Origin of the sequence: Xanthomonas translucens pv. cerealis, from assembly GCF_006838285.1 — a bacterium.
In the GTDB taxonomy this organism is placed as follows: Bacteria; Pseudomonadota; Gammaproteobacteria; order Xanthomonadales; family Xanthomonadaceae; genus Xanthomonas_A; species Xanthomonas_A cerealis.
Genome location: NZ_CP038228.1, coordinates 4,572,166 through 4,622,198, shown reverse-complemented (window position 1 = coordinate 4,622,198; position 50,033 = coordinate 4,572,166). Strand labels below are relative to the sequence as shown.

The following is a 50,033-nucleotide window of genomic DNA, read 5'->3' as shown; positions in this document are numbered from 1 at the left end:
GCTGGCGCGCACCGAGCGCAAGTCCGGGCGCGGCTACCACGGCTTTGTGGTCGATGCCGACCCGTCGGTGACGCTGGAAGAAGATCTGCAGCGGCGCGACTTCACCATCAACGCGATCGCCCGCGACGAGGACAGCGGCGCGCTCGTCGATCCGTACGGCGGCGTGCGCGACATCGAACGGCGCGTACTGCGCCACATCGGCCCGGCCTTCGGCGAAGACCCGCTGCGCGTGCTGCGCGCAGCGCGCTTCATGGCGCGGCTGGCGCCGCTGGGTTTCAGCGTGGCGCCGGAAACCCTGGCGCTGATGCGCGCGATGGCGGCCAGCGGCGAACTGGACACGCTGGTGCCCGAGCGCGTGTGGCAGGAGCTGCGGCGCAGCCTCGCATCGGCACAGCCCTCGGCGTTCCTGCGCACCCTGCACGACGCCGACGCGCTGCGCAGCGTGCTGCCGGAACTGGAGGCGCTGTACGGCGTGCCGCAGCGCGCCGACTACCATCCCGAGATCGATACCGGCCTCCACCAGGAACTGGTCAGCGACATGGCCGCGCGGCTGGCGCCGGGCGACGCGCTGATCGGCTTCGCCGCGCTGACCCACGACCTGGGCAAGGCACTGACCCCGCAAGCGGAATGGCCGCGACACGTGATGCACGAACAACGCGGCGTGGCCCCGCTGCGCGCGCTGTGCGAACGCCTGAAACTGCCGCAGGAGCACCGCCAGCTGGCCGAGATCGCCTGCCGCGAGCACTTGAACGTGCATCGCCTGGCCGAACTACGCGACCGCACTGTGCACGAACTACTGCAGCGCTGCGACGGCTTCCGCAAGCCCGAACGCATCGCGCAGCTGGCGCTGGTGTGCGAAGCCGACAAGCGCGGCCGCCTCGGCAGCGAAGACGCCGACTACCCGCAAGGCCGCGCACTGCAGCGCCTGCACGCCGCGGCGCTGACGGTCAACGCCCGCGATCTGGCCGCGCAGGGCCTGAGCGGCCCGCAGATCGGCGAGGCGCTGGCGAAGGCGCGGATCGCCGCGATCGCTGTAGCGCGCAGCAAGACAGCAAACTGAAGTAATTGCGAAGAAAAGCGAATAAAGGCGTTTTTTCAACGATAAAGCCCAAGCGGCGCATTGACCATGATAATTCCATCACAATACGCTAGACGGCATTAAAAGGAGTCGTTGAAATCCGAGCGATAGCCAGCGTTTGAATTTCACTTCTTATTCCACTCCGAAGGGCTGAAATGAAAAAATACTTAACTCCCGTCGCAGTGGGAATTTCTATTCTTTTTGCTGCAATCTATTTTTCCGCATTTCACCTAAAAAAAATAAACAATGAAACCCATCCAGACAAAAAGAGCGCTGACCTAGAGATTTCACCCGACATCCAAAATACAGAAAAAAATAAATTTGATTCAGGCAATGCCAACCAAATCAAAGCATCGCGCTCCACAGAATATTACCTGAAATTCGAAAGCATAAAACACAAAGCAACCGAAGGGGATCCCAAAGCGCAGTTCGAGTTATCTAAAATTTATGGCCGATGCTTTCCGGTAAGTGTTTCATCAACGAAATTCTTATCCGGCATAAAAGCCATGGCTGCCCAGGCCGGCAATGCTGCAAGCGCCATGAACGCAACGGCAAAACGCATTGCAGATGACTGTGCATTAATCGAAGGGGGATCAATAATTCCACTCGAAGCACAGATAGAATGGCTGAAAGCAGCTGCCGCATCAGGAGATATTTCCGCAAAAATAAAATTGCGCAATATATACCCTGCCGAATCGAAAGAAAATATATCCGAACTGATAAATGAATCCATAAAAAGCAAGGATCCCGAAGCAATATTCGAACTCAGAGAGTTACTCTCACAACCACAGGAATCGGACCTTGGAGAATTTGAACCGGTTTCCGGCGATGCCATATCAGCATATGCCTGGGGCATCGTTGCATGCCAAATGGGTGCGGAATGCGGAGCTGAATCTGCGATCGTTGGTGGGTATTGCTTAAACGGTGCTTGCGGCTCCAATTATGAGCAATTGGTTCGCAATTATTTACTACCGAACGACGCAACAAATAAACTAAACAAAAAGATAGATTACATTAACCGCATAATTAGATAAAATGGGGATTTTGATATGCACACTGCAAAGCGCACTTGACTTTCCATCTTTCTGTTGACCGCAAGCCTTACAGCAATAGCAGCAATCGTTAGCATAGACTCAAGAAAGGCACCATATAATCAAGTAGCTCCGGCGCAAGGGGTCGGCGCATCTGATATTCCCGAAGTACGTCAAGCTGGCATGTTGGGCTTGCTAGGAATGTATCGAATTCCCAAAGGCATTACTTTATTGCAGAATAGATCTATTGCGAAAGTAATCTGGAATGATGATTCCACTGAAAAAACAACCATCGTTTGCCAATCGTGCACACCATGTGTACACCCCATTCCTGGCTCTTTGACGCGTGGCGGTTACGGTGGTGGTGGTGGTGATCTATCGCCAGGCTGCATCGGCAACTGCGGTGTTGTGACTGTCGGTCAGCCGTGACCAACGCATAGTCAACTATAAAATCAATCCGCCTGCATATCTAGCGGCTTACACAGGAACCACGCCCACTTAATCCGCGCATGCGCGGATTAGTTTTTGCCTGCACTCAAGATATATGCTTGGTGCATCCAGGCTACTCCACCGCCCCCGCGATCCAGGTCTGCCGCACTTGCAGCGCGTCGTCGAGCAGCACCAGGTCGGCCTGGTAGCCGGGTGCGATGCGGCCGTAGCGATCGTCCAGACCCAGGCATTGCGCCGGATACAGCGAGGCCATGCGCGCGGCTTCGTCCAGGCTCACGCCCAGCCACTGCACGCTGTTGCGGACCGCGCTGGCCATGTCCAGCGCCGAACCGGCCAGCGCGCCGGCGGCATTGCGCACCACGCCGTCCACCGCGGTGATGGTTTCGCCGTACAGGTCGAAGCTGGGGCTGTCGGCGCCGACCATCGGCATCGCGTCGGTGACCAGGAACAGCGTGCCGCGCGGTTTGGCCGCCAGCGCCACGCGCAGGCTGGCCGGGTGCACGTGCACGCCGTCAACGATGATGCCGCACCAGGCAGCGCGGTCTTCCAGCGCCGCGCCGACCACGCCGGGATCGCGTCCCTGCAGCGGCGACATCGCGTTGTACAGATGGGTGAAGCCGCACACGCCCGCATCCAGGCCGGCGCGGATCTCGTCGTAGCTGCCGGCGGTGTGGCCGGCGAACACGCGCGCGCCGGCGCCCGCCAGGGTGCGGATACTCGCGGCCGGCAACCGTTCCGGCGCCAGCGTGATCAGGGTGACGCCGTTGTCCAGCGAGGTGGCCAGCGCCAGTTCGGCGGCATCGGGCACGCGGAACTTGTCCACGTTGTGGGTGCCCTTGCGCGCCGGCGCCAGGTACGGCCCTTCCAGGTGGATGCCGAGCACGCCCGGCACGCCTGCGGCGATGGCCTGGCGGGTCGCGGCGATCGCCGCGCGCATCACCTCCAGGTCGTCGCTGATCAGCGTCGGCAGGTAGCCGGTGGTGCCGTAGCGGCGATGCGCCTGGCCGATGCGGCGCAGCGCGGCGACGTCGGTGCTGTTGTTGAACAGTACGCCGCCGCCGCCGTTGACCTGCAGGTCGATGAAACCCGGCAGCAGCGTGCCGCCGCCCAGGTCCAGTTGCGTCGTTGCCGCAGCCGCGCGCGCGTCGCCGTCGTCGAGCACGGCGGCGATGCACCTACCGTCCAGCAGCACGCTCACGCCATCGAGGAAGCCGTCCTCGCCGAGCACCCGCGCATTGCGCAGCGCCGTCGTCGTCATTACACCGTCTCCGTCACTTTGTTCAGATGCGGCGGCAGGTCCGGGTTGTAGCCGCGGCGCAGCGCCAGCGCGTTGATCGCGCGGTAGAAGCTCTGGATGGTCAGCAGCGGCGCGCACACCGGGTGCGGCGCGGCGACCAGCGGCAGATCGCCGTCGGCACTGGCCAGCCATACCTGCGCGCCGCGGCCGCGGAATTCCTCGGCCAGGCTGCGGGTGCCGGCGCCGGTGTCGTCCGGCTGGGCGAAGGCCAGCACCGGGAAGCCGGGGCCGACCAGCGCCATCGGCCCGTGCCTCACTTCCGCCGAGCTGTAGGCCTCGGCATGCAGGCCGCAGGTTTCCTTGAACTTGAGCGCCGCCTCCTGCGCCGCGGCCAGGCCAAGGCCGCGGCCGAGCACGAACAGGTTGTGCGCATCGACCAGGCCGTCGGTGAGCGGGCGCCAATCGGCCTGCCACGCGGCACGCAGCGCCTGCGGCAGCGCGTCGAGCGCGGCGAGCAGCGCCGCATCGTTCTTCCAGTGCGCGCCGAGCTGCAGGATCGCCGCCAGCGACGCCAGGTAGCTCTTGGTCGCAGCCACGCTCTTCTCCGGGCCGGCGCCGAGCGCGATCACCGTGTCGGCCAGCTGCGCCAGCGGCGAATCCTCGACGTTGACCAGCGCCACCACGCGCGCGCCGGCGGCCTTGGCGGCCTCGGCGTTGCGCAGCAGGTCCGGGCTCTTGCCGGACTGCGAGATCACCACGTACAGCGCGCCGCGCAACTGCAGCGGCGAGGCGTACACCGAGCCCACCGACGGCGAGGCCGAGGCAGTGACCACGCCGAGCTGGGTCTCGAACAGGTACTTGGCGTAGGTCGCGGCATGGTCGGAACTGCCGCGCGCGCAGGTAACCACGAACGGCGGCGGATCGGCGCGCAGCGAAGCGGCCAGCGCGCTCACCACGTCATGGTTGCGGGCGAACTGCGCGGCGACGACGTCAGCCGTTTCCGCGGCTTCGCGGAACATCAGGGTTTCGGTTTCGGTGGGCAATGCCATGGGCAGGGTCATGTCGGATCGGGGGAAGGAGGGCGGCGGGAATGCGGCTGCATCGGCGCGGTGGAGCCGCGCACCACCAGCTGCGGCACGAAGCCCTGGTTGTGCATCGGCGCCGGATGCTCTTCGTAGGCGTCGCTGCGCAGCTGGCTGATCAGCAGCCGTGCGGCGTGGCGCGCGATGTCTTCGGTGGCCTGCTTGGCGGTGGTCAGCGCCGGCCACGACTGGCGCGAGAACGGGCTGTCCTCGAAGCCGGCGATGGACAGGTCGTAGGGCACGTTCATGCCCGCCGACTTGGCCGCGGCCAGCACGCCGGCGGCGATCTCGTCGTTGGAGCCGAAGATCGCGGTCGGCGGCTCGCGCAGCGCCAGCAGCCGCCGCGCGCCGCGGAAGCCGTCGTCGAAGGTGTAGTCGCCGGGCACCACCAGGTGCTTGTCCAGGGTGATGCCGTAGTCCTTCAGCGCGGCCTCGTAGCCGGCGTAGCGCTCGCCGCTGGAACGGTGCGAAGTGCCGCCCCACAGGAAGCCGATGCGCTGGTGGCCGAGCTGGATCAGGTGCTCGGTAACCTCGTAGGCGGCGTCGCGGTCGTCGACGTAGACGCACGGGCCGTCCTTCGGATCCTCGGTGGCGGCGATGATGCGCACGGTCTTGATCCCGCGCGCGGTCAGCGCCGCGACCAGTTCGGCGCGCTCGGACATCGGCGCGGTCAACACCAGCCCGGCCAGGCGCGAACGCTGGGTCCACTCGGCCAGTTCCTCGGCCAGCATCGGCGAGGTCGAATCGCAGGGATGGATCTGCAGGCCGAAGCCGGTCTCGCGACACGCCGCCAGCACGCCGTTCTGCACGCCGATGATGTGGTACGGATTTGGGTTGTCGTACACCAGCCCGATCACGAACGGGGTGCCGCTGCGCAGGTTGCGCGCCGACGGATCCGGTTCGTAGTCCAGCTCGGCGATAGCGTGCAGCACACGCGCGCGCGTGGCCTGCATCACCGACGGTTCGTTGTTGATGACCCGCGACACGGTCTTCAGCGACACCCGCGCCCGTTCGGCGACGTCTTTGATGGTGGGTCTACGCATGCTGCGGTCCTGCACGTCGGGAAGTACGCCCATGATGCGCGATCACGCGCGGGCGGAGGCATGACCGGCACGGTGGCCGACCAGGGAATAAAACAGGATGTACAGGTAGCACGGCACCATCAGCAACAGGAATACCAATTGGAAATCGAAGTGCTGCTTCAGCACCGCGAACAGCTGCGGGATGATCGCGCCGCCGGCGATGCCCATCACCAGCAAGGCCGAGCCGATCTCGGTGTGTCGGCCCAGGCCCTTGATTGCCAGCGGGAAGATCGCCGGCCACATCATCGCGTTGGCGAAGCCGAGCGCGGCGACGAAACCCACCGACACATAACCGTGGGTGACGTAGGCGCCGGCCGAGAACAGCACGCCGAGCAGCGCCGAGATGCTGAGATAGCGCGCCTGCGAGATCAGCGTGGGAATCAGCAGCAGACCGGCCACGTAGCCGGCCAGCATCGCCGCCAGGGTGTAGGAGGTGAACAGCTTGGTGTGGTCCAGCGGCAGGTGGAAGCCGTTGCCGTAGGTGCCGATCGCATCGCCGGCCATCACTTCCACGCCCACGTACACGAACAGGCACAGCACGCCCAGCCACAGGTGCGGGAACTGCAAGATGCTGGTCTTCTGCGCAGGGCTGCCGGCACCGACCGGCGCGGCGTTGACTTCCGACGCCTTCAATTCCGGCAGCGGCGAGAACAGCACGCCGATCGCCACCACCACCAGCACGCCGGCCATCACCAGGTACGGCAGGTGGATCTTGGCGGCGAACGCGGTCAGCAGCGCTTCCTTGGCCACCGGCTCGGCGGCCTGCACCTGCGTGGCCAGATCGCCGACGCCGTGCAGCACCAGCGTGCCGATCAGGAACGGCGCCAGGATGCCGGCGATCTTGTTGCAGATGCCCATCACCGCGATGCGCCGCGCCGCGCTCTCGATCGGGCCGAGGATGCTGATGTACGGGTTGATCGCGGTCTGCAGCAGCGCCAGGCCGCTGCCGATCACGAACAGACCGGCCAGCGCGCCGGGATAGAAGCGCTGCGTGGCGAACTGGCCGAACGCCGCCGCGCCCGCCGCCATCACCACCAGGCTAAGCGCCAGGCCCTTCTTCATGCCGGTGCGCTTGAGGATCCACGACGACGGCAGCGCCAGGAAGAAATACGACAGGTAGAACACCATCAGCACCAGGAACGCATTGACCTCGTTGAGGTCGAACGCCAGCCGCACGAAGGTGATCAGCGGGCCGTTGATCCAGGTGAAGAATCCGATGATGAAGAACAGCAAGCCGACGATGGCGATCGAGGCGTAGGGACTGGCAGGCCGTGCGGTGGTCATGGGCGGGCGGGCTCCGGAAAGGCGCGTGGGTCGGTCGATCAGCGTCGCAGTTCGGCGACGAAGTCGTAGTAGTCGTTGTGGCAATAGGTGTCGGTCAGCTCGATCGCGCTGCCGTCGCGGGTATAGCCGACCCGCACCACGTGCAGGATCGCCTCGCCTTCCTTCATGCCCAGGTGCCCGGCCAGCCGCGCCGGCAGGTTGATCGCGCGAAAGTACTGCAGCGCGCGCACCACCGGGGTGCCCTGTGCATCCAGGTAGGCGTACAGCGAATCGCCGATCGCCAGCGGATCGGGCACGGTGCGCTGCGGCAGCACCGCCTTCTCATAGGCCATGACCCGGCCGTCGGCGCTGCGCAGGCGGGTCAGCGCCGCCACCACGGTGTCCGGCGACAGCCCCAAGCGCAGGATTTCCTCGCCGTGGGCGGGGCGCACGCGCCGTTCCAGCCAGCGCGTGCCCGGCTCCAGGCCCTTCATGCGCAGGGTCTCGCTGAAGCTGGCCAGACCACTGAGCTGATGCTGGATATGCGAGGTGATGAAGGTGCCGGCGCCCTGCCGGCGCGACACCAGGCCCTGTTCGACCAGCGCATCCACCGCCTGGCGCAACGTCACCCGCGACACCTGCAGTTGTTCGCACAACTGGCGTTCGGCCGGCAACGCCTCGCCCGGCCTCCACTGGCCGCCCTTGATCGCCTCGACCAGCTTGCTGGCCAGTTGCAGGTACAGCGGGGTCGGCGCACTCGGGTCCACGGCCAAGCCCGCCAGCCTGGGGTCGACCTCGGGCTTGAGCTTGGTCATCGTGCTGGCTCCGGACCGCATGGATTCATCATGTCCAATATAGTACCAATTTGCGACATGTGCACGCCGGGTCAGAGCCGCAGGTACAGCCGCCGCCGGTCCATCCACCAGCCCACCGCCCAGCACACCAACGTGTAGGCCAGCGCACAGGCCAGGCTGCCCCAGGGACCGGGCAGCAGCCGCTGGAACACCGCGATGCCCAGCCATTGGTACAGGTCCATTCCACTGGCGCCGGCCGGGACCAGCCGCAGGCTGATCACGAACAGTTCGGAGAACAGGTAGATTGCCAGCGGATTGCGCCCGAGCACGGTGAAGAAGCCGCTGCCCGCCTGCCACCGGCGCACCTCGATCGCCCACAGCAGCGCGCCCAGCAGCAGCAGATCCAGGCCCACCGTCAGCAGCACGAACGAACCGGTCCACAGTTTCTTGGCCAGCGGAAACCACGGCTGCCAGGCCAGGGCCAGCAGGGTCAGCGCGATGCCGGCCAGCAGCAGCCAGCGCACCGTGCGCGCCTGCTTGCCGACGCGGCGCACGTACAGGCCGGTCAGGTAGCCGGCGATGACATTGACCGTGGCCGGCAGCGTGCCGAGCAGGCCTTCCGGATCGAAGCCGCCGTCCTTGCGGTACAGCTGCGCCGGATCCAGCAGCCACAGGTCCAGGCGCGTGGCGGCGTTGCCGAGCTTGCTCAGTTCCGCACCCGGCTGGCCCCACAGGTACAGCGCCGCCCAGTGGCCGAGCAGCAGCGCCACGCAGGCGCCGAGCAGCCCGCGCGGCGGCAGCCAGCGGCACAACAGCGCGGCGAGCGCGTAGCACAGCGCGATGCGCTGCAGCACGCCCGGCACCCGGGTCTGGTCGATGGCGATGAAGCTCCAGCTGCCGTCGGCGCCCTGGTGCACGAACGGAAACCAGTACATCAAAAAGCCGAGCAGGAAGATCAGCGCGCTGCGCTTGCCGACCCGGCACAGGAACGCGCCGAGCGGCTGGCTGCGATCCAGCGCGAAGCTCATCGCGTTGCCGACCACGAACAGGAACGACGGGAACCCCACGTCGGCGGCGGTGAAGCCGAGCCACGGTGCGTGCCGCAGCTGCACGAACGCGTCGGCGCCGGCGCCCGGCGTGTTGCCCAGGATCATCAGGAAGATCATCAGGCCGCGGAACACGTCCAGCGACACGAAGCGTTCGCGCGATGGCGCGGCGGCGGGGATGCTCATGGAAGCGGCGCTCATCGGGCATCCACCTGTTGCAGCAGGGTGCGTACCGCGGCGACCGGATCGGCCGGGGCTTGCCGCGTGTAAGCTGTCTCGCACTTCACCCAGTCCAGCTCCCAGGCGCGCAGCCGCTGCTGCAACGCCGCCTCGTCCACGCTGCCGCCGCCGACCGCCGCCGCCCGCAGCGCCTGCATCGCCAGCGCCCAGCGCGGCAGGTAGTAGTCGGCGTACATGCCCTGCCAGGCCTTGGACGCATAGTCGCCGAGATTGCCCTCGCCGCCCCACACGCTGACCTGCGCCTTGGCGTCGCGCCGGTAGTAGGCCGCGTCCTGCGGCGTCTTCGCATAGCTTTCGGCATCGCCGAGCCAGCTCGACAGGGTTTCCTGCTGGCCGCCGACCAGGCCGTCGAGCTGCCGCACCGCCGCCTGCACGCGGGCGAACGCGGCATCGCCGGCGGCGACGTCGCCGCGCTTGTAGGCGGCCACCGCCTGCTGCAATTGCGCATCCACGCGACCGGTCGCGTAGTGGCGGGCGAAGTCCACCAGGTCGTAGCGGTACAGCGGCGCGTCGGCGTACTCCGGCGCCAGCGCCAGCAATTGATCCAGCGCACGGCGCAAGCGCGGCGGGTCGCCGGGCGCACCTTCGAATTCACCGATGTCCAGCGTCGGCCGCTTGAACAGCAGGTAAGCGCCGGCACGGCTGCGCCACCAGCGCGGCGTCCAGTAGCGGGTGGACAGCACTGCGGCCTGCAGGTCGTCCCAGGCCGCACGCAATGCCGGCGAAGTATGTCCGTAGCGGGCGCGGGTGTAGTCGCCGAGCCAGTCCTGCAGCGAACGCTGCTGCTCGCCCCAGGCCAGCGCGTACATGTATTCGTAGACCACCGAGTTGGTGTGCAGGCCTTCCGGGAACGCGCCGAAGCCGACCAGTTGCTGCTTGTCCTTGTCCGCGAGCAGCGCACGCAGGTCGTCGCGGTAGAACGCCAGGTCGCCGTACACCGGATTGCTGCCGCCGTAGTTGTGCACGTAGCCGTAGATCCACTGCTTGCCGTCGAACGCGTCGGACAGCTTCCAGGTGCCTGGGTAGCGATCGTTGCCGATGTCCAGCACCAGCAGCTTGTCGTTGGGCACCTCGCGCAGGAACGCGGCGATCGCCTGCGGCGTCCAGAAGTGGCGGTCGGCGCCGAACAGCCAGCCCTGCATCACCCATACCGCGTCGGGATTGGCGCGATGGATCGATTCATACAATGCGCGGCCGTACTCGGCCAGGCGCTTGTCGCGCTGCGCCGGCGACACCTCGGGCGGCGTGGTCTTGGCGGTATTGGCGGTGCTGTCGCCGTAGCTGGCCAGGCGCGCGTCGCTGCCGTCGGCGGCGATCGGCGGCAGCATTTCGTTGAACGCATCGGCCAGGTAATAGGTGCCCTTGCCGTACGTGCGGTCGTAGAGCTGGATGAAACGCTGCGCGATCTTGGCGAACAGCGGATCGGCCGGATCCAGCCAATAGGTCTCGTGGAAGCCTTCCCAGGCGCGCATGCGGTAGATGCGCGCCTGCGGATGCGCCTGCGCGAACGCCTTCGGCACATAGCCGGCGAAGGCCGGCAGCACCGGCTTCATGCCCAGCGCGCGCATGCGCTGCAGGATGCGCTGCTGCAACGCGTGCTTGTCCTCGATCCACTGCTGCGGCAACGGCGCATCGTAACCTTCGATGTTGCCCATGCGCTGCCACGGCGCAAACGCCGGGCCAGAGAAATACTGCGCCAGGTCCGCGTCGCTCACCCCGAACTCGCGCCACAGCGCCTGCCACACGTAATCCTGGCCTTCCATCGCCAGCGGCATGTCGATGCCGTGCAGCGCCATCCAGTCGATCTCGCGTTCCCAGCGCGCCCAGTCCCACCACGGCGTGGTGTAGCCGTAGGTGCATACGTTGAGATAGGCGCGGTAAGCGAACGGGGTGACAACGCGCTGCCCGTTGAAATCGGCATAGGCCGCAGGCAGCGCGACCCGGCTGCCCTCCCAGCTCACCGAGGCGGCGCCGATGGATTGCAGATAGCTGTACGCGCCATGCGCCAGCGCCACTTCCGAGGAAGCGGACACGCGCAGCGTGCCGGCGGCGGCGGCGACCTGGTACCAGTCGTTGCCGTTGCCGCGCGGCTGCCGTTGCAGCGCCAGCGCGGCGGCGCGCGGGCCGAGCGTGCGCAGCAGCACGCCGCGCGCGGCGGCGCCCTGCGCGTCGGGCGCCGCTGCGGCGAACGCGGCCGGCGCCAGCAGCGCGCCGGCCAGCAGCAGTGCGGCATGGCCGCGCAACGGCAACCCGCACAGCGAGCGCAGCCAGGCACGGCCGCATGAAAGGGCATGGCGGAAGGTTCGCTTCATTCGGTCAATACTCCACTATCGCGACATCATCGAAGCCGAAAGGCATTCCGGCCGTCACCTGCATCACCACCGCCAGCACCCGTTCGCCGGCCGCAGGCGGCAAGCGCAGTTGCGCCGGCTGTCCCGCGGCCACACGGGCAACCAGTTTCCGGTCCAGATACACCTGCGCCGCACCGGTGGCACGGCCCAGCCGCAGCACGCCGCCGCGCTGCTGGATCCCGGCCCACGGCGTAAACGCGGTGCGGTACAGCACATAGCCATCGCGCTCGGCGCGCGTTTCCAGGTTGCCCGGCTGGCAGAAGCTCCAGCTGTTGTTGTCGTTGGGCGCGCGTGGCAGCGCCGGATCCGGCGGCGCGGCGAACGGCAGCGTGCGCCGCCAGCCGGGCACCACCATCGCCGCGGCGGCCGGCGGCAGCGACAGCGGCGCGGCTGCCGCATCCAGTTCGATCGTCGCCTGCGCGGCACGCAGGCCCGGCGCGCGCGCTTCGATGCGCAACCGGCGCTGGCCGGTGCCGGCCTCGACGATGGCCTGCGCCAGGCCGTTGAACAGCTGCACCTGCGGCACGTTATCGGCCGCGTGCCGATTCGGGTCGCCGTTGCCGACGCCGAGCAGGCGCCCGCCGTCGACCTGCAGCGCGATCTGCGCAGCGGCAAACGGCACATGGCGGCCCTGCGCATCCACCGCTTCCAGAGTGATCGGCTGCGCGTCGCGGCCATCGCCGCGCATCCGCCCGCGGTCCGCGGTCAGCCGCAGCGCGGCCGGCGCGCCGACCGTCTGCACCCGCTGCCGCGCCACTTCGCGACCATCGCGATAGGCCACCGCCTCCAACACACCCGGCACGTACGTCACCTGCCAGGCATTCATTGCGATCCGGTCCACCGCCTGTCGCCCCTGCGACTGCCCGTTGAGCCACAGCTCCACCTGCTGCGCATTGCAGAACGCCATCACCTTGATCGGCGTGCCTTCGCGGCCCGGCCAGTTCCAGTGCGGCAGCAGCTGCAGCACCGGCGCAGCGTCGATCCACTGCGCCTGGCGCAACCAATACGCGCCCTTCGGAAAACCGCACAGATCCATGATGCCGAAGAACGAGGACACCGACGGCCATTCGAACGGGGTCGGCTCGCCGCGGTAGTCGAAACCGGTCCAGACGAAACTGCCGGCCAGATAGGGGCGCTCGTCGATCAACTGCCAGGACCTGCGATGGGTGTTGCCCCACGGCGCGGCGACCGAGTCGTCCTCGGCGATGACGTGCGCGTCCATGTCGGTGAACCAGGCGCCGCGGGTCTGGAACGCGCTGGTGTCCTCGCTGGACAGCAAGGGCTTGTCCGGCATCGCCGCGCGCACCCGGTCGTAGTTGAACTGGCGGTAGTTGAAGCCGACCACGTCCACCGCATCGGCGGCGTTGCGCTGGGTCAACATGCCGTCGTTCATCGCCGCGGTCACCGGCCGGCTGTCGTCCAGCGCGCGCACCAGCGCCACCGCGCGGCGCACCATTTCGTAGCCGGCGACGGTGCCCTGCATCGGCTCTTCGTTGAACACCGACCACAGGAACACGCAGGCATGGTTGCGATCGCGGCGCACCAGCCAGCGCAGTTGCGCGGCGTAGTCGGGCGCGGGATTGAACACGCGGTTCTCGGCCATCACCAGCATGCCCAGGCGATCGCAGACATCGAGCAGTTCGCTGGCCACCGCGTGGTGCAGGCGGATCGCATTGCAGCCCAGCGCCTTGAGCCGGCGGATGCGGAACTCGAGCAGGCTGTCGGGTACCGCCACGCCGACCCCGGCATGGTCCTGGTGCAGGCAGGCGCCCTTGATCTTGAGCGGCCGCTCGTTGAGGAAGAAGCCGTGCTGCGCATCGAAGCGCAGCGTGCGAAAGCCGATCGCGCACTCGCGGCGGTCGCGCTCGCGGCCAGCGCTGCGCAGCACCGTCACCACCCGGTACAGATGCGGCGCGGCCACGTCCCAGCGCTGCGGCTGCCGCACCTGCAGTTCGACCTGCGCCAGCGCCTGTGCCAGCGCGCCGACCTGCACCGCAGTGCTGCCCTGCGCCACCAACGTGCCGTGCGCGTCGTACAGCGCCACCTCCAGCGCCGCGGCGTCAACCTGCTCGCCGGTATTGGCGAGCGTGACCGCGACCGGTAGCGTCCACTGTGCGTCGCTGCCGATCCGCGGCACCGCATGCACGCCGTCGCCGACGATATGCAGCGCATCGCGCACCGCCAGCCAGGTGTGCCGATAGATCCCGGCGCCCTCGTACCACCAGCCGTCCATCGCCTCGGCATCCACGCGCACCGCGATGCTGTTGAGGTCCTGGCCGTAGCGCGCGATCGCGCTCAGGTCGATGGCGAACCCGTCGTAGCCGCTCCAGCTGCGCGCCATCAGCAAGCCGTTGACCCACACCGTGGCACGGCTGGAGATGCCGTCGAAGCGCAGTTCCAGCGCCTTGCCGCGCTGCGCCTCGTCCAGCCGCAGGCTGCGCCGGTACCAGGCGATGCCGCGACGGCGATAGCCCTGCGCCACATTGGCGCTGGCCTCGATCGGCTGCTCGATGGCGAAATCGTGCGGCAACCGCAGTTGCCGCCATTGGCTATCGTCGAAATCGCCGGCGGCCGCGCCCCAGGCCTTGCCGGCCTTGGCATTGTCGTAGCTGGCGTCCTGGCCGCTGATCGGCGGCAACGGGATGTCGCCTTCGTGGAACCGCCAGCCCTCGTCCAGGCACAACAGGCCGGGATCCACTGCCAGCGTCAACGTCGGCACTGCCGCGGCGGCGGTGCCGGTCGCGCCAGCGGCCATGCCGGCCTGCGCCGCGCTGCCAGCCCAGCTCAACCGCGGCGCCGCCAGCAGCAGGCCGGCACCGGCGCCGCCTGCCAGGAATTCTCGTCGTTGCATGCGCTTGCCCTGAAACCTGTGAATGCGATAGGGATGGGCCACCTCGCCCTGCCCGGCACCACCGTGGCGCCGGGCAGGCGGCGGTCTATCCTGCAAGCGACCGCAGCGGCGTCACAGGATGTCCCACTGCATCGACACGTAGAAGCTGCGGCCGGTGACGCCGGTCATCTGCCAGCGGCTGCTGAAGTCCTTGTACGCCTCTTCCTTCTTGTCGGTCAGGTTGAGCCCGCCGAGCTGGAAGCTGAGCGTGTCGGTGGCCTGGTAGCCGAGCACCGCGTCGAGCTGGGTGCGCGCCTTCATGGTGTGGCCTTCGCGAGCGAAGAAGCTGTCGCTGCTGTCCTGCTGGTACTCGCTGCGGTGATTCAGCGACAGGCGTGCGGAGAACATCGCATTCTCCAAGTAGCCGGTGGCGTTCCAGGTCTTCTCCGACAGGTTGCGGATCTGGAAGTCGGTGTCGCGCTGCGGGAGCACCCGGGTGAAGTTGGCGGTCAGGCCGAAGCCCTGGATCGGCAGCCACGCATCGAACGATTGGGTCCAGCCCAGCTCGTAGCCCTTGATCTTGACCTTGCTCGGATCGTTCTGGGTGGCGGTGATCTCGTAGATGTTGCCGTTGCCGTCCACGCAGTCGCCGGAGCTGTTGCCCGACAGCGCCGCACCGTTGAACGTGGTCGGGCAGACGATGCTGTTGAAGGTGCCGTTCTTGACCTGTTTCCAGAAGCCGGCCAGGGTCAGGCCGCCGCCTTGGCCGTAGTACCACTCAAGGCCGAGGTCGGCCTGGTTGGCGGTCAGCGCCTTCAGGTCGGTCTGGCCCAGCGACACGTCGTAAGTGGTGGTGCCGCCGGTGTTGGTGCCCGAGGAGATGGTGCTGGCGATGGCGGTGTTGCTGTCCAGGATCGGCCGCACCAGCACCTTGCCCGCGGCGAAGCGCAGCAGCAGGTCTTCGCGCATGTCCAGCACCAGGTTCAGGCTCGGCAACCAGTTGTGGTACTCGTACGGCGCGCGCGCGGTGCCGACCACGTCGTTGGCGTCCTCGCTGTATTGCGAGGCGGTGGTCAGGTAGGTGTCGGTGGTGCGCTTGGTGTTCTCGTAGCGCACCCCGACATTGCCGCGCAGGCGCATGCTGCCCAGTTCGGTGTCGATCTTGGCCAGCGCATAGCTGGAGAAGATGTCGTTGCGGATGTGGTAGCTGGCCTGCGGCGCGAACAGCACCGGCACGGTGATGCCGGAGGCGGCCAGCGCGTCGGCGTAGGCGTACACGTCCGGCGCCACCCAGTCACTCTGCGAGGCCAGGTTGCCGTCGAGGAAGTTGCTGACGCCGGAGCTGGCCGCCGACAGTTCCGGGAACATCGCATAGCCGGACACCGCGCCGGAGTTGATCAGGTACAGGAAGTCGCGGCGCCAGACGTTGCGGTCGAAGGTCTCGCGGCGGAACTTGGTGCCGAACTTCACCGAGTCCAGGAAGCCGGCGCCGACATAGCGCTCGGCATCGAACTGCAGCGACCATTCCTTGTTGCTGAGCTTGGTGATCGCACCGTTGGGATATTCGTCGCGCACCAGATTGGCCTGGTTCCAGGCGCTGGCGTCGTCGGCGTCGGCATCGGTGGTCAGCGAGATCGCGCCGGGATTGGACATGTCGAACAGCGTCGCGGTCGGCTTGCGGCCGAGGATCACCGCGCGCTCGTCTTCGTCGGTCTTGCCTTCGGTGTAGTTGGCCACGCCGCTGAAGGTCCACGCATCGCCCTTCCACTTCGCGTCCCAGGTCAGCAGCTGCGAGGTGAGATCGTGGCGTTCGATCTGGCGGTTGTTCTCCAGCCAGTAGTTGGACGCCGACACCTTGGTCGCGTTCAGGCCGTCGGTTTCCAGCACGTTCAGTGCGTTGCGCTCGAAGGAATAGACCAACTGGTTCATGTCGTTGTCGGTCTTGTCCTGCGAGTACAGCGCCGTCAGGTTCATCTCCAGCCGGTCGTTGGGCTTCCACTGCAGGCCGGCGGTGAGCATCTTGCGGTCGGTTTCGCGCTCGATCGAGCGGTAGCGCGGGCGGCGCGGGATGTACGCGGTGCCGTCGTCGGTGTCCTGGGTGAACCAGCGGTCGATCCACAGGTAGTCAGCGCGGTCCTTGAGCTTCTGGTAGCCGGCGTTGACGAACACGCCCAGTTCGCCGCCGTCGTCGAGCTGGAACTGGTCGATGTAAGTGACCACCGCCTTGGGCGTCGGCGCGCCGCCGGCGAATTCGGAGTACTGCTCCTTGGCCGACAGGATCAACTTGCGTTCCTTGTAGTCCAGCGGCTTGGTGGTCTTGATGTTGACCGTGCCCGACAGCCCGCCGGCGTCCATGTCCGCCGACGGCGACTTGATCACCTCGATCGCCGCGGCCACTTCCGGCTGGATGATGTCGTAGCGGAAACCGTCGGTGAAATCGGCGCTCTTGACGGTCTGGCCGTTGATCGTGGTGGCCGAATACTGCGGGCCAAGGCCGCGGATGCTGATGGTCGAACCGCGGCCGTTGATGGTGGAAATCTGCACGCCGGGAATGCGCTGGATCGCCTCGGCGATATTCTCGGCCGGGAACTTGCCGATGTCCTCGGAAGAGATGCCGTCGGTCATGCGCGCGTCTTCGCGCTTGTTGTCCAGCGCGGTGATCAGGCTCTTCTGGTAGGAGCTGGTGACGGTCACGGTATCGAGCTGGGAGATCCCGTCGGATGCCGGCGCTTGCTGCGCCTGCGCGCCGGCACTGAGCAGACCGAGCGCGATGGCGGTGGCGAGGACGGACAGGGAACAGCACTGCGGACGGGAGCGGGCGGCATGTGGCATTGGGCTATCCTGGTTGATGGCTGATCGGCACGACGACGTCTGACACCCAGCGGCAGCGATCGGCAGGCCGCACCCTCCATGGCGCCCGACGCGACGCGCAGGGCGATGCCGTCCGTGCGGGCACGGAGTCGATGGAACGTGCTGTCTGTTGCGGCGCCTCGTGTTGCGGAAGGCGCGTCCCCGTCCCTACCCCGGAGCGGGCGATTGCATGCGGCTGCTGGACTGATCGACCCGAATTGGCAAAGACCAATTCCAGGCGCCTCGATTTTTATGGTCTTAGAAAGATTGTGTCAACGCTGTCATGTCCACAATCGCCAAATGGCGCCTGGACTCGCCCCGAGATCCTAAGAATCTTCTTTTAAATCAGAATATTGAAGGCGTGAAATTTTTTCTGAGCGGACTTCTTCACGCATCGTTGTCACGCTACCTATAGGGCACCAATTCTACGAATGAGACCAATTTTGCGTGCCTCGACATGACTGCGCCGCGTTCTCATTTGCAGCGCTTCGCACGCGCCGCGGCGATCCTCATAACCCTTTGATATATAAAAATCCCTTGAGGCTGTGCGACGCACTCCCGGCACCGACATGCGGTTCCCATGGCTGGACCAGCACCAGACGAATTTTCCGGCAAAGACCTGACATCGTTGTCATAGCCTGGTAAGAATCGCTGCGCGCCGGGGGGAGCCGCGCATGCGCGGCGCAGACCCGGGACATGGGAGGAATGCGTGGGAGGCATGTGATCGCAATGCTCCGTCCGCGCCAGTCGCGTGCCGCACTCGGCGCCCCGTCGCAACAGCCGACACGTTCCGCGGCCTGCGCGTTGCCCCCGGCATCTACCGCAGCGGGCGGCCCGGCCAAACACAAGTCACTGTGGGAGCGACTTCAGTCGCGACGAACGACGCCGCAAGCTTCGGCGGCTACGCAACCGGCCGGGGCTGATGGCCATACCTTTCAACGTCTTTGGACGCACCCAATAAAATCAATTGTTACAGCTACGACTCTCATACTGAATTCGCTACCCTCTGTCGCATTCTCCTACACCATCAGCAGGAAAGCAGCGGGTTACAGGATCGGCGCATCAAACACGTTGAAAGGCATGGGGATGATGGCCCGGCGCCAGCAAAAGCCCCTGTGAAAGCACACCCGGCAAACCTTGCAGGCCGCCCAATTCCCACAGTGCGCTTGAACCGCCTCAGCCGCGCTCGCGCCGCCCCGCACCAGTCTCCAACCGCCACAGCAGATCGCGCAGCGGGGTGAGCGCTGTGGCCATGCCTGCCGCCACGCCCAGCGCATCGGCCAGCGCGTCGAACGGATCGGCCGACCGCGTGGTGGTCCACGCGCCCTGCGCGAACTCGATGCCGATGCCCAGCAGCAGCAGGCCCAGCGCCGCCCGACGCCAGGCGCGTGGCCCGGCGTAGATCTGCACCGCGCCGGCCGCCAGCAGCAGGTAGGCGGTGACATGCTCGACCTTGTCGGTGTCCGGCAGGTCGGACAGCTGCGGCGGGTGCGGCATCATGCACACGTAGATCAGCACCAGCACACCCAGCCACCACAGCCCCAACCACAGCCAGGGCCGGCGGAATGCGCGCACCGCCGCCATCACAGCCGCCAGGTCAGGTCGCCGGCCAGGAACGCCGGCGCCAGCGACACGTCGCGTTCGAAGCCCATCACCTGGAAGCGCTCGCCCATCTCGCTGGGCAGGGTCAAGCGCTTCACCTGCTCGCGCAGGCGCAGGCGGCCGCGTTCGTCGCTGCGCGCCTCGGCCTCGGCCAGCAGCGCAGCCAGGCCGTTGCCGAGCAGGAAGCTGGCCTGGGTGCAGTAGCCGCCCAGTTCGAAACCGGCGCCGGTGCCGGCCTCGGCCAGCGCGGTGAAGTCCACCGATGCGGTCAGGTCCTGCAGGCCTGGCCACAGATAGGGGTCGGCATGCGTGCGATGCCGGTAGAACGCGCGCAGGGTGCCGTCGTCACGCTGCGGCAGGTAGAACTCGCCGCGCGGATAGCCGTAGTCGACGAACAGCATCGCACCACTGCGCAGGCCGCCGGCCACCGCCTGGATCCAGTACGGCAGCTGCGGCAGCAGTTCGGAGCGATAGCCATCGGCGAACGGCGTTTCCAGATCGCGTTCGACATGCCGCACCGCCGCCATCAGCAGCGGATCGGCCGGCTGCTCGCCGCGGCGGAAGCGGCCTTCGCCATCCAGGGTCACGGTTTCCTCGAACACCTCGCCGTCGCGCAGGGTGAAGCGCGGCGTCGGCAGCGCATCGATCACCTCGTTGGCGAACAGTACCCCGTTCCAGTCGTCCTCGAACGGCCGATCCAGCCATTCCACCAGGTCGAACACTGGCGGGATCAGCGCGCGTTGCAGGCGTTCGCGTTGGCGCGCGCGCAGGTCGGCGCTGGGTTCGAGGATGGCGTAGCGCTCGGGCAGCGCGTCCAGCGCCAGCAGGCGCTTGAGCATCACCTCAGCGAACGCACCGCTGCCACCGCCCACCTCCAGCATCCGCGCCTGCGGCCCGAGCTGCTGCAACACCGGCGCCAGCGCGTTGGAGACGGTGGCGGCGAACAGCGGGCCCAGCTCCGGCGCAGTGACGAAGTCGCCGTCCGCACCGAACTTGCTGCTGCCGGCGCTGTAGTAGCCCAGGCCCGGCGCGTACAGCGCCAACTCCATGAAGCGCGAGAACGGAATCGCGCCGCCGCTGGCGGCAATCTCGGCGCGCAGATGCGCGGCCAGTCGATCGCTATGGGCGAGCGCGTCGGCGTCGGGGGCTGGGAAATCGATAGGCATGCGGCGCTGGATTGGGTGGACAATGCACAGCATAGCCGAGCGTGGAATGCACACATGACCGAGACCAAAGTCGTCCTGATCACCGGCAGCGCGCGCCGCATCGGCGCCGGCATCGCGCGGCGCCTGCATGCCGCCGGCTATCGCGTGGCGCTGCACGCGCACACCTCGCAGGCCGAGCTGCAGACGCTGGCCCAGGAACTGGAGGCCGCGCGCGCCGGCAGCACCCTGACCCTGCACGCCGACCTGCGCGACGCCGCGCAGCTGCCGGCGCTGGTGACGCAGTGCGTGCAACATTTCGGCCGACTCGATGCGCTGGTCAACAACGCCTCCACCTTCTATCCCACGCCGCTGGCCGAGGCCACGCCGGCGCAATGGGACGACCTGTTCGCGGTCAACGCGCGCGCGCCGCTGTTCCTGGCCCAGGCCGCGGCCGCGCAACTGCGCGAGCACCGCGGCGCGATCGTCAACATCACCGACCTGCACGCCGAACAGCCGCTGCGCGCGCACCCGCTGTACAGCGCGGCGAAGGCCGCGCTGGCGATGCTGACCCGCTCGCTGGCGCTGGAACTGGCACCACAGGTGCGGGTCAACGCCATCGCCCCCGGCGCGATCCTGTGGCCGGAAGCCGGCAAGGACGGCGCCGCACAGCAGGCCTTGCTGGCGCGCACGCCGCTGGCGCGGATCGGCCAGGTGGAGGAGATCGCCGAGGCGGTGCGCTGGCTGCTCGACGAGGCCGGCTTCGTCACCGGGCAGACGCTGCGGGTGGATGGGGGGCGGGGATTGAGTTGAGGCCTATCGGGACCAGGGACCGGGGACCCGGAGGTCAGAACACGGCGAGGAACAGAACGTGGCACGCGCCGCAAGCGGAGCGACACACGGCAGGCCTTGTGCTTTTTGTGAATCTCCGATGGGGCGTTAGCAGGTCCCCGGCGACAATGCCCCCGGTCCCCGGTCCCCGGTCCCTGGTCCCGGCTCTCCAAGCGCCACCACCTCGAACGTCTCCCCGAACTGCGCATGCGCCTGCCACAGCGCGCCCAGGCTGCGACCGCTGACCGGGTCGACGAAGTCGGCGGCGATGTCGGCCAGCGGCTTGAGCACGAAGGCGTGGCGCAGTTCCAGGCGCGGGATGCGCAGGTGGCCGGGACCTTCGACGATGCGGTCGCCGTAGAACACCACGTCGATATCCAGGGTGCGGTCGCTGCAAAGCGGGCCGCTGCGGTCGCGCCCATGTGCATCTTCCAGCGCATGCAGCCATGCATGCAGCGCTTCCAGCCCCCACTCGGTCTGCAACGACACGGCATTGTTCAGGAACGGCGGGCCGTCGAATCCGACCGCCGCGGTGCGGTAGGTCGGGGACAGCGCGATCGGGCCGAAACGCTGCCGCAGCGCACCTATCGCGGCAGGCAGATGCTGTTGCGGGCGCAGATTGCTGCCCAGGCTGAGGAGCACGGTGGTCATGGGATATTCGGGCATGCCGCGGCCGCGGCCGTCAACGGGTAGCCAAGCCCGCCCCCCCCCGCATAGAATCGAAGCGCACTGAACTTCGGCAGCGACATGACTTATTGCGTAGGCATCGAAGTGGACGAAGGCCTGGTCTTCGCCGCAGACACACGTACCAACGCCTCGCTGGACGACGTCCGCGTGCATCGCAAGCTGCATGTGTTCGAGTATCCGGGACAGGCGGTGTTCGCGCTGATGTCGGCCGGCAACCTGGCCACCACCCAGCTGGCGATCTCCAAGCTGCAACGCGATGCGGACGATCCGGACGCGCCACGCAACCTGCGCTCGTTCAAGCACCTGTTCGAGGTCGCCGAGTACGTCGGCGAGGTCCTGGTTTCCAGCCAGGTCAAGCTGTCCGAACAGTCCCAGCACAGCGGGGTCAGCGTGCAGTCCACGCTGATCCTTGGCGGGCAGATCGCCGGCGAGCGGCCCGGACTGTACATGATCTATCCGCTGGGCAACGCCATCGCCACCTCGCCGGAGACGCCGTACCTGCAGATCGGCGAGTCCAAATACGGCAAGCCGATCCTGGACCGCATCATCCGCCCGGAGATGCAGCTGGAGGACGCCGCGCGCACCGCGTTGGTGTCGCTGGACTCCACCATCCGCTCCAACCTGTCGGTCGGCATGCCGATCGACGTGGCCCTGATCCGCCGCAACGACCTGCGCGTGACCGAACGCCTGCGCCTGGAAGCGGACACCCCGCTGTACTCGGAAATCCACGACACCTGGTCGCGCAAGCTGGAGCACGCGGTGCGCACGCTGCCGCGCTTCCCCTGGGAGGCGGCCATGACCAGCGAGAGCGAAACCGACAACCGCGGCAACCTGCCGCCGCTGCCGCCGCGCCGGGTGCCGGCCCGGCGCGACCCGGAAGACCAGTCGTCGCAGCAGTGACGCAGGGACCGGGGACCCGGAAAAGCGAGATAGAGAAGGCTGACGGCACGCGTGAACTGAGACAACACCGCTGTCGCGGTGGCTATTGCTGCTGCCGTTCCGGATCCCCGGTCCCGGCTCTTCAGCCACTCTCCAACGCATGCGCCACCGCGCGGAACACGCGCTGCATTTCCAGCGGCTTGCGTAGCACGTGCACGGCGATGTCGCGCGGGAAGTGGTCGCGCTGCATCGCCGTGCCGGCATCCTCGAGCACGATCGCCGGGCCGCGATAGTCCAGGTCCTGCAAGGCCAGCAGCAGGCTCACCGCCGATAGCAGGATGATGTCGCTGTCCACGATCAGCAGATCCGGCATGCCGTGTTCGCGCACGTCGCGCAGCGCGGCGGCGCCGTCGGAGGCCAGCTGCGGCTGATAGCCCTGGCTGGACAAGGCATTGCCGAGCAGCGACAGGCGCGTGGCCTCGCCGTCGACCAGCAACACGCGCTGGCCCTTGCCCATCGGGATCGCCGGCTCCGGCTCGGCCGAGGGCACGTGGCCGCGCAGCGGAATCAGCAGTTCGAAACAGGTGCCAACGCCCGGCGTGCTGTCCACGCCGATGCTGCCACCGTAACTCTCGACGATGCGCTTGCACGAGATCAGGCCCAGGCCGGTGCCATCGGGCTTGGTGGTGAAGAACGGGCTGAACAGTTGCGCCTGCGTGGCCGCGTCCATGCCCACGCCGGTGTCGCGGACCAGGATCCGCACCTGCCCGTTGCCGTCGGCGCCGAGCGCCGGCGCCGCCGAAATGCTCAGCGCACCGCCGGCGGGCATTGCCTGGATCGCGTTCAGGCCGAGGTTGAGCAGGCACTGTTGCAACTCGGTGTAGTTGGCCTCGAGCGACAGCTCGGCGTCGGCCACCTCCACCTGCAGGCTGACCCGCTCCGGCAGGCTGCTCTTGAGCAGCATCTGCACCGCCTGGAACAGGCCAGCGATGGACACCCGCTCGCTGGGCGTGCGCGAACCGCGCACGAACGACAGCATCGACTCGGCCATCTCGTGGCCGCGCCGGCCGCACTCGGCGATGACCTCGGCCAGGTGCCGCAGCTGCGGGTCGTCGCTGCGTCCGATCATCAGCTCCGGCACGATCAGCAGCGGCTGCAGGATGTTGCGCAGGTCGTGGCTGAGACCGGCGGCGAGCAACGCCAGGCTCTCCAGCCGCTGCGCGCGCATCAGCTCGACCTCGACCCGCTGCCGCTCGCGCTCGGTGCGCGCCTCGCGGATCGCGCGCGCCACCGCCGACGGCAGACGGGTCGGGTTGTGCTTGATGATGTAGTCGTTGGCGCCGTCGCGCAGCGCCTGCACCGCGGTCTCCTCGCCGATCGTGCCGGAGACGAAGATGAAGGGCACCGAGCTGCTGTGCTCGCGCAGCACGCGCAGCGCCTGGTGGCCGGAGAACTCCGGCATGCTCAGGTCCGACAACACGATGTCCGGGGCGAACTCGCGCAGCGCCGCGCGCAGCGCGGACTCGCCTTCCACGCGGCGAAAGGTCGCCTCCAATCCGGCATCCAGCAGCTGATCGGACAGCAGCTCGGCATCCTCCGGCGAATCCTCGACCATGAGGATCCGCAGCGGCCCTAGATTGGTGCCGGTGGTGGGCATGCGCGCTTACTCTTTGTCCGGCGCCTGGTTGATCAACGCCCAGAACGTGCCCAGCGTCTTCACCGCAGTGAAGAACTGGTCCACGTCCACCGGCTTGACCACGTAGGCGTTGACGCCCAGGTCCCAGCTGCGAGCCAGGTCGCTTTCCTCGCGCGAGGACGACAGGATCACCACCGGCAAGCGCTTGAGCGATTCGTCGGTGCGCACCAGCTTCAGCACTTCCAGCCCGTCCATGCGCGGCATCTTGATATCCAGCAGCAGCACCGCCGGCAGGCCGTCCTCGCGATCGGCGTAGGCGCCGCGGCGCAGCAGGTAGTCCATCGCCTCCACGCCGTCTTCGACGTGCACGATGGGATTGGCAAGGCGCGCGTCGCGCAGCGCATCGACCGCCATTTCGGCATCGGCAGGGCTGTCTTCGGCAAGCAGGATGGTGCGGATGGCGGTCATGCGGTCAACTCGTTGGGGGGCGCTTCGGGCGCGGGGGGTAACACGAAATGGAAGGTCGCACCCTGATCCGGCGCCGCATCGGCCCAGATATGGCCGCCGTGGCGGGTCAGCACGCGGCGTACGCTGGCCAGGCCGATGCCGGTACCGGTGTACTCGCTGGCCTTGTGCAGACGCTGGAACACACCGAACAGCTTGGCCGCATAGGCCATGTCGAAACCGGCGCCGTTGTCACGCACGGTGAAGCGGTGGCTGCCGTCCGCTTGCAGCTGATAGCCCACCTCGATCACCGCGACCTCGCGCCTGGCGCTGTACTTGACCGCATTGCCGAGCAGGTTCAACCACAACTGACGCATCATGTTCTCGTCGGCGACCAGGATCGGCAGCGGCGCGACGCTCCACTCGATGCGGCGGCCGCTGCCGGCGTGGTCGGACTGATAGTTGGCGTCCAGCACCGAGCGCGTCTCCGCCACCAGCGACTGCATGTCCACCGCTTGCAGGCGCAGCGCACTGCGACCCAGGCGCGAATAGACCAGCAGGTCGTCGATCAGCGAGGCCATGCGCCGCGCCGAGGTGCCGATCACTTCCAGATAATGGCGGCTCTTCTCGTCGGCGGCATCGCCGAGGTGGCGGGCCAGCTTGTCGGCGAAACCGGCGACATGGCGCAGCGGCGCGCGCAGATCGTGCGAGACCGAATAGCTGAAGGCCTCCAGTTCACGATTGACCTCCGAAACCTGCTCCACCTTGCCCTCGAGCTGCCGGTTGAGCATCTGGATACGCTGCTGCGAGGCTTTCTGCAGGCTGATGTCGCTGACCGTCATCAGCACCACTTCGTCCTCGCTGTCCGGCAGCGGCATGCGCCGCGCGTTCAGCAGCATGGTGCGGGCGACGCCGTCGGCGCCGAGCTGTTCGTGCTCGAAATCCCACAGCTCGCGCCCGCGCAGCAGCACCTCGGCCAGGCGCTGGCGCATCAGGGGATCCTGCCAGACGCCGTCGCCGACCTCGGCCAGCATCTTCGGCGCCTGCTCCGGGTCCAGCCCGTACAGCTCGCCGAAGGCGGCGTTGTGCATCAGCATGCGCTGCTCGCTGTCGAGCAGCACGATCGGCTCGCGCACCGTCTGCAGCACCGCGGCGGCACGGGCATTGGCACGCAACATGTGCCGCTCCGCGTCCAGGCGCCGGCGGATCTGCCGTTGCAGCAGCCAGATCACCAGGCCCAGCAACAGCAACTGCACCGCCAGCGACACCCAACTGATCGCCGAAGCCAGCATCCGCCGCTGGTCGGCATCGGCGGTACGCTCGGCCAACAGCGCGTCCTCGCGCTTCTGCAGGTCGGCGATCAGGCCACGGATCGGATTGTCCGCGGTCATCTCCAGGATCAAGGCACGGATCCGTTCCGGGTCGCGGGTCTCGGCGATACGCGCGGCCAGCAGGCCTCGGCGCTCCAGGGTGCTCTGCAAGCGGCCGATGCGCACCTGCTGGTCGGCGTTGTCGCGGGTCAGCTCGACCAGGCGCGCGATGGCCGGCGCCATTGCGGTGCGCGACTCGCTGAAACGCGCGCGCAGGATCGGCGAGTCGACGTCGTGCGACATCGCCATCGCTGCCGATTCCATGTCGCGTATGTTCGCTTCCAGATTGCTCAGCGTCGCGGTGACCTCCTGGCTGTGGCTGACCCAGTGCGCCGCACGCAGGGTGCTGTCGCTCATCTGCCGCAACAGCAACGAAGGCAGGATCACGATCAACACGACAGCCAGCGCCAGCAGCGGCAAGCGCCAGCGGTCCCAGGCGTCGTGTTTGGCGGTGATCTGCATACCTGTTCTTAGAAGATTAAAGGCGGCAGCGACAGCGGGGCGGCATTGTCGCCGATCCCCGCAAGCGCACGATGAATTATTCAGGATTTGCGCAACTCCCCAGCGCGCGCCGTGAATACGACTCTATCCTAATGTTCGGGCACAAAGAAACGGGCGACTGTGCGCCGCCCGTGGCCACTGCCGATGCGATGCGATCAGGCGCGGTGCGGGCGCAGCTGCCGTGCGCGGGCGGCCGCGCCCTGCGTCGCAGCAATCAGCGTCCACGACGACATCCCGGCCCGGACCAGCAGGAAATCGGCATGGCTGCGCAGGCGCGCACGCTCGACGGAATCCAGGTCTTCGTCCAGGCGCTGCATCAGCGTGGCGAAAGCCGCCCAGAAACCGGCATCGTCGTGAAAGGTGGCCAGCAGCATGCCCAGCTTGGATTCGAGCTGACGCATCGCAAGTGGCAAGCAGGACGGTCGCGGTGGCGCGCCTGTCGAGGAGAGCACCGTTGTATCCACCGCGTCGAGCGAAGCAGCTTGCGTGACCGCGTGGCTGGACGCGGCGGGAGAGTAAGCATCCAACATGGCAATTCGCCTGGTAGCCAACATAGCTTGATGATGGCTGAACGTGCGTCAATGCAATGCGAAGCACAGCGTTACGCTGCGTGATGCGCCAGGGGCGCGAGTGTGTCGCCAAAAAAAATGCACTCCGAAGAGTGCGTCGTGGGTGCAGAGGCGGGGTGCGCCTCGTCGCGCGCCCCCGCCGCCATCACCGATGGGCGTGGCTCAGTGCTTGTCCGCGCCAGCCACTTTCAGGCCGGTCGAATCGACCTTCTTGACCCCGTCGATCATCTTCGCGACCGACACCGCCTTGTCGCGCTGCAACTTGTTCTCGACCGCACCGGACAGCTTGACCGTGCCATTGAGCGTCTCGACCTTGATGTCGGTACCGGAGACATCCTTGGTCGCGAGCAGATCGGCCTTCACCTTGGTAGTGATCCAGGTATCGGTGACCGGCTCCTTGGATTCGTGCTTCATGCCGTCGTTGTGGGCCATGCCGGCATGGCCCTTGTCGGCGGTGGCCGGCGGATCGACGGCGAGCGCCTGGCCGGCGGCCAGGGTCAGACCGAATGCGAGTGCGTTGCCGAGCAGCGTGCGTGACGTGATCTTTTTCATGATGTCATCCTCCCTTGAAGGTGTGTGGCGGAGTGTCTGCGCGGCGACGTACAAGCGACGTGACCGTCAAATCGCGGCAGCGTGAAAGGCGTGCACGCCGCGCGACCGGCGTTGCCGGGATACTGGCCTCCCACTCGCAGCGGTGCCGATGCCATGCCCCAGCCGTTCAATCTCGCCCTGCTCGGCTACGGTTTCGTCGGCCGCGTGTTCCATGCGCCGCTGATCGCGCACACGCCAGGCCTGCGGCTGCACACCATCGTGTCCAGCCGCCACGACGAAGCCGCCGCGGCGTATCCGCAGGCGCGCATCGTCGCCGACCCGCAGCAGGCCTTCGCCGATGCGCAGGTCGATGCGGTGGTGGTGGCCACGCCGAACCAGACCCATGCGCCGCTGGCGCTGGCGGCGCTGGCGCAGGGCAAGCACGTGCTGGTGGACAAGCCGTTCACACTGGACGTGGACGAGGCACAGCAGGTGCTGGCGCAGGCACAGCGCGCCGGGCGCATCGTCAGCGTGTTCCAGAACCGGCGCTGGGACGGCGACTTCCTGACCCTGCGCGCACTGCTCGACGCGAACCGGCTAGGCACGATCGCCGAATTCCACTCGCACTTCGATCGCCACCGCCCGCAGGTCGGCGATCGCTGGCGCGAGCATGCGCTACCCGGCTCCGGACTGTGGTTCGACCTGGGCCCGCACCTGCTCGACCAGGCCTTGCAGTTGTTCGGCCCGCCCGAGGCGATCCAGGTCGATCTGGCGCAGCAGCGCGATGGCGCGCAGGCGACCGATTACTTCCATGCGGTGCTGCGCTATCCGCAGCTGCGTGCGGTGCTGCATGCCGGCTCGCTGGTCGCCGCCAACGGACTGCGCTTCGCCGTGCATGGCGAACGCGGCAGCTACATCAAGCAGGGGCTGGACACGCAGGAAGCGCAGTTGCGCGCCGGCCTCACCCCGGCCGCGCCGCAGTGGGGCGAGGATCCGCTTGCCGGCGAACTGACCCTGGTCGGTGCCGACGGCAGCGCCGCCACGCAGTCGCTGCCGACGCAACGCGGCGACTATCGGCACTGCTATACCGGCTTTCGCGAAGCGATGGCCGCCCGCGCGCCCGCGCCGGTGGATGCGGCGCAGGCGCTGGCGGTAATGCGCTTGCTGGAACTGGGCCAGCGCAGCGCGGCCGAAGGCCGCACGCTGGCGCTGGACTGAGAACCGCCGCGCGGCTTATCCGGCCGCGCTCCCGGACGGCGGCACGGCCGGGGTCTCGTGCTTGATCGCATGCCCGCCGAACTGATTGCGCATCGCCGACAACAGCTTGTCGGTGAACGAATCGTCGTCGCGCGAGCGCAACCGCTCCAGCAGCGACAAGGTGATCACCGGCGCGGGCACGTTGAGGTCGATCGCTTCGGCCACGGTCCAGCGGCCTTCGCCGGAATCCTCCACGTACGGCGCGATGCCGGCCAGGCTGGGGTTTTTTCCCAACGCATCGGAGCACAGCTCCAGCAGCCACGAGCGCACCACGCTGCCCTGGCGCCAGACCTCGGCGACCTGATGCAGGTCCAGCTCGAACTCCTGCTTGCGCGCCATCAGCGCGAAGCCTTCGGCATAGGCCTGCATCATTCCGTACTCGATGCCGTTGTGGACCATCTTGGTGAAGTGGCCGGCGCCGCTGGGACCGACCCGGCCCCAGCCGGCATCGGCGGCCGGCGCCAGGGTCGCGAACACCGGGTCGAGCCGACTCACCGCCGCGGCGTCGCCGCCGATCATCAGGCTATACCCTTCCTGCAGGCCCCACACGCCGCCGCTGGTGCCGCAATCGACGTAGGCGATGCCGTGCGCGGCCAGTTCGCCGGCACGGCGCATGGAATCCTTGTAATAGGAATTGCCGCCGTCCACGACCACATCGCCTTCGCCCAACAGCGGCAGCAGCACCGCCAGGGTGTCGTCGACGATCTTGCCGGCCGGCACCATCAGCCACACCGCGCGCGGCGCCGGCAGCGCCGCGACCAGCGCCGCCATCGCGTCCACCGTCTCCACCCCGCGCTGCTGCGCCGCGCCGCGCGCCGCCTCGCCCAGGTCGAAACCGACCACGCGATGGCCGCCACGCACCAGCCGCTCGGCCATGTTCGCGCCCATCCGGCCCAAGCCTACAAGTCCCAGTTCCATGCGTCTGTCCTAGCTCGAAGTGAGGACGGTTAGGGTCGCACGAAGCGTCGTGCCGCGGCTGACGCGCAGCTAAGGCGATCGCGCCTGCGCCGCCTGCGCGCAATCGCGCAACTGCTGGTCGCGCCAACGCCGGTACAAGGTGGTATGCAGGTTGTGCAGGGTCAGCTCGATCGCGAACGGGGTGCGCGGATTGCGGTCCAGCAGGCGCGCCACGTGGTAGCCGATCGGCTTGCTGCCCATGGGGTGCACGTACACCTCGAAGCCGCGGTAGAAGGGATCGTCGAGCAGCGCATCGAGTTGCGTCAGGACACTGCCTTGCGCCGGCGACAGCGTCGCGCGCAGCACCGGATCGCGCTCGAACAACAGTTTCTCGAAACGCTTGCGGCCGGGTCCGCGCAGCGCCTGCGACAGTTCCCAGATGCGTCGGTTGCTGGCGTCGTAGTAGGCCAAGCCGCCATGCCGGCGCAACGCCGCCGCCGCCTCGGCGCCGACCGCCACCACCACGAAGTTCTCCGCCTGGTTGTTGATGTCGTCCAGGTAGCGGCGTTCGAACACATGGGCGATGAAGCCGGGCGCGCCCAGGAAGGCAGCGCCGCCCAATTGCGCGGTCTTGACCGCCTTGCCGTCGGCGAAGAACGCGCCAGCGTACGCGCCGAGCAGGATGCTATCGGTGTCGTGCAGGGTGAGGAAGGTGCCGATCGACAGTTCCCCGGCGCTGAACGCACGATCGAAGCCGGCAGCGCCGTACAGCTCGCGCTGCGTGGCCAGCTGCGCGATCTGCCGGCCGACGCCGCACTCCGAGCGCACGTGGCCGCTGTAGAACGCCTCGATCGCGCGCGCATTGCCCTGCGCCGGACGATAACCGCGGCCGAAGCTGCGGAAGCGCTGCCAGCCCTGCCGGCGCGCGCCGCCCGCGCCGAATCCGATCCAACCCAGCTGCAGCGCGCTGAAGCGGTAGCCGGGGTTGCCTTGCAGATGCATCACCGCACGCTGGGTGGCCGCGCCGAGCAGCAGGAAATAGCCGCATTGCGTGGCCGGCGCCTGCAACAGCGCGCGCAGCGCGTCGCGTCGTTGGGTCTCGCTCCACTGCGCCGGCAACGCCGCCTGCAGATCGCCGTGCGCCTGTGCGTCGGCCAGCGAGCTGCGTGCGCAGGGCGTGCCCGGCAACAGCCGCGGCTGCGCGGCAGGCGTGCTGTCGATGCGCCAGCCGAGTTGGCGCAGCAACGCGGCCAGACAGTCGGCGCTGGCCTGGCCGGCCGGTTCCGGCGCCGCGGCGAGCGCACCGCCGCTGGCCAGTGCCAGTGCCAGCACCAGGCGCGCGGCGAAACCGGGTCGACGCGGCGCTGGCGGGTTCGGAGTCGGGACGGTCATGGCGCGAGCATGGCAGATGCGAAAGAAGGACAGCGGCAGGACGCAAGGCCGCCTGCACAGGTACGGGTGCGGACGCGCAGCGTGACGCGTGCGCGGTGCACGCGCCACGAAGCGGTACGCCTTGGCGATGCGCATGGCGAGCATCGGCATGCGTATTCACTCCACAGCAATGCCGGCCAACCCTACACTGCCGCTCCCCGCTAGCGGAACCAGCGTCATGCATGTGCTCGTCACCGGCGGCACCGGCTTCATCGGCCGCGCCCTCTGCCCCGCCTTGCTTCAGGCCGGCCACCAGGTCACCGTGCTCACGCGCGACGCCGCACGCGCGGCGCGCACGCTGCCCGGCGTGCAGGCGCTGGAAACCCTGCAGGACGCGGCACCGGCGCAGGCGGTGATCAATCTCGCCGGCGAACCGCTCAGCGAAGGCCGCTGGAACGAAACCCGCAAGCGCCGCTTCCGGACCTCACGCATCGGCACCACCCGCACGCTGCTCGACTGGATCGCGCAACTGGACCCGGTGCAACGTCCCGCCTGCCTGCTCTCCGGCTCGGCGATCGGCTACTACGGCGACCGCGGCGACGACCTGCTCGACGAGCGCAGCGCGGCCGGCGCGGATTTTTCCGCGCAGCTGTGCCGCGACTGGGAAACCGAGGCGCTGCATGCGCAGGCGCTGGGCCTGCGGACCAGTCTGGTGCGGACCGGGGTGGTGCTCGGCGGCGACGGCGGCGCGCTGGCGCGGATGCTGCCGCCGTTCCGGCTCGGCCTGGGCGGGCGCATGGGCGACGGCCGGCAATGGATGAGCTGGATCCATCGCGACGATCACGTCGGCCTGTTGCTGTGGCTGCTGCAGCACGGCGGCGACGGCGCCTACAACGCCACCGCACCGACGCCAGCGACCAATGCCGATTTCGCGCAGCAGTTGGGCCAGGCGTTGCACCGGCCGGCGCTGCTGCCGGCGCCGGCAGCAGCGCTGCGCCTGGCCTTCGGCGAGATGGCCGACCTGTTGCTCGGCAGCCAGCGGGTATTGCCGACACGGGCGCAGCAGGAAGGCTATGTGTTTCGTTATCCGGAGTTGGGGCCGGCGCTGCGTGCCCTGGTCGGTCGCTAGCGCATTCTCGATCCCGACCGACGTCACTTGTGGAAGCGACTTCAGTCGCGACGGGCATCCCCGGTAAAGCCCCGTCGCACCTGAAGTCGCTCCCACAAAAAAGCACTATTGCCTGTCGGCCCTAAGCGAGCCACGCGCGGGCGGCGTTGCATCATCATCCCGGCGACCCGCATCCACGCCCGCATGCCGCCGCAACGCAAAACGCCCCGGCGGATGCTGTCCGCCGGGGCGTGCTTGCTTACTTGCCGAGGGCGCCGCGATGGCCGATCGCGGCATGGCCTCAGTAGCGCCTGCAGTCGGTCTCGACGCGACGGTTGCCGTTGGCCTGCTGGCGCTGACCCTGGATATAGCGCCCGGTGGCGCCACCAGCGACCGCACCGCCGACCGTGGCCAGCTTCTTGCCATCGCCCTTGCCGATCTGGTTGCCGAGCAGGCCACCGATCGCTGCGCCGGCCAAGGTGCCGCCGATGCGGTCGGGGTCGGTGTTGTTCTTCTGCAATGCGACCTTCTTGCAGTGCACGCGGGTGCCGTCGTTGAAGCGGCGTCCGGCGTCTTCCGGCCCGTAATGGCGCTGGGCCTGCGCCAGCGGCGCGGCAGTCGTGGCAATGGCGAGGACGCCGAGACACAAAGCGGATTTGAAAGTATTCATGCTGGTTGCTCCTGGGTGGCGGAGCCGATGCCTGTAACAGGCATCGCACTCCCGACGGCGCCACCTTTGCACCGCGATTGGGAATGAATCGTGAAGCGAAATCCCGCTATTCAGCTTCCACAGCGGCGGATGAACGCATACTTCAGCGCGGCGTGGTGCCGTCGCCGACCGCAGCGGCGGCGGCAGGCACGGGCGCGACTTCCGCCACCGGCGTCGGCACTGCTGCCGGTGCCGGCGCCGATACCGCGGCAGCCGGCTCGGGCTTGGCCGCTGCAGCCGGCGGCGGCTGCGGGGGCGCAGCCGGTTTGGCCTTGGGCAGGTACTGCGCCATGAGTTCGAAGAAACGCTTGTAGAAATCGCCGTCCTGCACCGTACTGCTGGCCACGCGCACCAGCGAGTCGTCGCTGCTGCCGACCGGCAGCGACACCGAGCCGAGCACGCCGACGCCGACGCTGGCCGAGGTCGCGCTCTTCTTCAGCGCATAACGGTCCTGCAGCGCGCTGACGAACACCCAGGATTCGTCCTGGCCATGCGCCACGCACGACACGCGCAGTTCCAGCTGCTCGTGCGAATCCTGGTTGGGCTGGAAGTTCTTGGTGCCCTCGACCGCATCGGCGGTAGCCTTGGCCACTACGTAGCCCTGGCTCAGCAGCGCGCGCCGCGCCGATTCGCAGGCCTGGCCCGGCTGTACCGGATAGCTGCGCGAATAGGTGTTGTCTGAATTGAAGGTTTCCTTCACCAGGTTGTCCTGTTTGCGGGCGAAGCAACCGCTCAGGCCGATCGCGACCAGCACGAGCGCGGGAAAGGCGAGGACATTGGAAGAGGCGGACATGGCCATGGACCGGAAGGAAGGAACCGGCCAAGCATAGCCGCAAGCGTGTCGAGACGGCCTTGATGCCGCCGCATGCGCTCATCCCGCGGTTAGCGAGCGCTGCCGGCTGCAGCGACAGGTCCAGCCGCAGCAGGCCGCTGCGGTAGCCGTCGCCGAGCCGCGAGAACTCGCGGAAGATCACCGTGCCCGCACCGCACTGGCGTGCCCAGCGTGGATAGCCGGCATTGCCGCCGTGTGCTGCAGGATGCACACCAGACCGCGACAACGGCGGCGGCCGGCACCCGCCACCAGGTGCGGCATGCCGACACCAGTGCGGGAACAGGGGCGAGGCGCCGCTCAGCGGCGGCGCGCACTCCATGCCGGCATCCCTGCCGACACCTACAGACGCGCGGCGTTCGCGCGCTCGCGCACCTGCGCCAGGCTCCAGTCGTGCAGCAGGCGGCCGTTCTCCCACACCGTGACCATCGCGTCTTCGTAGCCGGCGGGCCGCGCCAGCGCGTCCAGCGATGCCGCCGTGGCCGGCACCGGCTCGGTGCGGTAGCCGCCGTACTCGCGGTGGCGCAGCAGGCTCATGCGGCCGCGCTTGCTGAGCTTGCCCTTGTCGGTGACCGGATCCTTGTAGACGTCGATCCAGGTGCCGTCCACGCGTGCGGCCGAGCACTTCAGCGCGAACTTCTGGGTGTCGCGGTCCAGCCGCTGCAGCAGCGCGCCGCCCATGCCGAAGGCGACGTTGTCGGTGGCGTAGCCGGCGCTGGTGACGCGCTCCAGGATCGCGCGGATGCTGGTCGGGTTGACCCCGTCGCCCTGGATCACGCGCACGTGGTTGAGCACCTTGTAGCCCTTGCCGTTGACGCGGTGGCCGAAGGCCTCGTCGAGCAGTTCCAGGCACTGGTGCACCACCGCCACCGGGTCGCCGGAATCGGGGCGGATCACCACGGTGGCGCCGGAGGCGATCACTTCCTCGCGCAGCGTGGTGCCCCAGTGTTCGCGGATCGCATGGAAGATGTCGTAGCTGTCGGACACCACCGCGACGATGCCGCCGGGTTTGCCGAACTGCTTGAGCATGTTGCGGTATGCGTCCACTTCGCGCGCGCGGCCCCAGCTGGTGATGGTGCTGTGCTCGGCGGCGGGGATCGAATAGCCGGCCATCGGCTCGTGGTAGTGCGCGCGCGCCAGCAGCAATCCGGACACGGTATCGGTGCCGAGGAAGTTGACCAGGTGCGCGGCGCCGCCGATCGCCGCCGACTCCAGGCTGGACACGCCGCGCGCGCCGAAGTCGTGCAGCTTGAACGGCAACTGCCCCTCCGGGTCGTCGCTGGTGCGTTCCAGGAACTGGCGGAGGGTCTGCTTGGCGTGCCAGCTGACCGTGGCCACGGTGACCGGATACCAGATGCGCAGCAGCAGCGTTTCCAGGTACGACGGCACCCAGTAGGCCTGCGCGTCGGTGGACTCGATGGTCATCAGCGCGTTGTGGGTCGGCACCACGCTGCCCTCGGGCACCGCCCGGATGCGGATCGGCAACCGCCCGCCGAGGCGATCGACGATGTCGCGCCAGCCGGCCTCGTTGAACGGCTCGCCGTGCGCGGCGAACAAGTCGCGCGCTTCGTCGATGTCGGCATGCGTGACGGCGCGGCCCAGCGTCTCCTTGAGGATCGATTGCAGGCCGAAGAACACGGTGCGGTCGTAGACGCCGCCGCGCGATTCCACGTAGAAGAACGTGGCATCGGTGCCGGCCGGATATTGCAGCCAATGGCTGGCCTTGTAGCTGTCGGTGTTGAGCAGCAGGTTGTTCAGGCATTGCATGACGGGAAGCTCCTTCGCGTCGAGGAAAGGCCAGCGGTCTGTCCGCCGGCCGGGACAGGCTGCGGTCAACCGCGGCCCAGGAAGAATTCGAGCAGGTGCAGGTGGTCTTCGAACAGTTTCGGCCCCATGCCGAGCACTTCGCTGACCGGGATCCAGCGCGCCTTGTCGGCATCGTCGCCGCCGCGCACCTCGGGCAGTTCGCCGAAGGTGAATTCGAAGTGGAACGCGTGGGTGATGGTGCGCCCGCGCAGGCTGCGCTCGGGGTGGTCGAACACGTGGCGGTTCTTCAGCGAGCCCTTCAGCACCGGCACCGGGATCTTCAGCCGGGTTTCCTCGCGCAGTTCGCGCAGGCAGGCATCGAAGATACTCTCGTGCTGGCCGACGAAGCCGCCCGGCAGCGCCCACAGCCCCTTGCCCGGCGCGGCGCGGCGCCGCACCAGCAGCACATGGCCCGAATGCACCACCACCGCATCGGCGGTGACGAAGGTAGGCGGATACGGTGCCTCCTTCCAGGCCGCGCGGTATTGCTCGATGAACTGGTATTCGGACAGCAGTTCCGCATACGACGGCGAGTTCTTGCGGAACGCCTCGAGCATGTCGAACACCGGCGCCGGCACGTTGCCGCGCAGCATCAGCAGCGCGCCGTGGAAGTCGATACTGCCGGCCTCGAACAGGTAGCGGCGCAGTTCGGTGGCCGACAGGGTTTCGGTATGCTGCACATCGACCAGCGGCCACTGCGGGAACTCGCGCAGGTAATAGCTGCTGGCGTCCTTGTCCATGCCGACCAGGCCGATGCGCGCCTCGGCGCCGCCGCCATCGGCGCGCACCGCCTGGGCCACCGCCGACTGCACCGAGGCGATCCATTGGCTCTCGTTGTACAGGTGGTCGCGCAGCGGGCGCAGGATCAGGCGCTCGCCGGCGCCCTCGAGCGCGGCCTGGATCATGACGTTGCGTTCGGCCACCGTCCACGGATTGCGGATGGTGCGCGGGGTCTCGGCCGAGCCGACCAGGAAGATGAGTTTGTGCGCACGCGCCAGGGCGTGGCGGGCAACGGCGGCGTGGCCGTTGTGGAAGGGCTCGAAGCGCCCGATGAACACCAGATAGTCGTATTCCATGAGCATCCCTCACGGTGATTGGAGTCGCCGCGGGTCTGTCCCTCGGCAGGGCGAAAATGCTACGCCGATGGGCGAAGGCGTCAAGTGCTGCGCCGATGCACGGCGGGCGGTTTCCGCCGCGCGCGGCGTGCGCCAATGCAAGCGTCCTGGCGCTGCGTGCGCGACACGGCAGGCGACTGGATGACGGTCACATCGGCATGCCAGCATTGGCACGATCCCTCGCCACCAGAGCTGTCGCCATGTCCAAATTGCTGTTCTCCCCGCGTTCGCTTGGATTGCTGCTGTTGCTCGCACTGGGCGCCGTGCTCGCCCCGGCGCAGGCGCGCGCCGCAGCGCACGACGCGCCGGCCACGCTCAAGGTGATGAGCTTCAACGTGCGCGTGCCGGTCGATAGCGACGGCGACAAGCGCTGGGAGATCCGCCGCAGCGCGATGGCGGCGCTGATCCGCGCGCAGCATCCGGATGTGTTCGGCACCCAGGAGCTGGTCAAGCGGCAGGCCGATTACCTGGCCGCGCAACTGCCCGACTACCGCTGGTTCGGGCGCAGCCGCGACAGCAGCGAGGACGGCGAGCGCATGGGCGTGTTCTACGACAGCCGCCGGCTGAAACTGCTGGAATCGGGCGATTTCTGGCTGTCGGACACGCCGGCGGTGGTGGGCAGCATCAGCTGGGGCCACCCGCTGCCGCGGATGGTGAACTGGGGGCTGTTCGAGCGCGTCGCCGACGGGCGCCGTTTCTATCTGTTCGACACCCATCTGCCGTATCGCGACGAGGACGAAACGGCACGCGCCAAGGGCGCCGCGCTGATCCTCTCACGCCTGCAGGCCTTGCCGGCCGACGTTCCGGTGGTAGTCACCGGCGACTTCAACACCGCGCCGGATTCGCCGACCTACCGCACCCTGGTCCCGGCGCTGGCCGACGCGCGCAAGCAGGCGCCGCACGCGCAGGGACCGGAAGCGACCTTCCACGATTTCACCGGCCATCCCGACCGGCGCATCGACTGGATCCTGTCGCGCGGACTGCGCGCCACCCATTTCGCCACGCTTGATGGGCGCCCGCAGGGACATTGGCCATCGGACCACTTCCCGGTGGAAGCCGAGTTCGCCTGGCCGCAGTGAGGTGCATCGCTTGCGCGCGTGGGAGTCATCCCGCGCCGGCAGCCGCTGCAGCGTCGGCATGCGCACACAGCCAGTCCAGCACCTGACGCACTGCCGGCGCCGGTGCGGGTGCGGGCCGCTACACGATCGACAACTGCCGCGCCGCCCACGGCTCCTGCAACGGCACCGCGACCAGCTGTTCGCGCCCGCTGACCCGGGCCAGCGCGGCCTGCGGCAGGATCGCCACGCCGGCGCCGCGCGCCAGCATCCGGCACAGCGGCTCGATGCCGTGCACGTGGGCACGGATGCGCAGCAGGCCGCCGGCGCGCGCGGCCTGCGTGCGCAGGTGCTGTTGCAGCGCGCTGTCGTCGGCCAGGCCGAGGAATTGCGCCTGCCATAGCTGCGCCAGGCGCAGCTGCGGCGCGCGCGCCAGCGGATGCGTGGCCGCCGCCACCAGCACCCGCCGGTTTTGCCGGAACGCCTGCGCGTGCAGACCGGCCAGGTCGGCATTGCCGGCTCACCGCCAGGTCGGCACGCTCCTCGCGCAGCGCATCGGCCGCCGCGGCGCGGCGCCAGCCGCGGTCAGGCTCACGCCGCGGCGGCCGCGCGCGAACAGTGCCGCCCCGACCTGCAGTTCCAGCGCGCGGATGCGCGCGCTGGCTGCGGCCAGCGACAACGCGGCCCGTTCCGCGCCGCCGGTGATGCTGCCGGCCTCGGCCACCGCCACGCACAGCCGCAAATCGATGAAATCCAGGTGCAGCGCCGCTCCAGCCTTCGTCGCTGCCGAAGTCTGCCTGAAGCGATTGCGCATTGTCCGGCGCCGCTGCATGGCCGATGCTGCAGGCATGCAATCGCTCATCCCGCATCTGCTGCCGATCGCCGCCGTGTTCTGCCTGGCCGGCCTGGTCAAAGGCGTCGCCGGCACCGGCCTGCCGACGGTGGCGATGGGCTTGCTGGGGCTGTGGCTGGCGCCTCCCGAGGCGGCCGCGCTGCTGGTATTGCCGTCGCTACTGACCAACCTGCAGCAGGCCTGGGGCGACGGCGCGGTGGCGTTGCTGCAACGGCTGTGGCCATTGCTGGCGACGCTGGTGATCGGCACCTGGCTCAGCGCCGGCATCCTGGTCGGCGCCGATCCGGCGCTGGCGCGCGGCGGACTCGGCGGCTTGCTGGCGCTGTATGCGCTGCTCGGGCTGAGCCGTTGGCAAGGCCGGCTGCCGCCACGGCACCAACCGTGGGCGGGGCCGGCGGCCGGATTGGCGACCGGCCTGCTGACCGGCGCCACCGGCGCGTTCGTGCTGCCGGCCCTGCCCTATCTGGTCGCGCTCGGCCTGCCGCGGGAGACGTTGATGCGCGCGCTGGGCTACTGCTTCTTCACCGCCACGCTGGCGCTCGCCACTGCGCTGGCCTGGCACGGCGCGTTTGCGCGTGACGCGCTCGGTCCTTCGCTGCTGGCGCTACTGCCGACCGCGCTGGGCATGTGGCTGGGCACGCGCCTGCGCCAGCATATTTCCGCCGAGGCGTTCCGCCGGGTGTTCTTCCTGACCTTGCTGGTGTTGGGTATGCATCAGCTGTGGCAGGCGCTGGGCTAGCGCAGCGTTCGATCCAGCTGATCCGCACTTGTAGGAGCAACTGTCTTCAGCCGCGACGAGCGCAGTGGTGAATGTTCCGAACGGGCATGCAGTCGGGACTGCAGTCGCGACGAGCGCAGCGGCGGGCCTTCCGGCTTCGGACGTTGTCGCGGCTGAAGCCACTACAAAGAGCCTGTCGGGCCGCCTGAGGGCCCGAGGCAACCTGAGGCCGTCCTGCAGTGCGATCGCCGGTACCGTGACTGGCCGCTGGCTGCGACACAGCGTTCAGAACCGGGAGCACAGAACGCAAGAGATGGCGCGCATCGCCACGCGAACGCCGAACGAAAAACGCGCCACCGCTGGGCGATGGCGCGTTCGTGTTCGTGTTCGCGCGGCGATGGAGCGCAGGCTCAGTCGGCCCAGCGCCCCGGGCCGGTGGACTGCGGCAGCACCTGCACCGACAGCGGGTGGTCCTTTTCCAGCAGGTTCAGCGCATCGGCCAGGATCGAGGCCGACTCGCGCAGCAGCGGATCTGGGCGCTTGTCGACCAGCTTCTCGCGCGCGGCGTCCTTGATGATGTCGCGCTCGTTGCCAGTCAGGCCGTCGTCGCTGCTGTCGTCGGCGAGCGGGTCCAGCGGCAGGCCAAGCTGCTTGCGCATTTCCTGGCGCTGCTTGCGCTGCACGTCCTGCTTCTCGCGCTCGGCGCGGCGCTCGGCCTCGTTGAGCACCACGTACTTCTTCGCCGCTTCGGTGCGGAACTGCTGCACGTCCTCTTCCCACCACTGGAATTCCTTGTCGCTGGCGATGCGGCTGGCGTGCAGCGTCTCCAGCTTCGGCAGCAGCGGCGCGAAATTGCCGTACTGGGTGTGCGGCACCGCGGCAATGCGGGTCCACGGCAAGGCGTTGGGGTAGGTGCTCTCGCCGAACTCGGTGGCATCGACGCTGGCCGGGAACGCGATGTCCGGCACCACGCCCTTGTGCTGGGTGCTGCTGCCGCTGACCCGGAAGAACTGGGCGATGGTCAGCTTGACCTGGCCGAAGCGGTCGCTCTGGTTGGCCGGCCACCGGTCCAGATCGACGATGTTCTGCACCGTGCCCTTGCCGAAGCTGGTCTCGCCGATGATCAGGCCACGGCCGTAGTCCTGGATGGCGCCGGCGAAGATCTCCGACGCCGAAGCCGAACCGCGGTTGATCAGCACGGCCAGCGGGCCGTCCCAGGCCACGCCCGGGTTCTGGTCGCTGTTGACGGTGACGCGGCCGCCGGATTCGCGCACCTGCACCACCGGACCCTGCTCGATGAACAGGCCGGTCAGTTCGATCGCCTCGTCCAGCGAACCGCCGCCGTTGTTGCGCAGGTCCAGCACCACGCCGTCGAGCTTGTCGGTCTTGAAACCGGCAAGCAGCTTGGCCACGTCGCGGGTCGCCGAGGCGTAATCGCTGGCGTTGCGGCGGCGGCCCTCGAAGTCCTGGTAGAACGCCGGCAGCTTGATCACGCCGACGCGCCGCGCCGGCTCGCCGTCCTTCGCCGGCAGGGTGATGGTCTCGCCCTTGGCGGCCTGTTCGGCCAGACGCACCTTCTGCCGGGTCAGCAGCAACTGGCGGTGCTTGCCGTCCACGCCGGCCTCGGCCGGGATGTACTCCAGGCGTACCTGGGTATCCTTGTCGCCGCGGATCTTGGCCACCACGTCGTCGATGCGCCAGCCGATCACGTCCTCGACCTGGCCGGCCTTGCCCTGGCCGACGCCGACGATGCGGTCGCCCGGCTTCAGCGTGCCGTCCACCGCGGCCGGGCCGCCGGGGATGACCTCGCGGATCACCACCATGTCGTCCTGCTTCTGCAGCTGCGCGCCGATGCCTTCCAGCGACAGCGACATCTGCTGGTTGAAGTTCTCGGCGGTGCGCGGGGTGAAGTAGTCGGTGTGCGGATCGACGGTGTTGGTGTAGGCGTTCATGAAGAACTGGAACACGTCCTCGCTCTTCAGCTCCTTCACCGAATCGGCGAGGTTGGCGTAGCGCTTGTCCAGGGTCTTGCGGATGTCCTCGGACTTCTTGCCGGCCAGCTTGAGCCGCAGCCAGTCGTTCATCACCGACTTGCGCCACAGCTCGTCAAGCTCCTGGTCATCCTTGGGCCACGACACGTCCTTGCGGTCGTACTCGAACTTCTCGCTGCCGTTGAAATCGAAGTCCTGCTTGAGCAGCTTGCGCGCGTAGCCGATGCGCTCGTCCACGCGCTGCCGGTATACGGCAAATACCTGGAACGCCGGCTCCAGCTGGCCGGAAGCGATATTGCTGCCAAGGTTGGCCTGGAACGCGGCGAACTTGTCCACGTCGACCTGGGTGAAGAACTGCTTGCTGCCGTCCAACGTCTCCAGGTACTTCTTGAAGACTTCCTTCGAGGTCGCTTCGTCCAGCGCGCGCGGCCGGTAGGCATAGCGGCTGTCGGAGAGCAGCCCGTACACCAGCTTGGCGGTGGTTGACTGGTCGGCGGTCGAGGCCGCCGGCAGCGCCGGCGCATCGGTGCGGGCGAACAGCGCCAACGGCGTGGTCAGCGCGAACGCCAGCAGGAAGACGGAAGCTTTGAATTTCATCTACGTACTCTCGGCACGAGGCCGTCAGGGGGGCTGCAGATCGCGTGAGACAACACGACAGTGCCGCAAGTTGCAGGCCGTGTCACCTGTTCCTGAACCAGACTAGCCGGGGCTAGGTAGCGAAATGTGAATGGCGCCGGTGCAGGCACTGCGGGCGGGCGTGGCGGCCGCCACGGCGGGCGTCCTGGACGAGCGCCAGGACGCGACGGGCGGCGCCGGAAGCAGTGCCGCAAAGCGAACTCAGGCCGCCACGCCGGCGCCGGCAGCCTGCCGATCGGCGTGATACGACGAGCGCACCATCGGCCCGGAGGCGACGTGGCTGAAGCCCAGCGCGTTGCCGTACTCCTCCAGCGCCGTGTACTCCTCCGGCGTCCAGTAGCGCATCACCGGGTGGTGGTGCGCGGTCGGCTGCAGGTACTGGCCGATGGTGACCATGTCCACGGCGTGCGCGCGCAGGTCGCGCAGCGTGGCCTGCACCTGCGCCATGGTCTCGCCCAGGCCGAGCATGATCCCGGACTTGGTGGCGATGGACGGGTGCTGCGCCTTGAACTTCTGCAGCAGGGTCAGCGACCACTGGTAGTCGGCGCCGGGACGCACGTTCGGGTACAGGTCCGGCACGGTCTCGATGTTGTGGTTGAACACGTCCGGCGGATTGGTCGCCAGGATCTCCAGCGCGCGGTCCATGCGGCCCTTGCCGCGGAAGTCCGGGGTCAGGATCTCGATGCGGGTGGCCGGCGCGGCGGCGCGGATCGCGCCGATGCAGTCGGCGAAGTGCTGGGCACCGCCGTCGCGCAGGTCGTCGCGATCGACGCTGGTCACCACCACGTAGCGCAGGCCCATGTCGGCCACGGTCTGCGCCAGGCTGGCCGGCTCGCCCGCATCCGGCGGCTTGGGCCGGCCGTGGGCGACATCGCAAAACGAGCAACGGCGGGTGCAGACCTCGCCCAGGATCATGAAGGTGGCGGTGCCGTGGCTGAAGCACTCGTGGATGTTCGGGCAGCTGGCTTCTTCGCAGACCGTGACCAGGCGGTTCTCGCGCAGCTTTGCCTTGAGGGTCTGCACCGCGTTGCCGGACGGGATCCGCACCCGGATCCACGATGGTTTGCGCAGCACCGGCGCGTCGGCGAACTGCACCGGCGAGCGGTTGATCTTGTCCCCGCCCAGCTGTTTGACGCCGGCCTGCAGCGGCGCGGACGCGCTGTCGCCGGAAAGGACCTGCAAGGGGATGGAGCGTGCGCTGGGCTGGGTCATGGCGTCGTCGGCGGGCAGGCGGTCAGGCGGCGTGCGTGAGCGTGAGGTCGGGCAGGGCGTCGAGCGGCTGCAGGGTCAGACCGAACTGGCACGCCAGTTGGGCCAGCAGCACCGGTTTGACGGCCTGCATACCGGAAGGACCGCCCAAGTCTAGCACCGAGGTCACCTGCAAGCCCTGGTAGCCACAGGGGTTGATCCGGTGGAACGGCTCCAGATCCATGGCCACGTTGAACGACAGGCCGTGGAAGGTGCAGCCGCGCCGCACGCGGATGCCGAGCGCGGCGACCTTGGCCGCGCCGACGTAGACCCCGGGCGCGCCGTCGCGGCGCTGGCCGAGGATGTTCCATTCGTCCAGCGTGTCGATGATGGCCTGCTCGATCCGGCACACGTAGTCGCGCACCCCGATCTTCAGCCGGCGCAGGTCCAGTAGCGGATACACCACCAACTGGCCGGGGCCGTGGTAGGTGACCTGGCCGCCGCGGTCCACGTGCAGCACCGGGATTTCACCGGGCGCCAGCACGTGTTCGGGCTTGCCGGCCTGGCCGAGGGTGAACACCGGTTCGTGCTCGACTACCCACAGTTCGTCCGCATCGGCTTCCGCGCGTGTATCGGTGAAGCGCTGCATCGCCCGCCACACCGGCTCATAGGGCTGGCGGCCGAGATCGCGGACCCGGCACGGCGGCAGCGTAGGCGTCGGCTCCGGCGGCAGTACCGCGGCGCCGGCTACAGCGTCCACTTCACTTCCGGATGCTCGCGCAGCGCCAGGTGCGCGGCGTCGTAGTGGGCACGGTCGGCAGCGCGGAAGGCAATCCGCACCGACACGTACTTGCCGTTGGACGAATGCTTCCAGCTGATGCGCTCTTCCAGCACATCCACCCCGGCCTGGGCAAGCAGGCGCGGCAGTTCGGTCTCCAGCCCGGTGTTGGCGGTGCCCATCGCGCTGAGCTCGAAGACGCCGGGGAATTGGAAGCCGTGTTCGAGGTTGTCCGAGGTGATGTCCATGGCTGCATTATCGGGCCGGCGCCGGGCAAACCCAAGGCCGCTACGCGCCGGCAGGCGGTGCACCGGCGTTGGCGGCAGCCGCGTCGTGTCACCGCGCGCGCGCTGCCGGCAAGCGATGCAAACAGGATGCCAATAGGACGAAGCGATACGGCGACATGGCTTTCGCGCCGCGCCACCACGGCCTAGGCTCGCTGTTGCACTTTCATGAACGCAGGCTTCACGGGACGCGCGCATCCGGCCCGCTAGCGTCGCTCCACCTATCCCTTTCCGCCCCTAGGGACACCGCCCATGCCGCCATCGCGCCTGCCTCTCGCCTTCGCCCTGCTGCTCGCCATCGCCGCGCTGCCAGCCGCCGCCGCCGACCGTTGCGCCGGCGGCACGCTGCAGGACACGCCGCCGACGGTGAACTTCCGCGTCGACAACGACCTGTTCGGCGGAGCCGACCAGGACCAGGGCTATAGCAACGGGTTCGGCATGACCCTGGTATCGCCGAACCTGGTCGACTACACCGACGATCCCTGCCTGCCGCGGCTGGCGCGCACGCTCAACCGCTACCTGGAACGCCTGCATCCGGGCCAGTTCGAGCAGCAGAACATGGTCTTCAGCTTCGGCCAGGCCATTTTCACCCCGACCGACAAGACCCGCCGCGACCTGATCGAGGACGACCGTCCCTATGTCGGCATCCTGGCGGTGATCTTCGGTTACAACGCGCGCAACCAGGACCGCCTGCGCACCACCCAATTGACCCTGGGCATGATCGGCCCGTCGGCGCAGGGCAAGCAGGTACAGGACGCAATACACGACGCGCTCGGCGACGAGAAGTTCCTCGGTTGGGACAACCAGCTGCACGACGAACCGGTGTTCCGCCTGGTGCACGAACGCATGCACCGCTGGCCCGGCGACGCGGCGGTCAACGCCGACGGCTGGGGGTGGGATGCGATCAGCCACTGGGGCGGCGCGCTCGGCACCCTGCAGACCCACGCCAACGCCGGCGGCGAACTGCGCTTCGGCTGGAAACTGCCGGACGACTTCGGCAGCTCGCCGCTGCGCCCGGCCGGCGAGAACACCGCCCCGCCGCGCTACGGCCTGGGCCGCGGCTGGTCGGCGCACCTGTTTCTGACCAGCGATGCGCGCTGGGTGCTGCGCGACATCACCCTGGACGGCAACACCTTCCGCGACAGCCACAGCGTAAACAAACGCCCCTTCGTCGGCCAAGCCGGCTTCGGCCTGGCGCTGATGCGCGGCAACTGGAAGTTCGCCCTGACGCGCTACTGGAGCACCCGCGAATTCGACCTGCAGCAGCAGACGCCGGTGTTCGGCAGCTTCACCATCAGTCGGCGGCTTTGAAGCGCCGGGATTGAGGAGCCGGGAATCGGGAATGGGAAAAGCGGGTTTCCCGTATCCCAACCAACAAACTCAGCTGTGAGATCGCCGCAGCAACGGGCGAATGCAGCAACGCCTCTCCCTATTATCCATTCCCCCCAAAAAAAAGCCGGCGTAAGCCGGCTTTTTTCAACTCACTCGGCTTCCCACCACATCCAGAAGCTGTCCCACAGGCGCTTGAAGAAGCCGGCCTCCTCGACCGCCTTCAGCGCGACCAGCGGCGCTTGCGCGATCACCTTGCCGTCCAGCGAGACCTTCACCGTGCCGATCGCCTGGCCCTGCTTGATCGGCGCTTCCAGGGTCTTGGGCACGTCGATCGACGGCTTCAGTTCGTTGTAGCGGCCGCGCGGCACGCCGACCAGCAGCGGCTGCGCCACGCCCAGCAGCACTTCCTTCTCGGTGCCCTTCCACACGCGCTGCTGCGCGACCTGCTTGCCCGACTCGTACAGGCGGTGGGTCTCGTAGAAACGGAAGCCCCAATTCAGCAGGGCCAGGCTGTCCTCGGCGCGCTGCTTCTCGGAGCTGTCGCCCATCACCACTGCGATCAGGCGCTGGTCGCCACGCTGCGCCGAGCTGAGCAGGCAGTAGCCGGCCTCGGAGGTGTGGCCGGTCTTGATGCCATCCACGCTGGGGTCGCGCCACAGCAGCAGGTTGCGGTTCTGCTGGGTGATGTCGCCGACCTTGAATTCCTTGATCTTGTTGTAGGCGTAGGTTTCCGGATAGTCGCGCACCATCGCCCGGCCGAGCAGCGCCAGGTCGTAGGCGGTGGTGTAGTGGCCTTCGGCGGACAGACCGTGGGCGTTGACGAAGTGCGAGCCGGTCATGCCGAGCTTGGCCGCGTAGTTGTTCATCAGCGACGCGAAGGCTTCCTCGCTGCCGGCGGCGTGTTCGGCCAGCGCGATCGCCGCGTCGTTGCCGGACTGGATCGCCATGCCCTTTTCCATGTCCTCCAGGCGCGCGGTCTGGTTGACCGGGAAGCCGCTGTAGCTGCCGTCGGTGCCGGCGCCGCCTTCGCGCCAGGCGCGCTCGCTGAGCATGACCTGGTCGTCGCGCTTGATCTTGCCCAGCTTCAGTTCGGCGGCGATCACGTAAGAGGTCATCACCTTGGTGATGCTGGCCGGGGCCACCCGCACATGCGCGTTCTCGCCGGCCAGCACCTGGCCGGTGGCGTAGTCCATCAACACCCAGGACTTGGACACGGCCGGCTTGGGCGCCGGCGGGATCGCCACGGTAGCGGGCGCGGTGGCGGCGGCAGGCGATGCCGGCACCGGGCCGGGGGTCTGCGCGGAAACCAGGCCCACGGCGAAGGTGGCCACGGCGGCGACGGCGAAGCGGAATTTCATCTAAAACGACTCCTGGCAGGCCCTAGGGCCGATGGTAAACGAGGCATTGTAGGGCTAGCCGGCGCCGAGCCAGCTACGGCGGCGGCATAGACGGGAGGGAGCGTTAAGCCATCGGTGCTGGAGCGGCACGCGCACCTGGCGACGGCGGGCGCGCGAGGGCGCCAGCGACAGGCGTGCGGGTTCGCCGCGCGCCTCAGTCCTTGACGATCTGCGGACGGCCGAAGCCGAGGCCGGCGATGCGGCTGGCCAGCTCGGTGGCGCGGCCATGGTCCTGGGCGGCGACCCGCAGCCGCCACAGCGTGCGCCCGCCGGATACGATGTCGCTGACGCTGGCGCCGACGATGCCGGCCGAGGCCAGCTGCGACAGCGCGCGGTTGGCGTTTTCGCGGCTGGCGAAGCTGGCCACCTGCAACAGGATCCCGAGCGGACCGCGCGCCGCGGCGTTGTCGGCGGCGGCGCGGGTCGCCGACACGACCGGCGCGGCTGGAGCGGGGGCCGCGGCCGCGACGGTCGTGGCGGTGGCTGCCGGCGTGGCGGTGGCGGTGGCGGTGGCGGCGGTGGTGGCGCGTCGCGTCGGCGCCGGCGCAGCGGCCACGGTCGCAGCGACCTTGGTCGGCTTGCCGGTGGCCACGCGCACGCCGCGCGATTTCATCCAGTCGTCGAAATGGTCGGCGTTGGCCGCGGTGTCGGCATCGGCCAGCACCCGGTAGCGCCAGCGCTCGCCTTCCGGCAAGGCGGCGGCGGCCGCTGTCGCGCTGGTGGCGCTGGGTGCGGCGGTGCTGGACGCAGCGGCGCTCCGTGCCGGCACGCTGGCCGCTGCGACTAAGGGGGCCGACTTGGCCGGCAAGGCCTTGACCAAGTTGTCCATATCGGTGGCGCGCCGCGCCGCGGCGGACTGCGCCGCGCTGCCCGCTCTCGCCGCACTGGCCAGCGCGATGCCGGCCGCGACCTGCTTGCCGGTGCGCCGCGATGCGAGCAGGTTGCCGTTGTCGGCCGGGGTCAGCCCGCGCACCTCGACCCGGCCGGTGCCCTTGCCGGTGATGCCGAGCTTGACCGCCGCCGCATAGCTGAGGTCGATGACTCGGTCGTCGTGGAACGGGCCGCGGTCGTTGATCCGCACCACCACCGATTCGCCGTTGTCCAGATTGGTGACCAGGGCGAAGCTGGGCAGCGGCAGGGTCTTGTGCGCGGCGGTGAACGCGTACATGTCGTAGACCTCGCGGTTGGAGGTCAGGCGGCCATGGAACTTGCTACCGTAGTACGAGGCGGTGCCACGTTCGACGTAGCTGTGCGGGTCGTCGATGATGGTGTATTCGCGGCCCAGCACCATGTACGGCGAGCGGTTGCCGACCGCCGAGCGCGGCTCGTCGGTGACCATGGGCTCGGGGATGCAGGCCACGTTGGGCACGTAGTCCGGGGTTCTGTCGCTGACGCCGGGCGCGTACAGGCCACCGGCGGTGTAGTTGCCGCGGGTGGACGGATCTTCCTTGGCCGGCGCGTACGGCGAGGTGGACGGGCAGCCGGTGGCGACATGCGCCGGGCCGCGGCCTTCCACCCTGACCCCGGACACCGCGGCAGCGCTGCCGGCGGTCTTCTTCGGGGCGCTGCTGCAGGCGGCCAGCGCCAGCAGCGCGACGACGGGGACGATCCGGAGCAGCGCGTTCGGGTTCATGCCGGGGGTAACTCCTTGCCGGCGATGGCCTGGGACAATTGGTACACGGCCATCGCGTACATCTTGGAACCGTTGTAACGGGTGATCGCGTAGTAGTTCTGGAAGCCCAGCCAGTACTGCTTGCCGGCGCTGCCGTCGAGCGTGAGCGGGGTGGCGCTGGCGCCGGCCGGGACCGCTGCGGACGGCTGGTAGCCGCGCGCGGCCAGGTCGGCCAGCGTGTAGCTCGGGGTCCAGTCGGTCGGATTGAGTTCCTCGGCGCCCGGACGCAGCGTGGCCGGCACCGCCACCACGCCGTCGCGGACCCAGCCGCCCTTCTTGACGAAGTAGTTGGCGATCGAGGAGAACAGGTCGTTGTAGTCGGTGAACAGGTTGCGCTTGCCGTCGCCATCGCCATCCACCGCGAACTGGCGGTAGCTGGACGGCATGAACTGGCCCATGCCCATCGCGCCGGCATAACTGCCGATCAGCGTGGTGATGTCCATGTTCTCTTCGCGGCCGAGCGCGAACAGCTGGCCGAGTTCGCCGCGGAAGTACAGTTCGCGGCGCACCTCGCGTTCGAGCATGGCCGGATCGCCGCTGCGCGGATAGCGGAACGCCAGCGTGTACAGCGCGTCGAGCGCGCGGTACTTGCCGGCGTTCTTGCCATAGCTGGTCTCCACGCCGATGATCGCGACGATGATTTCGGCCGGCACGCCGGTGCGCGCCTGCACCCGCATCAGTTCCTCGCGGTGCGTGGCCAGGAACGCGCGGCCGCCGTCGATCCGCGCCTGGCTGATGAACATCGGCCGGTATTCGTTCCACGGCTTGACCCGCTCGGCCGGGCGCGACATCGCCGCCACGATCGCGTCATTGAACTGCGCCTTTGCCAGGGTGGCCTCGATCTGCACCGGATCCAGGCCGTACTTGGCCGCGGTATCGCGGACGAAGTTGGCGCGGGCGACCTCGAACGGTACAGGGGTCAGATCGACCGGCGGCGCGGGCGCCGCTTCGGGCGCCGCCTCCGCCGGCGGCGCCGTGCGCGGCACGGCCTGCGGCAGCGCATTGGCCTGCGGCGGCGATGGCGGAGACTTGGGCTGGGTCGCGCATGCGACCAGGCCAAGGGTGATCAGGCAAATCAGCGAGCGTCGAATCATGCCGGCAGGTTAACAGAGTCCAGATGAATTTCCACCAATAACGCCATGAAACAAAAGAACTTTGCTCCAAGTCACGCGGACTGCCGTATTCATCCGGCCCGGGCGGCAGCCAGCCGCCAAGCGATGTGGCCCGCGGTGGCAGCGCCCATCGCGGTGGGCACAAACCCTGCAGCGCACGCCGAGCTGCCCAAGCCGAACCGCGCGTGGCCGGCGATGCGCAGCGAAGCAGCGCATCGCCAGCGCAACCAGCAACGCCCGATCACAGGCCGGCGTGTGCAGGGCGAGATCGGCCTGGAGGACGGCTGCAGCCACGCACCCCGGGTCGGCAGCGGCGATCCGCCCCCGCTGCGTACACCGATTCCGGCACCCCGGCGGCGTGGCCGGAGTCGGCATTGCCGACAGCATGCGGCGCGCGCA

The 50,033-nt window shown here is 68.1% G+C and carries 40 protein-coding genes and 1 pseudogene; 10 read left to right on the top strand and 31 right to left on the bottom strand.

The features are described 5' to 3' along the window. From E4A48_RS20345 to E4A48_RS20335, 3 genes are all read left to right on the top strand, one after another. Positions 1-1,060: multifunctional CCA addition/repair protein (locus E4A48_RS20345; RefSeq protein ID WP_142743228.1), on the top strand; the 1,060-nt coding region annotated here is incomplete at its 5' end. Positions 1,061-1,233: 173 nt separating this feature from the next. Continuing rightward, complete coding sequence (locus E4A48_RS20340) at positions 1,234-2,112, top strand: hypothetical protein (protein ID WP_142741639.1); 879 nt, start codon at positions 1,234-1,236, stop codon at positions 2,110-2,112. A gap of 54 nt (positions 2,113-2,166) precedes the next feature. Further along, positions 2,167-2,538: a hypothetical protein gene (locus E4A48_RS20335; protein ID WP_142741638.1), complete on the top strand. Its 372-nt coding sequence runs from the start codon at positions 2,167-2,169 to the stop codon at positions 2,536-2,538. A gap of 133 nt (positions 2,539-2,671) precedes the next feature. Here E4A48_RS20335 and nagA read toward each other — a convergent pair whose 3' ends face one another. The 11 genes from nagA to E4A48_RS20280 all read right to left on the bottom strand — a co-directional run bounded on the left by nagA (position 2,672) and on the right by E4A48_RS20280 (position 20,102). Further along, complete coding sequence (nagA, locus tag E4A48_RS20330) at positions 2,672-3,817, bottom strand: N-acetylglucosamine-6-phosphate deacetylase (RefSeq protein WP_039006021.1); 1,146 nt, start codon at positions 3,815-3,817, stop codon at positions 2,672-2,674. After that, complete coding sequence (locus E4A48_RS20325; RefSeq protein WP_142741637.1) at positions 3,817-4,845, bottom strand: SIS domain-containing protein; 1,029 nt, start codon at positions 4,843-4,845, stop codon at positions 3,817-3,819. The genes nagA and E4A48_RS20325 overlap by 1 nt, the downstream gene beginning before the upstream one ends. An 8-nt stretch (positions 4,846-4,853) precedes the next feature. Next, complete coding sequence (locus E4A48_RS20320) at positions 4,854-5,921, bottom strand: LacI family DNA-binding transcriptional regulator (RefSeq protein WP_039008971.1); 1,068 nt, start codon at positions 5,919-5,921, stop codon at positions 4,854-4,856. 42 nt (positions 5,922-5,963) lie between these two features. After that, positions 5,964-7,244 carry a sugar MFS transporter gene (locus tag E4A48_RS20315; RefSeq protein ID WP_039006022.1) on the bottom strand — a complete coding sequence of 427 codons (1,281 nt, stop codon included), beginning with the start codon at positions 7,242-7,244 and terminating at the stop codon, positions 5,964-5,966. A gap of 38 nt (positions 7,245-7,282) precedes the next feature. After that, positions 7,283-8,005, bottom strand: coding sequence for a GntR family transcriptional regulator (locus E4A48_RS20310; RefSeq protein WP_176717096.1), 723 nt, complete (start codon positions 8,003-8,005; stop codon positions 7,283-7,285). Positions 8,006-8,109: 104 nt separating this feature from the next. Next, the gene (locus E4A48_RS20305) at positions 8,110-9,264 is read right to left on the bottom strand and encodes an acyltransferase family protein (protein ID WP_142741636.1); all 1,155 of its coding nucleotides are present in this window, start codon (positions 9,262-9,264) and stop codon (positions 8,110-8,112) included. Continuing rightward, the gene (locus E4A48_RS20300; RefSeq protein ID WP_260608013.1) at positions 9,261-11,615 is read right to left on the bottom strand and encodes an alpha-N-acetylglucosaminidase; all 2,355 of its coding nucleotides are present in this window, start codon (positions 11,613-11,615) and stop codon (positions 9,261-9,263) included. The genes E4A48_RS20305 and E4A48_RS20300 overlap by 4 nt, the downstream gene beginning before the upstream one ends. A gap of 4 nt (positions 11,616-11,619) precedes the next feature. Then, positions 11,620-14,505, bottom strand: a complete 2,886-nt coding sequence (galA, locus tag E4A48_RS20295) for a beta-galactosidase GalA (RefSeq protein ID WP_142743065.1) — start codon at positions 14,503-14,505, stop codon at positions 11,620-11,622. 111 nt (positions 14,506-14,616) lie between these two features. After that, positions 14,617-17,316, bottom strand: coding sequence for a TonB-dependent receptor (locus E4A48_RS20290; protein ID WP_142743064.1), 2,700 nt, complete (start codon positions 17,314-17,316; stop codon positions 14,617-14,619). Between the two features lie 1,194 nt (positions 17,317-18,510). Then, positions 18,511-18,918, bottom strand: a complete 408-nt coding sequence (locus E4A48_RS20285) for a VanZ family protein (protein WP_039006030.1) — start codon at positions 18,916-18,918, stop codon at positions 18,511-18,513. Beyond that, positions 18,918-20,102 (bottom strand): class I SAM-dependent methyltransferase, encoded by a 1,185-nt coding sequence (locus E4A48_RS20280; RefSeq protein ID WP_039008973.1) that lies wholly within the window; start codon positions 20,100-20,102, stop codon positions 18,918-18,920. The genes E4A48_RS20285 and E4A48_RS20280 overlap by 1 nt, the downstream gene beginning before the upstream one ends. A 54-nt stretch (positions 20,103-20,156) precedes the next feature. On the opposite strand from E4A48_RS20280, the gene E4A48_RS20275 reads away from it, so the two are divergent. Further along, on the top strand, positions 20,157-20,891 hold the full coding sequence (locus tag E4A48_RS20275; protein ID WP_039006032.1) for a pteridine reductase: 735 nt from the start codon (positions 20,157-20,159) through the stop codon (positions 20,889-20,891). A 126-nt stretch (positions 20,892-21,017) separates the two neighbouring features. Here the strand turns inward: E4A48_RS20275 and folK are convergent, their stop codons facing one another. Continuing rightward, positions 21,018-21,560 (bottom strand): 2-amino-4-hydroxy-6-hydroxymethyldihydropteridine diphosphokinase, encoded by a 543-nt coding sequence (gene folK, locus E4A48_RS20270; RefSeq protein WP_039006033.1) that lies wholly within the window; start codon positions 21,558-21,560, stop codon positions 21,018-21,020. A 96-nt stretch (positions 21,561-21,656) separates the two neighbouring features. On the opposite strand from folK, the gene E4A48_RS20265 reads away from it, so the two are divergent. Then, positions 21,657-22,496 carry a 20S proteasome subunits A/B gene (locus E4A48_RS20265; RefSeq protein ID WP_039006034.1) on the top strand — a complete coding sequence of 280 codons (840 nt, stop codon included), beginning with the start codon at positions 21,657-21,659 and terminating at the stop codon, positions 22,494-22,496. Between the two features lie 121 nt (positions 22,497-22,617). On the opposite strand, the gene E4A48_RS20260 is transcribed toward E4A48_RS20265, so the two are convergent. The 5 genes from E4A48_RS20260 to E4A48_RS20240 form a co-directional block, all read right to left on the bottom strand. Next, a complete protein-coding gene (locus tag E4A48_RS20260; RefSeq protein WP_039006035.1) occupies positions 22,618-24,132 on the bottom strand; it encodes an ATP-binding response regulator in 1,515 nt (504 codons plus the stop codon). A gap of 6 nt (positions 24,133-24,138) precedes the next feature. After that, positions 24,139-24,579, bottom strand: coding sequence for a response regulator (locus E4A48_RS20255; RefSeq protein WP_039006037.1), 441 nt, complete (start codon positions 24,577-24,579; stop codon positions 24,139-24,141). Further along, complete coding sequence (locus E4A48_RS20250; RefSeq protein ID WP_039006038.1) at positions 24,576-26,387, bottom strand: sensor histidine kinase; 1,812 nt, start codon at positions 26,385-26,387, stop codon at positions 24,576-24,578. The genes E4A48_RS20255 and E4A48_RS20250 overlap by 4 nt, the downstream gene beginning before the upstream one ends. Positions 26,388-26,581: 194 nt before the next feature. Continuing rightward, positions 26,582-26,956 carry a hypothetical protein gene (locus E4A48_RS20245; protein WP_142743062.1) on the bottom strand — a complete coding sequence of 125 codons (375 nt, stop codon included), beginning with the start codon at positions 26,954-26,956 and terminating at the stop codon, positions 26,582-26,584. A gap of 201 nt (positions 26,957-27,157) precedes the next feature. Then, the gene (locus E4A48_RS20240) at positions 27,158-27,550 is read right to left on the bottom strand and encodes a BON domain-containing protein (RefSeq protein ID WP_185910791.1); all 393 of its coding nucleotides are present in this window, start codon (positions 27,548-27,550) and stop codon (positions 27,158-27,160) included. 150 nt (positions 27,551-27,700) lie between these two features. Here E4A48_RS20240 and E4A48_RS20235 point away from each other — a divergent pair, with 150 nt between their 5' ends. Beyond that, a complete protein-coding gene (locus E4A48_RS20235; protein ID WP_039006041.1) occupies positions 27,701-28,744 on the top strand; it encodes an oxidoreductase in 1,044 nt (347 codons plus the stop codon). A 15-nt stretch (positions 28,745-28,759) separates the two neighbouring features. On the opposite strand, the gene gnd is transcribed toward E4A48_RS20235, so the two are convergent. Both gnd and E4A48_RS20225 read right to left on the bottom strand, forming a co-directional pair. Then, positions 28,760-29,701: a phosphogluconate dehydrogenase (NAD(+)-dependent, decarboxylating) gene (gene gnd, locus E4A48_RS20230; RefSeq protein ID WP_142743060.1), complete on the bottom strand. Its 942-nt coding sequence runs from the start codon at positions 29,699-29,701 to the stop codon at positions 28,760-28,762. A 69-nt stretch (positions 29,702-29,770) separates the two neighbouring features. Next, a complete protein-coding gene (locus E4A48_RS20225; RefSeq protein ID WP_142743059.1) occupies positions 29,771-31,072 on the bottom strand; it encodes a hypothetical protein in 1,302 nt (433 codons plus the stop codon). A gap of 217 nt (positions 31,073-31,289) precedes the next feature. Here E4A48_RS20225 and E4A48_RS20220 point away from each other — a divergent pair, with 217 nt between their 5' ends. Next, positions 31,290-32,180 carry a TIGR01777 family oxidoreductase gene (locus E4A48_RS20220; protein WP_142743058.1) on the top strand — a complete coding sequence of 297 codons (891 nt, stop codon included), beginning with the start codon at positions 31,290-31,292 and terminating at the stop codon, positions 32,178-32,180. Positions 32,181-32,460: 280 nt separating this feature from the next. Here the strand turns inward: E4A48_RS20220 and E4A48_RS20215 are convergent, their stop codons facing one another. The 4 genes from E4A48_RS20215 to E4A48_RS20200 all read right to left on the bottom strand — a co-directional run bounded on the left by E4A48_RS20215 (position 32,461) and on the right by E4A48_RS20200 (position 36,585). Then, the gene (locus E4A48_RS20215; protein ID WP_142743057.1) at positions 32,461-32,829 is read right to left on the bottom strand and encodes a glycine zipper 2TM domain-containing protein; all 369 of its coding nucleotides are present in this window, start codon (positions 32,827-32,829) and stop codon (positions 32,461-32,463) included. 142 nt (positions 32,830-32,971) lie between these two features. Then, positions 32,972-33,661, bottom strand: a complete 690-nt coding sequence (locus tag E4A48_RS20210; RefSeq protein WP_142743056.1) for a DUF2242 domain-containing protein — start codon at positions 33,659-33,661, stop codon at positions 32,972-32,974. A gap of 378 nt (positions 33,662-34,039) precedes the next feature. Next, a complete protein-coding gene (locus E4A48_RS20205; protein ID WP_039006047.1) occupies positions 34,040-35,464 on the bottom strand; it encodes a nicotinate phosphoribosyltransferase in 1,425 nt (474 codons plus the stop codon). 65 nt (positions 35,465-35,529) lie between these two features. Continuing rightward, a complete protein-coding gene (locus tag E4A48_RS20200; protein ID WP_142743055.1) occupies positions 35,530-36,585 on the bottom strand; it encodes a bifunctional nicotinamide-nucleotide adenylyltransferase/Nudix hydroxylase in 1,056 nt (351 codons plus the stop codon). Positions 36,586-36,818: 233 nt separating this feature from the next. Here E4A48_RS20200 and E4A48_RS20195 point away from each other — a divergent pair, with 233 nt between their 5' ends. Beyond that, entirely contained in the window at positions 36,819-37,697 is an 879-nt protein-coding gene (locus tag E4A48_RS20195; RefSeq protein WP_039006050.1) for an endonuclease/exonuclease/phosphatase family protein, read from the top strand. 25 nt (positions 37,698-37,722) lie between these two features. Here E4A48_RS20195 and E4A48_RS20190 read toward each other — a convergent pair. Beyond that, positions 37,723-38,436, bottom strand: a pseudogene (locus E4A48_RS20190) (LysR family transcriptional regulator). 85 nt (positions 38,437-38,521) lie between these two features. Between E4A48_RS20190 and E4A48_RS20185 the strand changes: the two are divergent. Next, the gene (locus E4A48_RS20185) at positions 38,522-39,265 is read left to right on the top strand and encodes a sulfite exporter TauE/SafE family protein (RefSeq protein WP_260608012.1); all 744 of its coding nucleotides are present in this window, start codon (positions 38,522-38,524) and stop codon (positions 39,263-39,265) included. Positions 39,266-39,654: 389 nt separating this feature from the next. On the opposite strand, the gene E4A48_RS20180 is transcribed toward E4A48_RS20185, so the two are convergent. The 4 genes from E4A48_RS20180 to E4A48_RS20165 all read right to left on the bottom strand — a co-directional run bounded on the left by E4A48_RS20180 (position 39,655) and on the right by E4A48_RS20165 (position 44,085). Further along, on the bottom strand, positions 39,655-41,832 hold the full coding sequence (locus E4A48_RS20180; protein ID WP_039006052.1) for a carboxy terminal-processing peptidase: 2,178 nt from the start codon (positions 41,830-41,832) through the stop codon (positions 39,655-39,657). Positions 41,833-42,072: 240 nt separating this feature from the next. Beyond that, entirely contained in the window at positions 42,073-43,083 is a 1,011-nt protein-coding gene (lipA, locus tag E4A48_RS20175) for a lipoyl synthase (RefSeq protein ID WP_142743053.1), read from the bottom strand. A gap of 22 nt (positions 43,084-43,105) precedes the next feature. After that, a complete protein-coding gene (lipB, locus tag E4A48_RS20170; protein WP_068814062.1) occupies positions 43,106-43,792 on the bottom strand; it encodes a lipoyl(octanoyl) transferase LipB in 687 nt (228 codons plus the stop codon). A gap of 14 nt (positions 43,793-43,806) precedes the next feature. Next, positions 43,807-44,085, bottom strand: coding sequence for a DUF493 family protein (locus tag E4A48_RS20165; RefSeq protein ID WP_003472346.1), 279 nt, complete (start codon positions 44,083-44,085; stop codon positions 43,807-43,809). Between the two features lie 288 nt (positions 44,086-44,373). Between E4A48_RS20165 and E4A48_RS20160 the strand changes: the two genes are divergently transcribed. Beyond that, positions 44,374-45,432, top strand: a complete 1,059-nt coding sequence (locus E4A48_RS20160; protein ID WP_142743052.1) for a lipid A deacylase LpxR family protein — start codon at positions 44,374-44,376, stop codon at positions 45,430-45,432. A 170-nt stretch (positions 45,433-45,602) separates the two neighbouring features. On the opposite strand, the gene E4A48_RS20155 is transcribed toward E4A48_RS20160, so the two are convergent. From E4A48_RS20155 to mltB, 3 genes are all read right to left on the bottom strand, one after another. After that, complete coding sequence (locus E4A48_RS20155; protein ID WP_142743051.1) at positions 45,603-46,811, bottom strand: D-alanyl-D-alanine carboxypeptidase family protein; 1,209 nt, start codon at positions 46,809-46,811, stop codon at positions 45,603-45,605. Between the two features lie 193 nt (positions 46,812-47,004). After that, on the bottom strand, positions 47,005-48,483 hold the full coding sequence (locus E4A48_RS20150) for a septal ring lytic transglycosylase RlpA family protein (RefSeq protein WP_142743050.1): 1,479 nt from the start codon (positions 48,481-48,483) through the stop codon (positions 47,005-47,007). Beyond that, the gene (gene mltB, locus E4A48_RS20145; RefSeq protein ID WP_039006057.1) at positions 48,480-49,616 is read right to left on the bottom strand and encodes a lytic murein transglycosylase B; all 1,137 of its coding nucleotides are present in this window, start codon (positions 49,614-49,616) and stop codon (positions 48,480-48,482) included. The genes E4A48_RS20150 and mltB overlap by 4 nt, the downstream gene beginning before the upstream one ends. Positions 49,617-50,033 lie beyond the last annotated feature (417 nt).

Bases quoted from the DNA above. Each gene is read 5' to 3' on its own strand.
- E4A48_RS20340 (WP_142741639.1), top strand. From the start codon at position 1,234: ATGAAAAAATACTTAACTCCCGTCGCAGTGGGAATTTCTATTCTTTTT.
- nagA (WP_039006021.1), bottom strand. From the start codon at position 3,817: ATGACGACGACGGCGCTGCGCAATGCGCGGGTGCTCGGCGAGGACGGC.
- E4A48_RS20325 (WP_142741637.1), bottom strand. From the start codon at position 4,845: ATGGCATTGCCCACCGAAACCGAAACCCTGATGTTCCGCGAAGCCGCG.
- E4A48_RS20320 (WP_039008971.1), bottom strand. From the start codon at position 5,921: ATGCGTAGACCCACCATCAAAGACGTCGCCGAACGGGCGCGGGTGTCG.
- E4A48_RS20315 (WP_039006022.1), bottom strand. From the start codon at position 7,244: ATGACCACCGCACGGCCTGCCAGTCCCTACGCCTCGATCGCCATCGTC.
- E4A48_RS20305 (WP_142741636.1), bottom strand. From the start codon at position 9,264: ATGAGCGCCGCTTCCATGAGCATCCCCGCCGCCGCGCCATCGCGCGAA.
- E4A48_RS20300 (WP_260608013.1), bottom strand. From the start codon at position 11,615: ATGAAGCGAACCTTCCGCCATGCCCTTTCATGCGGCCGTGCCTGGCTG.
- galA (WP_142743065.1), bottom strand. From the start codon at position 14,505: ATGCAACGACGAGAATTCCTGGCAGGCGGCGCCGGTGCCGGCCTGCTG.
- E4A48_RS20290 (WP_142743064.1), bottom strand. From the start codon at position 17,316: ATGCCACATGCCGCCCGCTCCCGTCCGCAGTGCTGTTCCCTGTCCGTC.
- E4A48_RS20285 (WP_039006030.1), bottom strand. From the start codon at position 18,918: ATGGCGGCGGTGCGCGCATTCCGCCGGCCCTGGCTGTGGTTGGGGCTG.
- E4A48_RS20280 (WP_039008973.1), bottom strand. From the start codon at position 20,102: ATGCCTATCGATTTCCCAGCCCCCGACGCCGACGCGCTCGCCCATAGC.
- E4A48_RS20275 (WP_039006032.1), top strand. From the start codon at position 20,157: ATGACCGAGACCAAAGTCGTCCTGATCACCGGCAGCGCGCGCCGCATC.
- folK (WP_039006033.1), bottom strand. From the start codon at position 21,560: ATGACCACCGTGCTCCTCAGCCTGGGCAGCAATCTGCGCCCGCAACAG.
- E4A48_RS20265 (WP_039006034.1), top strand. From the start codon at position 21,657: ATGACTTATTGCGTAGGCATCGAAGTGGACGAAGGCCTGGTCTTCGCC.
- E4A48_RS20260 (WP_039006035.1), bottom strand. From the start codon at position 24,132: ATGCCCACCACCGGCACCAATCTAGGGCCGCTGCGGATCCTCATGGTC.
- E4A48_RS20255 (WP_039006037.1), bottom strand. From the start codon at position 24,579: ATGACCGCCATCCGCACCATCCTGCTTGCCGAAGACAGCCCTGCCGAT.
- E4A48_RS20250 (WP_039006038.1), bottom strand. From the start codon at position 26,387: ATGCAGATCACCGCCAAACACGACGCCTGGGACCGCTGGCGCTTGCCG.
- E4A48_RS20245 (WP_142743062.1), bottom strand. From the start codon at position 26,956: ATGTTGGATGCTTACTCTCCCGCCGCGTCCAGCCACGCGGTCACGCAA.
- E4A48_RS20235 (WP_039006041.1), top strand. From the start codon at position 27,701: ATGCCCCAGCCGTTCAATCTCGCCCTGCTCGGCTACGGTTTCGTCGGC.
- gnd (WP_142743060.1), bottom strand. From the start codon at position 29,701: ATGGAACTGGGACTTGTAGGCTTGGGCCGGATGGGCGCGAACATGGCC.
- E4A48_RS20225 (WP_142743059.1), bottom strand. From the start codon at position 31,072: ATGACCGTCCCGACTCCGAACCCGCCAGCGCCGCGTCGACCCGGTTTC.
- E4A48_RS20220 (WP_142743058.1), top strand. From the start codon at position 31,290: ATGCATGTGCTCGTCACCGGCGGCACCGGCTTCATCGGCCGCGCCCTC.
- E4A48_RS20215 (WP_142743057.1), bottom strand. From the start codon at position 32,829: ATGAATACTTTCAAATCCGCTTTGTGTCTCGGCGTCCTCGCCATTGCC.
- E4A48_RS20210 (WP_142743056.1), bottom strand. From the start codon at position 33,661: ATGTCCGCCTCTTCCAATGTCCTCGCCTTTCCCGCGCTCGTGCTGGTC.
- E4A48_RS20205 (WP_039006047.1), bottom strand. From the start codon at position 35,464: ATGCAATGCCTGAACAACCTGCTGCTCAACACCGACAGCTACAAGGCC.
- E4A48_RS20200 (WP_142743055.1), bottom strand. From the start codon at position 36,585: ATGCTCATGGAATACGACTATCTGGTGTTCATCGGGCGCTTCGAGCCC.
- E4A48_RS20195 (WP_039006050.1), top strand. From the start codon at position 36,819: ATGTCCAAATTGCTGTTCTCCCCGCGTTCGCTTGGATTGCTGCTGTTG.
- E4A48_RS20185 (WP_260608012.1), top strand. From the start codon at position 38,522: ATGCAATCGCTCATCCCGCATCTGCTGCCGATCGCCGCCGTGTTCTGC.
- E4A48_RS20180 (WP_039006052.1), bottom strand. From the start codon at position 41,832: ATGAAATTCAAAGCTTCCGTCTTCCTGCTGGCGTTCGCGCTGACCACG.
- lipA (WP_142743053.1), bottom strand. From the start codon at position 43,083: ATGACCCAGCCCAGCGCACGCTCCATCCCCTTGCAGGTCCTTTCCGGC.
- E4A48_RS20165 (WP_003472346.1), bottom strand. From the start codon at position 44,085: ATGGACATCACCTCGGACAACCTCGAACACGGCTTCCAATTCCCCGGC.
- E4A48_RS20160 (WP_142743052.1), top strand. From the start codon at position 44,374: ATGCCGCCATCGCGCCTGCCTCTCGCCTTCGCCCTGCTGCTCGCCATC.
- E4A48_RS20155 (WP_142743051.1), bottom strand. From the start codon at position 46,811: ATGAAATTCCGCTTCGCCGTCGCCGCCGTGGCCACCTTCGCCGTGGGC.
- E4A48_RS20150 (WP_142743050.1), bottom strand. From the start codon at position 48,483: ATGAACCCGAACGCGCTGCTCCGGATCGTCCCCGTCGTCGCGCTGCTG.
- mltB (WP_039006057.1), bottom strand. From the start codon at position 49,616: ATGATTCGACGCTCGCTGATTTGCCTGATCACCCTTGGCCTGGTCGCA.